Origin of the sequence: Kitasatospora sp. NPDC058184 (assembly GCF_042883725.1) — a bacterium.
Lineage (GTDB): Bacteria > Actinomycetota > Actinomycetes > Streptomycetales > Streptomycetaceae > Kitasatospora.
Map to the genome: position 1 here is coordinate 56,123 of NZ_JBHVVE010000019.1, position 57,671 is coordinate 113,793.

General features: G+C 75.1%; 31 protein-coding genes (2 of these 31 running past the window's edge). 11 read left to right on the forward strand and 20 right to left on the reverse strand.

Annotation, left to right across the window (positions count from 1 at the left end; genetic code table 11):
• The 14 genes from ACFVXH_RS30165 to ACFVXH_RS30230 all read right to left on the reverse strand — a co-directional run.
• Nucleotides 1-763, reverse strand: the 5' portion of a protein-coding gene (locus tag ACFVXH_RS30165; protein ID WP_387828914.1) for a zinc-binding alcohol dehydrogenase family protein. The gene continues 278 nt to the left of window position 1, outside the view; 763 of the gene's 1,041 nt are visible here — the first part of the coding sequence; the start codon lies at nt 761-763; its stop codon lies beyond the left edge, outside the window.
• A 109-nt stretch (nt 764-872) separates the two neighbouring features.
• Nucleotides 873-1,346, reverse strand: a complete 474-nt coding sequence (locus tag ACFVXH_RS30170; protein WP_049650233.1) for a nucleoside deaminase — start codon at nt 1,344-1,346, stop codon at nt 873-875.
• A 195-nt stretch (nt 1,347-1,541) separates the two neighbouring features.
• The gene (gene dnaE / locus ACFVXH_RS30175) at nt 1,542-5,108 is read right to left on the reverse strand and encodes a DNA polymerase III subunit alpha (protein WP_074003307.1); all 3,567 of its coding nucleotides are present in this window, start codon (nt 5,106-5,108) and stop codon (nt 1,542-1,544) included.
• A gap of 159 nt (nt 5,109-5,267) precedes the next feature.
• Entirely contained in the window at nt 5,268-6,467 is a 1,200-nt protein-coding gene (locus ACFVXH_RS30180; RefSeq protein WP_387828916.1) for an MAB_1171c family putative transporter, read from the reverse strand.
• Complete coding sequence (locus tag ACFVXH_RS30185) at nt 6,460-7,005, reverse strand: ParH-like protein (protein ID WP_387828918.1); 546 nt, start codon at nt 7,003-7,005, stop codon at nt 6,460-6,462. Before ACFVXH_RS30185 ends, ACFVXH_RS30180 begins: the two co-directional genes overlap by 8 nt.
• Before the next feature lie 79 nt (nt 7,006-7,084).
• Nucleotides 7,085-7,507, reverse strand: coding sequence for a hypothetical protein (locus tag ACFVXH_RS30190; RefSeq protein ID WP_049659008.1), 423 nt, complete (start codon nt 7,505-7,507; stop codon nt 7,085-7,087).
• A 203-nt stretch (nt 7,508-7,710) separates the two neighbouring features.
• A complete protein-coding gene (locus ACFVXH_RS30195) occupies nt 7,711-7,905 on the reverse strand; it encodes a hypothetical protein (RefSeq protein WP_387828920.1) in 195 nt (64 codons plus the stop codon).
• Between the two features lie 22 nt (nt 7,906-7,927).
• A complete protein-coding gene (locus tag ACFVXH_RS30200) occupies nt 7,928-8,122 on the reverse strand; it encodes a hypothetical protein (protein ID WP_074003147.1) in 195 nt (64 codons plus the stop codon).
• Nucleotides 8,123-8,157: 35 nt separating this feature from the next.
• Complete coding sequence (locus tag ACFVXH_RS30205; protein WP_074003146.1) at nt 8,158-8,349, reverse strand: hypothetical protein; 192 nt, start codon at nt 8,347-8,349, stop codon at nt 8,158-8,160.
• A gap of 48 nt (nt 8,350-8,397) precedes the next feature.
• Complete coding sequence (locus ACFVXH_RS30210) at nt 8,398-8,586, reverse strand: hypothetical protein (RefSeq protein WP_074003145.1); 189 nt, start codon at nt 8,584-8,586, stop codon at nt 8,398-8,400.
• Between the two features lie 40 nt (nt 8,587-8,626).
• Entirely contained in the window at nt 8,627-8,818 is a 192-nt protein-coding gene (locus tag ACFVXH_RS30215) for a hypothetical protein (protein ID WP_049659012.1), read from the reverse strand.
• 108 nt (nt 8,819-8,926) lie between these two features.
• On the reverse strand, nt 8,927-11,155 hold the full coding sequence (locus ACFVXH_RS30220; protein WP_387828923.1) for a peptidase domain-containing ABC transporter: 2,229 nt from the start codon (nt 11,153-11,155) through the stop codon (nt 8,927-8,929).
• On the reverse strand, nt 11,152-14,514 hold the full coding sequence (locus ACFVXH_RS30225; protein WP_387828925.1) for a type 2 lanthipeptide synthetase LanM family protein: 3,363 nt from the start codon (nt 14,512-14,514) through the stop codon (nt 11,152-11,154). The genes ACFVXH_RS30220 and ACFVXH_RS30225 overlap by 4 nt, the downstream gene beginning before the upstream one ends.
• Before the next feature lie 334 nt (nt 14,515-14,848).
• On the reverse strand, nt 14,849-15,244 hold the full coding sequence (locus ACFVXH_RS30230; protein WP_074003144.1) for a helix-turn-helix transcriptional regulator: 396 nt from the start codon (nt 15,242-15,244) through the stop codon (nt 14,849-14,851).
• 109 nt (nt 15,245-15,353) lie between these two features.
• Between ACFVXH_RS30230 and ACFVXH_RS30235 the strand changes: the two genes are divergently transcribed.
• The 7 genes from ACFVXH_RS30235 to ACFVXH_RS30265 all read left to right on the forward strand — a co-directional run bounded on the left by ACFVXH_RS30235 (nt 15,354) and on the right by ACFVXH_RS30265 (nt 33,713).
• On the forward strand, nt 15,354-17,336 hold the full coding sequence (locus ACFVXH_RS30235; protein WP_387828927.1) for a heavy metal translocating P-type ATPase: 1,983 nt from the start codon (nt 15,354-15,356) through the stop codon (nt 17,334-17,336).
• A 120-nt stretch (nt 17,337-17,456) separates the two neighbouring features.
• Nucleotides 17,457-18,401: a DUF5996 family protein gene (locus tag ACFVXH_RS30240; protein WP_387828929.1), complete on the forward strand. Its 945-nt coding sequence runs from the start codon at nt 17,457-17,459 to the stop codon at nt 18,399-18,401.
• Between the two features lie 197 nt (nt 18,402-18,598).
• The gene (locus ACFVXH_RS30245) at nt 18,599-19,405 is read left to right on the forward strand and encodes a siderophore-interacting protein (RefSeq protein WP_387829012.1); all 807 of its coding nucleotides are present in this window, start codon (nt 18,599-18,601) and stop codon (nt 19,403-19,405) included.
• Between the two features lie 130 nt (nt 19,406-19,535).
• The gene (locus ACFVXH_RS30250; protein WP_387828931.1) at nt 19,536-21,452 is read left to right on the forward strand and encodes a glycoside hydrolase family 5 protein; all 1,917 of its coding nucleotides are present in this window, start codon (nt 19,536-19,538) and stop codon (nt 21,450-21,452) included.
• A 495-nt stretch (nt 21,453-21,947) separates the two neighbouring features.
• The gene (locus ACFVXH_RS30255; RefSeq protein ID WP_387828933.1) at nt 21,948-24,995 is read left to right on the forward strand and encodes an amino acid adenylation domain-containing protein; all 3,048 of its coding nucleotides are present in this window, start codon (nt 21,948-21,950) and stop codon (nt 24,993-24,995) included.
• A gap of 55 nt (nt 24,996-25,050) precedes the next feature.
• Nucleotides 25,051-30,582: an amino acid adenylation domain-containing protein gene (locus ACFVXH_RS30260; protein WP_387828935.1), complete on the forward strand. Its 5,532-nt coding sequence runs from the start codon at nt 25,051-25,053 to the stop codon at nt 30,580-30,582.
• The gene (locus ACFVXH_RS30265) at nt 30,579-33,713 is read left to right on the forward strand and encodes an amino acid adenylation domain-containing protein (protein ID WP_387828937.1); all 3,135 of its coding nucleotides are present in this window, start codon (nt 30,579-30,581) and stop codon (nt 33,711-33,713) included. Before ACFVXH_RS30260 ends, ACFVXH_RS30265 begins: the two co-directional genes overlap by 4 nt.
• 61 nt (nt 33,714-33,774) lie before the next feature.
• Here ACFVXH_RS30265 and ACFVXH_RS30270 read toward each other — a convergent pair whose 3' ends face one another.
• The 3 genes from ACFVXH_RS30270 to ACFVXH_RS30280 all read right to left on the reverse strand — a co-directional run bounded on the left by ACFVXH_RS30270 (nt 33,775) and on the right by ACFVXH_RS30280 (nt 38,238).
• A complete protein-coding gene (locus ACFVXH_RS30270; RefSeq protein ID WP_387829014.1) occupies nt 33,775-36,888 on the reverse strand; it encodes an AMP-binding protein in 3,114 nt (1,037 codons plus the stop codon).
• Between the two features lie 112 nt (nt 36,889-37,000).
• Nucleotides 37,001-37,711: a phosphotransferase family protein gene (locus ACFVXH_RS30275; protein ID WP_387828939.1), complete on the reverse strand. Its 711-nt coding sequence runs from the start codon at nt 37,709-37,711 to the stop codon at nt 37,001-37,003.
• Nucleotides 37,708-38,238, reverse strand: a complete 531-nt coding sequence (locus ACFVXH_RS30280) for a GNAT family N-acetyltransferase (RefSeq protein ID WP_387828941.1) — start codon at nt 38,236-38,238, stop codon at nt 37,708-37,710. The genes ACFVXH_RS30275 and ACFVXH_RS30280 overlap by 4 nt, the downstream gene beginning before the upstream one ends.
• A gap of 269 nt (nt 38,239-38,507) precedes the next feature.
• Here ACFVXH_RS30280 and ACFVXH_RS30285 point away from each other — a divergent pair, with 269 nt between their 5' ends.
• Nucleotides 38,508-39,761, forward strand: coding sequence for a hypothetical protein (locus tag ACFVXH_RS30285; protein ID WP_387828943.1), 1,254 nt, complete (start codon nt 38,508-38,510; stop codon nt 39,759-39,761).
• A 356-nt stretch (nt 39,762-40,117) separates the two neighbouring features.
• Here the strand turns inward: ACFVXH_RS30285 and ACFVXH_RS30290 are convergent, their stop codons facing one another.
• On the reverse strand, nt 40,118-41,356 hold the full coding sequence (locus ACFVXH_RS30290; protein WP_387828945.1) for a helix-turn-helix domain-containing protein: 1,239 nt from the start codon (nt 41,354-41,356) through the stop codon (nt 40,118-40,120).
• Between the two features lie 334 nt (nt 41,357-41,690).
• Between ACFVXH_RS30290 and tgmA the strand changes: the two genes are divergently transcribed.
• From tgmA to ACFVXH_RS30305, 3 genes are read left to right on the forward strand one after another with little or no spacing between them, the layout of a single operon-like run.
• On the forward strand, nt 41,691-41,966 hold the full coding sequence (tgmA, locus tag ACFVXH_RS30295) for a putative ATP-grasp-modified RiPP (protein ID WP_074003132.1): 276 nt from the start codon (nt 41,691-41,693) through the stop codon (nt 41,964-41,966).
• Nucleotides 41,966-42,961, forward strand: coding sequence for an MvdC/MvdD family ATP grasp protein (locus ACFVXH_RS30300; protein WP_387828947.1), 996 nt, complete (start codon nt 41,966-41,968; stop codon nt 42,959-42,961). Before tgmA ends, ACFVXH_RS30300 begins: the two co-directional genes overlap by 1 nt.
• Nucleotides 42,958-44,073, forward strand: a complete 1,116-nt coding sequence (locus tag ACFVXH_RS30305) for a methyltransferase domain-containing protein (protein WP_387828949.1) — start codon at nt 42,958-42,960, stop codon at nt 44,071-44,073. The genes ACFVXH_RS30300 and ACFVXH_RS30305 overlap by 4 nt, the downstream gene beginning before the upstream one ends.
• Nucleotides 44,074-44,145: 72 nt before the next feature.
• Here ACFVXH_RS30305 and ACFVXH_RS30310 read toward each other — a convergent pair whose 3' ends face one another.
• Nucleotides 44,146-45,624 (reverse strand): condensation domain-containing protein, encoded by a 1,479-nt coding sequence (locus tag ACFVXH_RS30310; protein ID WP_387828951.1) that lies wholly within the window; start codon nt 45,622-45,624, stop codon nt 44,146-44,148.
• A protein-coding gene (locus tag ACFVXH_RS30315) for a MupA/Atu3671 family FMN-dependent luciferase-like monooxygenase (protein WP_387828953.1) crosses the window boundary here: on the reverse strand, nt 45,621-57,671 show its 3' portion. The gene runs 1,101 nt beyond the window's last position; 12,051 of the gene's 13,152 nt are visible here — the last part of the coding sequence; its start codon lies beyond the right edge, outside the window; it ends in the stop codon at nt 45,621-45,623. The genes ACFVXH_RS30310 and ACFVXH_RS30315 overlap by 4 nt, the downstream gene beginning before the upstream one ends.

A 57,671-nucleotide genomic window follows, 5' to 3' on the forward strand; every position in this document is an offset into this window, starting at 1 on the left:
CGGCGGGCACGAGGCCGCCGACCGGGGCGAAGAGGACGGCCGCGTCCAGCGGTTGCGGGGGCGGGTCGTACGAGTCCCCGGCGAAGGCGGCGCCGAGTTCCAGTGCGAGCCGTCGGGCCGCCTCGGAGCGGGTGAACACGGCCACCCGGGCGCCCCGGGCGAGGGCGATCTGGGCGGTCAGGTGCGCGGACGCGCCGAAGCCGTAGATGCCGAGCAGCCCGCCCGTCGGCAGTTCGGCCCGTTCCAGGGCCCGGTAGCCGATGATCCCGGCGCACAGCAGCGGGGCGAGTTCCTCGGCGGGCGGGCCCTCGGGCAGCCGGTAGGCGTAGCGGGCGTCCGCGGTGACGTGCCCGGCGTAGCCGCCGTGCCGGTCCCAGCCGGTGTAGCGGGAGTCGGGGCAGAGGTTCTCGCGCCCGCTGCGGCAGTACCCGCAGCGGCCGCAGGTCCGGGCCAGCCAGGCCACCCCGGCCCGGTCCCCGACGGTGAACTCCTCGACCTCGGACCCGGCCGCCAGCACGTGCCCGACCACCTCGTGCCCGGGTGTGCGCCTCGCCGTCCTGGGGGAGAGGTCCCCCTCCGCGAGGTGGAGGTCGGTGCGGCACACCCCGCAGGCCTCCACCTCGACCAGGATCTCCCGCGGCCCAGGCGGGTCGAGCGGCCGGTGCTCCCACACCAGCGGGCCCGGTCCCGGCCCGCCGACCGGCCCGGGGCGGTCCACCACCCAGGCTCCGGTCTCCGTCGGTAGGGGTTCCCTCGTGGTCATCGCGGCCTCCTGCCGGTCCACCGGGCACGCGGACCGCCCGGCGTCACGCTCCGTATGTACCCACGGTGCCCCACGCCCCGCCCCGCCAGGCCGCGCACGGCGTGGCCGGTCAGCCCCAGTACCCCGTGTGGACGGCGGAGGCCTCGTCGAACAGGTGCGGGCCGGAGGCCTCCACGGTGTTGCCGCCGGCCGCGAAGACCAGGCGGCAGGGCAGGTCGAGCACCGGTTCGTCCGGGTCCGCTCCCGCGATGGCGTTCAGTTCGGTGGCGGCGAGCGCGTAGACCACCCGCCGGATGCCGCTCCAGTAGATCGCGCCGGCGCACATCGCGCACGGCTCGGTGCTGGTGTACAGGACGGTCTCGGTGAGCTGGTGCGGGGCGAGGGCGCGGCAGGCCGCCCGGACCAGGTTGGTCTCCGCGTGGGCGGTGACGTCGTGGTCGGTCAGTACGGTGTTCTCGGCCGTGAGCAGGACGCCGCCGGACGCGTCGGTCAGCAGTGCGCCGAAGGGGTGGTTGCCGTGGGCGCGGGCGGAGGCCGCGAGTTCGATGGCCGCGAGCAGGTGGGTGCGGGTGTGGTCGGGCATCGGCGTACTCCTCGGGCGTGGAGCGGGCGGGGTGGAGCGGCTGGGGCGGGGCGGGCGGAGGCCGACGAGCCGGCCCGGCCGTCCGCCCACCTCCATGGCACCACCGAACCCGGTCCCCGGCAGGGGCCGGACAGCCGACCGGCCCGGCCCGCTCCGAGGAACGGACCGGGCCGGGCCGGGCCGGGCACGGCAGCATCAGGAGCGGACGGCCGCCCCCGCCCAGGAGCGGTTGCCGAGGAGGGTCTTGACGTCCGAGGCGAGCCCGTTGTCCGGGTTCACCCGGAACCCGAGCTCGTAGAGGGTGTCCTTGTCCCAGTTGGTGGTGCGCAGCCGGACCGGGACGTCGCCGGGGTGGTTCTGGAGGGCGAGCTTGAGCTCGGCGACCACCTGGGGGTTGATCCGGGCGGCCGGGACGGTGATCTGGACGGGCGGCTTGGTGCCGAGCTCGGCGGAGGAGACGTCGAGGGTGGTGATCTCCTGGCCGAAGACGCTCAGTGACCCGTCGCGCTCGTTGAGCCGGCCGCGGATCGAGATCACGTTGTCCTCGATCATCTGCTCGGCCATGAGGTTGTAGGTCGCCGGGAAGAACAGCACCTCGACCGAGCCGTCGCGGTCGGCGAGGGTGATGATCGCCCACGCGTTGCCGGCCTTGTTGATCCGCCGGTCGACGCCGGTGATCAGCCCGGAGAGCCGGACCTCGCCCTCGGAGCGGCCGGAGTCGAGGAGCTGGGCGATCGAGCTGTCGCGGTTCTGGGAGAGGATGTGCTCGGCGCCGTCCAGCGGGTGGCTGGAGACGTAGAGGCCGAGCATCTCGCGTTCCAGGGCGAGGAGTTGGCGCCGGGGCCACTCGTTCTCGGTGAGCTGGAAGTCGAGTCCGATGCCGGGCCCGCCGCCCTCGCCGGCGTCGAGGGCGCCGAACAGGTCGTCCTGTCCGATGGCCTGCTGCTTCTTCAGCCCGGTGACGGCGTCGATCGCGTTCTCGTGCACGCTGCTGAGCGAGAGCCGGGTGTGGCCGAGCGAGTCGAAGGCGCCCGCCTTGACCAGGGAGTCGACGGTGCGCTTGTTGCACACCACCAGTTCGACCTTGTCCAGGAAGTCGGCGAAGGAGGTGTACTTGCCCTTCTCCTCGCGGGTGCCGACCAGGGACTCGATGACGGGCACGCCGACGTTGCGCACCGCCTTGAGGCCGAACCGGACGTCGCTGCCGACGGCGGTGAAGTCGACCACCGACTCGTTGACGTCGGGGGAGAGGATCTTGATGCCCATCTGCCGGCACTCGGCCAGGTAGATCGCCATCTTGTCCTTGTCGTCGGCGACGGAGGTGAGCAGGGCGGCCATGTACTCGGCGGGGTAGTTGGCCTTGAGGTAGGCGGTCTGGTAGGAGACCAGCCCGTACGCGGCGGAGTGCGATTTGTTGAACGCGTAGCCGGCGAACGGGACCAGGACGTCCCAGACCGCCTGGATGGCCTCGTCGGAGTAGCCGCGCTCCTTGCAGCCCGCGTGGAAGGGGACGAACTCCTTCTCCAGGACCTCCTTCTTCTTCTTGCCCATCGCGCGGCGGAGCAGGTCTGCCTGTCCGAGCGAGTAGCCGGCCAGCACCTGGGCGGCTCGCTGCACCTGCTCCTGGTAGACGATCAGGCCGTAGGTGGGGCCGAGGACGTCCTTGAGCGGTTCCTCCAGCTCGGGGTGGATCGGGATGATCTCCTGCTGGGCGTTCTTGCGCAGGGCGTAGTTGGTGTGCGAGTTCATGCCCATCGGGCCGGGCCGGTACAGCGCGGAGACGGCGGAGATGTCGGCGAACTCGGTGGGCTTCATCAGCTTGAGCAGGGCGCGCATGGGGCCGCCGTCGAGCTGGAACACGCCGAGGGTGTCGCCTCGGGCCAGCAGCTGGTAGGTGGTGGGGTCGTCGATCGGGATCTTCTCGATGTCGACGTCGACGCCCCGGTTGGCCTTCACGATCTTGATGCAGTGGTCGATGATGCCCAGGTTCCGCAGACCCAGGAAGTCCATCTTGATCAGGCCCATGGCTTCGCACGACGGGTAGTCGAAGCCGGTGATGATCACGCCGTCCTTGTCCCGCATGTGCAGCGGGATCAGTTCGAGCAGCGGGGTGGAGGAGAGGATGACGGCGGCGGCGTGCACGCCGGTGCCGCGGATCAGGCCCTCGATGCCCCGCCCGGTGTCGATGATCTTCTTGACGTCGGGCTCGTTGTCGTAGAGCGCCCGGATCTCGGTGCCCTCGTTGTACCGCGGGTGCTTGTCGTTGAACAGGTCGGCCAGCGGCACGCCCTTGCCCATGACGTCCGGCGGCATCGCCTTGGTGATCCGGTCGCCCATGGCGAAGGGGTAGCCCAGGATGCGGTTGGCGTCCTTGACGGCGGCCTTGGCCTTGATCGTGCCGAAGGTGTTGACCTGGGCGGTGTAGGCGGAGCCGTACTTGTCGGTGACGTAGCGGACCATCTGGTCGCGCTGGCGGTCGTCGAAGTCGATGTCGACGTCCGGGGGGTTGATGCGCTCGGGGTTGAGGAACCGCTCGAACAGCAGGTCGTGCTCCAGCGGGTCCAGCTGGGTGATGCCGGTCAGGTAGGCGACCATCGAGCCGGCCGCCGAACCACGGCCCGGGCCGACCGGGATGCCGTTGTCCCGGCCGTACTGGCAGATGTCGGCGACCACGAGGAAGTAGGCGTCGAACCCCATCGGGGTGATCACGCCCATCTCCAGCTCGACCCGGTCCAGCACCTCCTGGCTGGGGTTGTCGCCGTAGCGGTGCTGGAGGCCGGCCGCGATCTTCTGGCGCAGGAAGGAGGCCTGGGTCTCGCCCTCGGGGACGTCGAACTGCGGCATCCGGTCGACGTAGGTGAAGACCTCCTCGTACGACTCCACCCGCTCGGCGATCGCCAGGGTGTTGTCGCAGGCCTCCGGCAGCTCGCGGAAGAGCTCGCGCATCTCCTCGGCGGTCTTGACGTAGTAGCCGCTGCCGTTGAACTTGAAGCGGTTCGGGTCGTCCTTGTTCTTGCCCACGCCGACGCAGAGCAGGCTGTCGTGGGCGTCGGCCTGGTCGGCGGTGACGTAGTGCGAGTCGTTGGTGGCCAGCAGCGGGATGTTCAGCTGCTTGGCCAGGCGCAGCAGGTCCTCGCGGACGTCCTGCTCGATGGAGAGCCCGTGGTCCATCAGCTCCAGGAAGTAGTTCTCCTTGCCGAAGATGTCCTGGTAGGCGCCGGCCGCCTTGACGGCCTCCTCGTACTGGCCGAGGCGCAGCCGGGTCTGGACCTCGCCGGAGGGGCAGCCGGTGGTGGCGATGATGCCGGTCGCGTTGGCGGCGATCAGCTCGCGGTCCATGCGGGGCTTCATGTAGTAGCCCTCCATCGACGCGAGCGAGGAGAGCTTGAAGAGGTTCCGCAGGCCGGTGGCGTTCTGCGCCCACATGGTCATGTGGGTGTAGCGGCCGCCGCCGGAGACGTCCTTGCCGCCCTCGCCGTCGGAGCCGGTGGGGCGCTGGCCGCCGGGGGACCAGAACACCTGCTTCTTCAGGAAGCGCGAGGCCGGCGCGACGTACGCCTCGATGCCGATGATCGGCTTCACCCCGGTCTTGGCGGCCGCGTGGAAGAACTCGTACGCGCCGAACATGTTGCCGTGGTCGCTCATCGCGATGGCGGGCATGCCCTGTCTCTCCGCCTCGGCGAACAGCTTGCCGTTCTTGGCGGCGCCGTCCAGCATCGAGTACTCGGTGTGGACGTGCAGGTGCGCGAAGCTGTCGGACACGGCGCTGTGCTCCTGGGACGGGACGCGGACGGGGAAGCGGTCCACCCTATCCGGTCCGCGACGCCGACGCGCAGCCCCGCGGGCCCGCCGCCGCGATCTTGACGGGGCCCTGTCGGTTCCTTGACGGGATCATGGCCAGTGCGGCCGACCCCGCTCCGGTCAGCCGGCCGTGCGGCCGACGGGCAGCGGCGGCGTGGTCCGCAGGGCCTGGGCGACCTGGGTCAGCCAGCGGGTCTCGGCCTCGATGCCGGCGCTGGCCGGCAGGGACGGCTCGGCCTGCGGCGGGTCGGCGGCCTCGGCGGGGTCGGCGGGCGTGTCCGCCCGCGCGCGGGCGCGGACCAGGGCTGCGGCGATCCGGGCGGCCTCGGCCCGCGCGGCGGCGTCGGTGGCCCGGGCGCCGCCGCCCCGCGGCTGCTCCGGCCCCGCCGGGAGCGTCTCGCCGGTGCGGTAGCGGCGGAGGATCAGCAGCCCGTCCCGGATCTCGATGACCCGGCGGTAGAGCGCGAGCTCGGCGTCGGCGAAGGGCAGCGGGCCGGCGGCGAGGGCGATCTGCGGGAAGACCGCGTGCAGGGCCCGCCACAGCGGGCCGAGCGACCGGTAGCTGCGGTACGCGGCCCGCCAGCGCCGGGCGGCGCGGCCGGCGCGCGCCCACAGCAGGGTGGTCGCACCGGCCAGCAGCAGCACCGCGCACAGCCGCCCGAGCGCCAGCGAGACGGGGTCCTCGGTGCTCTGCTGGCGGCCCGAGCGCAGGGCGCCGAGGACGTCGTCCACCCCCCACGCCGTCCAGAGCAGCCCGACGGCGGCGGTGAGCGTGATCAGGACGAGGGCCGTGCGCAGGGCCGCGGTGTCGGCCTGGCGCGTCCAGGACAGCGTCTGGCGCAGCAGCGTGACCAGGCAGCCGACCACGTAGCCGACGCTGACCAGGTCGTAGCCGGCCAGCGCTACCGGGCCGGCGCCGCCGGTGGCCACCAACTGGCCGTCGACCTCCGTGATCCGGGCGAGCAGGAACAGGACCGTCGCCACGAGGACCGCGAGGGCGACGCCGGCCTGGCGGCGGCGCAGGGCCCGGGCGTCGGCGGCGGGGCGGCGCAGCGAGACGGCGGCCAGGGCGAGGAAGCCGGCGGAGCCCATCTTGAGGTGGTCGGTGAGCATCCAGGACAGGCCCGCCAGGCCGGTCCCGTGGTCGATGTCCGCCCCCGTCCGGCCGGCCATCAGCGCCAGGGAGGCGCCGAAGCACCAGGCGAAGCAGCAGGTGTAGCGCAGGGCCGGCGTGGTGCCGCGGTGCCGGCCGGCGAAGAACCGGTACGTGCTCAGGCCGAGCAGGAAGACCGCGGCGCAGGCGAGGACGGGGTCAGTCATGCGGGCCCGTCGGGCGGCGCCGGCCCAGCAGCGGGGAGAGCCGCTGCGCCCACTCGGCGTCGCGGGACTGGGCGTTGGCCGCCCGGCCGCCGGGCAGCAGGGCGCGTTTGAGGATCAGGGAGGCGAGCAACTCGGCCTCCCGCTCCTGGGGTTCGAGGTAGACGGTGCGGCCCAGGACCTTCCCGACCAGGGTCGGCGACAGGTGCGGCAGCAGGCCGTGGGTGAGCCCGGGGTCGGGCGAGGGGCCGTCGGCGTGGCCCAGCAGGAGGTGGGCGTACTCGTGCACCAGGATGTGCTGGCGGTGCACCTCGCTGGTGTCCTCGGCGTACACGATGTAGTCGGCCTGACCGGTCGTCACCAGCAGCCCGCAGGGCGCCCCGGGCCGTGCGGGCACGGCGATCAGGTCGATCGGACGGCCGCGGGCGCGGGCGAGGCGGGCGACGAGCTCGGCGGCGTCGAACGGGTCGGGCAGGTCCAGTGATTCGCTGATCGCGCGACATCGCCGCATCAGTCCGCCGTGGCGTCGGATCCATCGCAACGCGCGCCTCCCCAGTCCGCCGGGGCCGACGTGGCCGGTCAGCCGTTGCGGGTGTCCCCTCGGCGGCACCACGTCGTGCTCACGGGGAGGGCTTCCCCCTGGCAGCCTCCCGGCGAGCGATAGTCTCGATCACATCGGAGACGGTGTCCAGGGCTTCGGGCGAGAGTTCCACCGCCCGCAGCGCCATGTTCCGTACGCCGGCGTCCCGCAGCGCCTCCAGCAGGGCGAGTTCGGCGACGATCTCCTCGGAGCGGTCGTCGAAGAAGTAGGCGGGGGAGACGTGGAAGAACCCGGCCAGCGCCTCCAGATGGCGCTTGGTCGGGTTGTCGCGCTTGCCGGTGCGCAGCTGCCACAGGTAGGTGGCCGAGAAGGTCTCGCCGGTGGCCTCGCGACAGGCGCGCGCCACGTCCTCGTTGCTGTACTGCTCCCGGTTGGGGCGCCGGACCGTGCGAAACAGTGTCTCGATCTTCTCGGCGAGCGTGCTCGCCCCGGGTTCCGCCATCTCCGCCTCCTGCGCCGCCACTGCCGGTCCCGGCGGCACTGGAACGCGGGGCCGGCCACCGGGTAACCATCGTAGCTTCGGGCGTCGCCCCGGCGTCGGGCGGTGCCGTCCCCGGGGGACGAACGCGGGTCCGGCCCTCGGGGGAGGGCCGGACCCGACGCCCGGTGCGGGATGGTGCAGGGTGGTGCGAGGCGGTGCGCGGGTCAGCAGCAGCCGTAGCTGAAGCTGCCGCAGGTGCCGCACCAGCTCTGGTCGGTGCTGCTGCAGACGTCGTTGTTGGTGAAGGGCTCCTCACCGCCGCTGAGGGCGGTCAGGTCCGGCTCGCCCAGCGGGTGACCGGGGGCGGTGCGGGCCGTCTCGGGGTCCTTCCAGGACCGGACGGTCTCCTCGTCGCTCATGGTCCGACTCCCTCCGGGCCGCTCAGCAGCAGCCGAGGGTGAAGGCGCCGCAGGTGCTGCACCAGCTCCGCTCGGTGTTGTTGCAGAGGTCGTTGTTGGTGATCTGCTCCTCGCCGCCGCTGAGGGCGGTGAGGTCGGGCTCGCCCAGCGGGTGTCCGGGCGTGGTGCGGGCGGTCTCGGGGTCCTTCCAGGACCGGACGATGTCCTCGTTGCTCATGGTTCGACTCCTTCGGGGTCGTTCGGCAGGGGCGTTCAGCAGCAGCCGAAGCTGAAGCTGCCGCAGGTGCCGCACCCGGTCTGGTTGGTGGTGCAGATGTCGTAGACGGTGATCTGCTCCTCGCCGCCGCTGAGGGCGGTGAGGTCGGGCTCGCCGACCGGGTGGCCGGGGGCGGTGCGGGCCGTCTCGGGGTCCTTCCAGGACCGGACGATGTCCTCGTTGCTCATGGTTCGACTCCTTCGGGGTCGTTCGGCGGGGTCGTTCGGCAGGGGCGTTCAGCAGCAGCCGAAGGTGAAGCCGCCGCAGGTGCCGCAGGCGGTCTGGCCGGTGCACATCTCGAAGACGGTCACCGGCTCCTCGCCGCCGCTGAGGGCGGTGAGGTCGGGCTCGCCCAGCGGGTGGCCGGGCGTGGTGCGGGCCGTCTCGGGGTCCTTCCAGGACCGGACGGTCTCCTCGTCGCTCATGGTTCGGCTCCTTCCGCTCCGGGTCGGGGGGTACGGGCCGTCAGCAGTGGGTGCCGGTGGCCCAGGTGGGGCAGCAGCCGCCGGTGCCGAGGGCCTCGCTGCCGCCCTCCTCGTCGGACAGGCCGCCGACGAACAGGCCGAGGTCGACCTCGCCGGACGGGTGGGCGGGGGCGACGGCGCGGGCCGCGTCCTCGGGGTCCTTCCACGCACGGGCGGTGCTGTTGTCGCTCATGGCGTTCCTGCCTCTCGGTGGTGGTTCCTCGACCGGACGGCCGGGCGGCCGACCGGGGTTCGTGGGGACGGGCGTCGAGCGGCCCGTCGGAACGGTGGCCCGTCGGCTTCAGCGGCTCGCGGCGGGGCGCACGTCGGTGTCGGCCGCGCCGAACAGCAGGCGGTACGCGCCCTCCTGCTCGATCAGCTCGTCGTGGCGGCCGCGTTGGACGATCCGGCCGTGTTCGAGGACGAGGATCTGGTCGGCGTTGCGCACGGCGTTCAGCCGGTGGGAGACGACGATCCGGGTGACGGCCAGCTCCGCGAGCGCGCCGTCGACATGGCGCTCGGTCTGCGGGTCGAGGTGGCTGGTCGCCTCGTCGAGCAGCAGCAGCCGCGGCCGGTGCACCAGGGCCCGGGCCAGGGCGACCCGTTGGCGCTGGCCGGCCGAGAGCGCCGAGCCGCTCTCGCCGACGGGCGTGTCGTACCCCATCGGCAGGGCCAGCACGTCCTCGTGCAGCCCGGCGATCCGCGCGGCCCGGACCACCTCGGCGTCCTCGGCGTCGGGCCGCCCGAGGGTCAGGTTGTCCCGGATGCTGCCGCCGAACAGGCTCAGCTCCTGGAGGACGGCGCCGCAGTGGGCGCGCAGGTCGGCGAGGTCGAGCCGGTCGATCGGCACGCCGTCGTGGCGCACCGTCCCCTCGTCGGGCGGGAGCAGCCCGAGCAGCAGCAGGGCCAGGGTGCTCTTGCCGGACCCGGTGCGGCCGACGATGCCGAGCTTGCCGCCGGCGGGGACGGACAGGTCGATCCCGCTGAGGGCCGGCGGCCCGGACGCCTGGTAGCGGAAGGTCAGCGCGCGGACGTCCACCGAGGTCGCCTTCCGGGTGGTGAGCCGTAGCCGGCCGCCGGTCTCCGCCGGGGCGTCCAGGACGTCGAAGAGGCGTTCCACCTGGGCGTTGACGGTGAGGTAGAGCTGGCCGGTGGTCGACAGGGTCTCCAGCGGCGCCAGGACGGACAGCACCAGGCTGTTCGCGGCCAGCATGGTGCCCAGGGTGGAGCGGCCGGTCATGACCATCCAGGCGCCGACGCCCAGCATGAGCAGCGGCCCGAGCGAGGTCATCGCCCGCTGCGCCCCGGAGAGCCCGGCGGTGGCGCGTCCGCGCCGCAGCATCGCGCCCTGGTAGCGGGTGAACAGCCCCTGCCAGTGCTCCACGGCGCGGCTCTCCACGCCGTTCGCCTTGAGCGGCAGGATCGCCTCCAGTGCCTCGACCAGGTAGCTCTGCTCCTCCGCCTTGGCGACCAGCTCCAGTTGGGCGAGGTTGCGCAGCCGGCGGTGGGCGTGGGCCACCAGGAGCAGCTGGAGCAGGAACAGCGGGGCGACGGCCAGCAGGTAGAGGGGCTGCAGCAGCACGACGGCGACCAGGTAGCCGACCAGCAGGACGCCGTCCAGGGCCACGGTCATCAGCTGCTGGGTCAGGGTCTCCCGGGTGCTGGAGACGCTGGAGGTGCGCATCAGCAGGTCGCCGCGGCCCCGTTCGAGGAAGAACCGCAGCGGCAGCCGGAAGAGGTGTTCGACGAAGGAGCGGGTGAGCACCAGGTCGCCGCGCCGGCGCAGGGCGAGCAGCGCCAGTGCGCGCAGGGCGGTCAGCAGTCCGGTGAGCAGGGCGATGCCGACGGCGGACAGGGCCAGCAGGACGGGCAGGTCGGTGCGGTGCTGCGGGAGGAGCGAGTCCACCACGGTGCGGGTGAGCAACGGGACGGCCAGGCCCAGCAGTTGCAGCAGTCCGGTGACCAGGGCGGTCAGGGCGAGCAGGGAGCGGCCGCCCGGGGCGGCCAGGAAGCGCCGCAGGTAGCGGACCATCGGGCGGTCGCGCAGCGGGGTGTGCCGCTCCTCGAAGGACTCGCCCGGCTCCAGGGCGACCGTCACGCCGCCGTACAGGCCGTCGAAGTCCTGCCGGGAGATCTGGCGGCGCCCGCCGGCCGGGTCGACCAGGCGGACCGACCGGCGGTCGACCCGCTCCAGGACGACGAAGTGGTGGGTCCGCAGGTAGGCGATGACCGGGCCGCGCAGCGGCTGCTCCAGTGCGGCGGGGCCGCGGTCGACGCGGACGGTCAGCCCGGCCTGCCGCGCCGCGTCGACGAGCACGGCCGCCGAGGCGCCGTCGCGTCCCGCGCCGAGCAGCGGGCGGCAGTCGGCCACCGTGGAGTCCCGTCCGTAGTGGCTGAGCACCATGGCCAGGCAGGCGGCGGCGCACTCGGTCCGGGTGAACTGCAGCCGCTGGGGCACCCGGTGGGCGCGCCGCCGGGAGCGCTCCCGGGCGGGGGCGGCCGGCCGGGCGGGGTCGGACGCGGCGCTCACGGGGCCTCCTGCGGGGCGAGCAGCAGCACGGGGGCGACGCGCTCGGGCGCGGCGATCCGCAGCAGTCCGTGGCCGATGCCGGCCAGGCCGGTCATCAGGCCGGGCGTGACGATCCCGCCCGGGGTGCCGCAGACCGGTCCGCGCTCCTCGATCGCGGCCAGCAGGGCGTCGCGGGTCCGGGAGTGGTCGTCCCGGGCCCGGGCGACCCCGGCGCGGGCTGCCGCGGCGAACAGCTCCAGGTTGCCGAGGGTGCCGTGGCAGAGGCTGTCGTCGCCGATCGGGCCGGCGTCGGCGGTGGACCGCACGGCGCGCAGCAGCGCCCGGTCGCTCGACGGGGTGCGGGTCCCGGCGGGCAGGTCGGCCCGGAGCAGTCCGATGCCGGGGGCGCCGTGGCACCAGGCGTGCACGGCCGCGAAGGTGCCCGGGGGAGGCGTGGCCCGCCAGGGCCGGGGGGCCTGCTCCCGGTAGTCCGGCCAGTTGTCGACCTCGGGGTCGTAGCCGGCCTCCTCGTAGGCGAGCGCGGCCCGGCCGGTGCGCAGCGCGGCCGGGTCCCCGGTGCGGGCGGCGTGCCGCAGCAGTGCCCAGCCGATCCCGCCGGCGCCGTGGGACATGCCGAGCAGCGGCCGTGCGGCGGGCATCGCGGTGCGCCAGGCGACGGTGCCGCCGGGGTGCGCCTCGGCCTTCTCCACCAGCAGCCGCGCGCAGCGCCGGGCGCAGTCGTGCGCGGCGGCGCCGTACCGGTGCGCCAGGGCCTCGGCCACGGCGAGGCAGCCGGCCGCCCCGCCGATCAGGTCGAGCTGCCGGTCGTCGTCCAGGGCGCCGGCCGCCGCGGTGAACAGGCCCGGTACGGGCTCCGCCAGGGCGGGGTCGTCGAGCAGCACGGCGGCGCAGTCAAACGCGTACGCGGTGCCCGCGAGGCCGCCGAACGCCCCCCAGGAGCGGTTCGGCGTGTGCCGCAGCACGTGGGCCAGGTGCTCCGGGAACGGTGCCAGGATCCGCCGCGCCCACCGCGCGTAGCGCTCCTCCCCGGTGACGGCGGCGAGCTGGGCGAAGAACAGCGCCGTCCCGGGGTAGCCGCCGTACAGGTCGTCCCGCAGGGCGGTGACCCGCCACTGGTCCCGGCTCAGGTCGAGGCCGAGCCAGCCGGCCCGCCCGCCGTCGCGGCGCGCGTCGGCCAGCAGCCGGTCGGCGACGGACCGGGCGAGGCGCAGGGCGCGTTCGCCGGGGGAGCGGTCCGGGCCGGTGGCGGGCCCGGCCGGGCGCGGGTCGGTGCCCGCGGGTGCGGCACCGTCGGCTCCCCCGGTGGTGGCGCGGGCGGCGAAGGCGGCCCGGATGATCCAGTCCTGGGTGGCCAGGTCGTGCTCGTCCATGGCGGCGACGATCCGCCGGGCCCGGTCGAGCCCCGACTCGGGCAGTGCCCGCGGCAGCGACCGGCCGCGGTGGGTGCGCAGGTCGCGGGAGCCGACGACGGAGCGGAACAGCGGGACGTCGCCGCTCCAGAGGTCCTCGGCTTCGAGCCGCAGCAGCGGCCGCTGGGCGGGGTTCCCGGCGGACTGGGCGAAGATCAGCCCGAGCACCCGGTCGCGGTCGAGCGCGTCACGGGTGACGTCCGGGTGGGTGCTCTCGCCCAGCAGGTGGGCGTAGACCCGGGTGGCGCGGACGATGGTGCGGCAGGTGTCCTCGCGGAAGCGCTCCAGCGGGCCGTCCGGTGCGAGCAGCGCCTCGCGGTGGGCGGCGATGGCGCGGTAGCCGGCCTCGAACCCCGCCCGCAGGGACGCCAGGTGGTCGGCCGGGTCGACGTCCCGGCCGTCCAGGCGCGGCCGGTTCGCGCTGCCCTCGAAGGCGCGCTGCACCCTGGTCAGGCGCATCTCGTCGGTGCCGTCGCCCTCCCAGGTGGGCGACTTGAAGGGCATCACGGCGCCCTTGTCGGCGCCCATCCCGCCGACGTCCAGCACCGCGCCGCCGTCGCCGACCAGCACCGAGGGCAGCAGGCCCACCCGCTGCACCGAGTGGGCGAGCAGGTGCTGCGCCGGGTCGTCGTCGATCAGCGGGCTGCCGGTCAGGTGGGGCACGCCGACGTGGAACAGGGACTCCAGGTCGACGGCGACCGGGTGCTCCCCGACGGCGATCACGTTCTCGAAGTGGAAGTCGGTGGCGGCGGTCGCGTAGAGCAGGGCCAGCAGCGCCCCGAGGCGGTGGTAGAACCGCTCGGCGGCCGCGTGGTCGGCGCACGGCGCCGGTTCCACGTACTCGATCCAGCCGTACCCGCCCCGGTCCCACACCGCCACGGTGCCCGGGCCGGGGCCCGGCAGGACGGTGCCGTACCAGTCGACCAGGGCGTTGAAGTGCTCGTGGACGGCCAGCGGCCGGGGCTTGTACACCAGCCGGGCGCCGGAGGAGAAGGTCAGCAGGGCGACCGAGCGGCCCGCCTCGTGGCCGTCGCCGCGGCCCGTGCGCACCTCGGTCAGTTCGCCGGGGTCGCGTCCGGCGAAGAGCCGCTCGACAAGTGCGGGCCGGTCGGCGGTGAAGCGGTCGAGGAACTCCCGGTGCGCGTGGACGGCGTTCCGGGTGGCGCACGCCAGCAGCCGGGCCAGGACGGCGTACTCGTCCAGCAGCGCGGCCAGCCGCTCGGGCTCCCGCTGCCAGGCGATGAAGGCGTGGAAGCGTTCCTGCGGGGTGTCGCCGATCAACTGGCCGGACAGCCGGGCCACATGGAGTTCGAGGACGAGGGTGCGGCCGAGGACGGAAACCAGCTGGTCCCGCAGGCCGGCGGTGAGCGAGCGCCGGACGGCCGCGAGGACGGCGGCGGAGGGCTCGGTGGCGTCCCCGGTGCGGGCGGGTGCCTCCAGCAGGCGGAGGGCCTCGGCGAGGAAGGGTTCGACGACGGCCGCGAAGTCGGCGAAGCCGTGCCGGTGCGTTCCGTCGTGCCCCTCGTCGTGTTCCGTGGTGTCTTCCCCGTCGGGCGCCGGGGGCAGCCGTGGTGCGCGGGCGACGACGTCCTCGACGAACCGGGCCCAGGCCGGTTTGGCGGTGCGGGCGGCCAGGCTGTCGGGGTGTTCGGCGAGCAGTCGGCGCAGCAGGGGCGGGTCGATGCCGAGCGCGCGGGCCTGGGCTTCGGCGGTGTCCGGCGCGTGGTCGGTGAACGCCGAGCGCCAGCGGGCCAGTCGGCGGTCGGCGCGCCAGCCGAGGCTGCCCTCCGCCGGGTTGTCGGCGACCGGGGCGGGCGGGTCGCCCTCGCCGCTCAGGCGTTCGGCCAGCCACAGGCCGCGGGCCCACCAACTCCCGGTCAGGGGTGCGCGGTTGACGCGTGACCAGGGCGGGGCGGCGGCCGCGGCATCGGGCGGGGTGTTCGAGGGCATGCTGGACTCCTGGGGCGCGGAGGACGGGCGATCCGGAGGCGGGCAGGCGGACGCTGCCGGGAACGGGCAGGCATTGGCGGCTGGTGTGAATGGCTGTCTTTCAAGGATTCATGTCAGCTGGTGCCGCGATGCGAGTCTGCTCGGCTTGCGGCGGCCCGTCAAGTGGTGTGAACGGCAATGCCCGAGTCATTCATCTCAGCTGCCAGCAGGGGCAGGCCGGTCGTGCCGTGAAGGCCGAACCGTGCCTCACGCTTGGGATGTTGAGCGCTGCCCACGCCTCTGCGGCGGGCCGCACGGGTGCCGTCGGCTCAGGGTGCGCGACCCGGCGCCGATGTCAGCGGGTGGCGGTGCCGACCGGCTCGTCCGCGTCCTGGGGGTCGTCGGCGTCGCTGAGGCCCAGGCGCAGGTGCTCGATGTGGTAGACGGCCTGGTCGAGCAGTGCGGCGACGTGGTTGTCGTAGAGCGCGTAGACGACCTGGCGGCCGTTGCGCCGGCCGATGACCAGGCCGAGGTTGCGCAGCAGGCGCAGCTGGTGGGAGCAGGCGGACTGCTCCAGACCGACCTCGGCGGCGAGCTCGGTGGCGGCGCAGGGGCCCTCGCGCAGTCGGGAGAGGATCAGCAGGCGGGAGGGTGTGGCCAGGGCTTGCAGGGTGGTGGCCACCCGGGCAGCGCTGGTGGCGTCCAGGCGCGTGTGCGGGACGGCGGTGGCGGGGGTGGCTCCATGACCCATGCGGGCAATACTACAACTGATAGATGAAGGGGCCTTCATATGTTCATGTATCGTGAGTGAGTCACCGGCCCCGCCCTGCCCAGGCCTGCCCCGAAGGGTCCCGTCCGCCATGTCCTCCACCACCCTGACCGAGCGCCCCGCGTCCCCGGGCGCGCCGCGTCCGGACACCGCGCCCCGGCGGCGCACCCGGGTGCTGTCGCTGCCCGAGGCCCGCTGGGCCGCCGCCGCGACGGTGCTCTTCCTGGTCGCGCTGCCGCTCCAGCTGACCGGCGCCCCCGCCTGGACCTGGGGCCCGCTGTACGCCCTCGCCTACGCCACCGGCGGCTGGGAACCCGGCTGGGCCGGGCTCCAGGCGCTGCGGGAGAAGACCCTCGACGTCGACCTGCTGATGATCGTGGCCGCGCTCGGCGCCGCCGCCGTCGGGCAGGTCATGGACGGCGCGCTGCTGATCGTCATCTTCGCCACCTCCGGCGCCCTGGAGGCGCTGGCCACCGCCCGTACCGCCGACTCGGTACGCGGACTGCTCGACCTCGCCCCGGCCACCGCCACCCGGCTGCTGCCCGACGGCGGCGAGGAGACCGTGCCCACCGAGCGGCTGGCCGTCGGGGACACCGTGCTGGTCCGGCCCGGCGAGCGGATCGGCGCCGACGGGCGGGTGCTCGACGGCGCGAGCGAGGTCGACCAGGCCACCATCACCGGCGAGCCGCTGCCGGTCGCCAAGCAGCCCGGCGACGAGGTGTTCGCCGGCACCCTCAACGGCACCGGGGCGCTGCGGCTGCGGGTCGAGCGGGACGCCTCCGACACGGTGATCGCCCGGATCGTGCAGCTGGTCGAGGAGGCCTCCGAGACCAAGGCGCCCACCCAGCTGTTCATCGAGAAGGTCGAACAGCGCTACTCGCTCGGCATGGTGGCCGCCACCCTCGCCGTCTTCGCCGTCCCGCTGGCCTTCGGCGCGGCCTTCACCGGCTCGCTGCTGCGGGCGATGACCTTCATGATCGTCGCCTCCCCGTGCGCGGTGGTGCTGGCCACCATGCCGCCGCTGCTCTCCGCCATCGCCAACGCCGGACGGCACGGCGTCCTGGTCAAGTCCGCCGTCGTGATGGAGCGTCTGGGCCAGGTCGACGCCGTCGCCCTCGACAAGACCGGCACCCTCACCGAGGGCACCCCGCGCGTCACCGACCTCCGGCCGCTCACCGGCTCCGGCCTCGCCGAGGCGGAGCTGCTGGCGCTGGCGGCCGCGGCCGAGCACCCCAGCGAGCACCCGCTCGCCCGCGCCGTCGTCGACGCCGCCCGCGACCGCGGCCTGACCCCGGCCGCCGCCGAGGACTTCGGCTCCACCCCGGGCGTCGGCGTCACCGCCACCGTCGACGGCCGGGTGGTCGCGGTCGGCGCGCCCGCGCGGCTGATCAACGGCCGTACCGACGCCGCGTGCGCCGAAGCCGCCGCGCTGGCGGCCGAGTTGGAGGAGGCCGGCCGCACCGCCGTGCTGGTCGAGGCGGACGGCGTCCCGGTCGGCGTGCTCGGCATCGCCGACCGGCTGCGCCCGGACGCCGCCGCCACCGTCACCGCGCTGACGGCCCTCACGGGTACCGCGCCGATGCTGCTCACCGGCGACAACCCCCGTGCGGCCGCCCACCTGGGCGCCGAGGTCGGCATCACCGACGTCCGGGCCGGGCTGCTGCCGCAGGACAAGGTCGCCGCCGTCCGCGAGCGGGAGGCGGCCGGACGGAAGGTGCTGGTGATCGGCGACGGCGTCAACGACGCGCCCGCGCTGGCCGCCGCCCACACCGGCATCGCGATGGGCCGGGCCGGCTCCGACCTGGCGCTGGAGACCGCCGACGCGGTGATCGTCCGTGACGAACTGGCCACCGTCCCGGCCGTGGTGGCGCTCTCCCGGCGGGCCCGGTCCTTCGTGGTGCAGAACCTGGTGATCGCCTCGGTGTTCATCACCGCCCTGGTGGTCTGGGACCTGGTCGCCACCCTCCCGCTGCCGCTGGGCGTGCTCGGCCACGAGGGCTCGACCGTCATCGTCGGCCTCAACGGGCTGCGGCTGCTGCGCGAGGCCGCCTGGACGAGGGCGCGCGCCCTCTGACGGGTCCGGAACAAGCTCGGACCGAGGCCGGCGCGTCCCCCCGGCGGGGCGCGCCGGCCGAGGCCGTGCGACGCCCGGGTGCGGATGCGGGGCGGCCCCCACCGGCCTAGCGTGGCCCTCATGGAGCTGTTCCCCCCGATCCCGCTGGCCCAGTGGCAGGACTCCAAGGCGACGGTCCACCGCTTCGCCCAGGTCGTCGGCAAGATCCGCCTGGCGGGCAGCGTGCGGCGCAACCACTGGTGGAACGTCCCCTACCACCTCACCGGGCGCGGCATCACCACCCGCCCGATGGCCGTGCTGGACGGGGGCGGGACCTTCTGCGTCGACTTCGACTTCGTCGACCACCGGCTGGTGGTCTCCTCCTCGGACGGCCGCACGGCCTCGTTCCCGCTCACCGGGCAGTCCGTGGCGTCGTTCTACCGCCGTACGCTCGACTCCCTCGCGGCGGTCGGCGTGCCGGTCACGGTCTCGCACCCGTTCCCGTTCGACCTGCCCGACGCCGGCCGGCCGTTCACCGAGGACACCGAGCACGCCGCCTACGACCCGTTCTGGGTCAACCGCTACTGGCAGGTGCTGAGCCAGGTCAACCTGGTGCTGGAGGAGTTCGCCGCCGGCTTCTGCGGGAAGATCAGCCCGGTGCACCACTTCTGGCACACCTTCGACATCGCCGTCACCCGGTTCTCCGGCCGGGTGATCGAACAGCCGCGGACCGTCGACCCGGTGACCCGCGAGGCCTACTCCCGCGAGGTCGTGAGCTCCGGTTTCTGGTTCGGCGACGACTCCTTCCCGAGCCCGGCCTTCTACTCCTACGCGGCCCCCGAGCCCGCCGGCCTGGCCGACAGCCCGCTCCGCCCCGGTGCCGCCCGCTGGGTCGAGCGCAGCGGCAGCCACCTGGCCGTCCTGCCGTACGACGAGGTCCGCGGCCGGGAGGACGCGCGTGCCGTGGTGCTGGACTTCTACGAGTCCGTCTACGAGCCCGCGGCCCGCCTGGCCGGCTGGGACGTCCGGGGCGAGGCCTCGCCTGGCGGCATCACCGACCCGGTGGCGGCCGGGAGCGGCGACTGACGGGAACGGCGACTGACGGCGGACCAGGGCGGTGAGCCAGGGCGGCTGTCCACGACGCGGAGTTTAGGTTAGCCTCACCTAAGCTGCGGTGCGCGTCGACGACGTACGGACCGGCACGGCCGCGGCGTCCGCCCGTTCGCTGGAAGGAGCCCGCCCTGTCCACCGTCACCGCTCCCGCCCGTTTCGCGCTCTTCCCCCTGCGCGTCGCCCGCACCGCCGGGCTCACCCCGCACCTGGTCCGCGTCACGCTCACCGGTGAGAGCCTCACCGGGTTCGTCAACGGCGGCCTCGACCAGCGGATCAAGCTGCTGCTGCCGCTCCCCGGGCAGTCCGAGCCGCTGATCCCGCCCGGCGACGGCGACTTCGGCTGGTACCAGAGCTGGCGGGAGGCCGACCCGCGGGTGCGCCCGGTGCTGCGCACCTACACCGTCCGCGGCCAGCGCCGCGACCCCGACGAGATCGACATCGACATCGCCGTGCACGGGGACCTCGGCCCGGGCTCCCGGTGGGCCGCCACGGCCGCGCCCGGCGACCGGGTGGTGGTCTGCGGACCGGCCGTCGAGGAGGCGGGCGGCGTGGAGTTCCGGCTGCCCGCCGATCCCGGCTGGGTCCTGCTGGCCGGGGACGAGTCGGCGCTGCCCGCCATCGCCGCCATCCTGGAGGAACTGCCCGCGCACCTGCCGGTCCGGGTCTTCGCCGAGGTGGACGGGCCGGCCGAGGAGGCCTACCTCCCGGCCCAGCGCGCCGGGGTCGAGACCGTCTGGCTCCACCGCCGCTCCGGCGCGCCGGGCCTCACCGGGGCGGTGCGCGCCGCCGACCTGCCGGACGGGCGGCCGTACGCCTGGATCGCGGGCGAGGCGGCCTCGGTGCGCGAGCTGCGCCGCCACCTGGTCGGCGAGCGGGGGATGGACCGGCGCGCGGTCTGCTTCATGGGCTACTGGCGGGCCGGGCGCACCGAGGACCAGCGCGCCGAGGACGGCCCGGGGGAGGGCGCCGAGGACTGAAGCGGGGGGCCGCCGGGGAAGCGCCGCCGTACGCACCCTCCCGGAACATGAGGTTCCGTCATATTGTCGTTCTCGCCGACGGCGCGCCCGAGCGCCGGGTGACGGCCCGAGCCACCTCACCACAGCGGGGATGACGATGAAGAGTCTCGCGGCGCGCCTGCTCGCCCTGGTCGCGGCCCTGCCGGTGCTCGCCGTGCTGGCGGCGGGCCCCGGCATCGCGGCGCCGGACGGCGGAGCCGGGGCCCGGCTCGTCGCGTCCTGGACCGGCCCGCTGAGCACCCGGGGGCGCTACATCGTCGACGCCGGCGGCGACCGCTTCAAGCTGAAGGCCGCCAACTGGGCCGGAGCCCAGGGCACTTGGCAGGGCAGCGGGAGCGCCGACGACCCGGCGAACAACCAGGCCGGCCAGGTGTCGCACAACCTCCCGCTGGGCCTGGACCGGGCGCCGGTGGCCCGGCTGCTGGCCGACTTCCACGGGCTGGGCCTCAACAGCGTCCGGCTGCCGTTCGCCAACGCGATGATCCACGACACCGCCCCCGTGCCGGACTCCGCCGTCGCCGCCAACCCGCAGCTGCGCGGCCGGACCCCGCTCCAGGTGTTCGACGCCGTGGTGGCCGCGCTGACCGCCGACGGCTTCGCGGTGATCCTCAACAACCACACCACCAGCTACCGCTTCTGCTGCGGCCTGGACGGCAACGAGCGCTGGAACAGCGGCCAGTCGACCGCGCAGTGGGAGGACGACTGGCTGTTCATGGTGAACCGCTACAAGGCCGACAAGCGGGTGGTCGGCGTCGACCTGCGCAACGAGGTCCGCCGGGACACCTGGGACGACCCCAACTGGGGCCTCGGCGACGCCCACGACGAGTACGCCGCCTTCGAGGAGGCCGGCAACCGCGTCCTGCGGGCCGACCCGGACCTGCTGGTCGTCATGGAGGGCATCAACTGGTACGGCATCCCCGCCGCGGGGTTCAGCCACGGCCGCCCGATGCTCACCCCCGTGCGCAACCTCTCCCACACCCTGATCGACTCCGGCAAGCTGGTCTACGCCGCGCACTTCTACGGCTACACCGGCCCGGCCAACACCGGCGCCGGCAGCGGCCCGGGATCCACCAGTGACCCGCGCTACCAGGACTTCACCCCCGAGCAGCTCGCCCAGGTGGTGGACGACCAGGCGCTGTTCGTCACCCGGGCCGGGCAGCACTTCACCGCCCCGGTGTGGATCAGCGAGTTCGGCGCGGGCGGCCGGGGCTCGACCGACGCCAAGGAGCAGGCCTGGCTGCACGCGTTCACCGACATCCTGGTGCGCGGCGACACCGACTTCGCCGTCTGGCCGCTGGTCGGCTGGGCCGACGCCGCCGGGCGGCCGCAGGACAGCTGGGCGCTGCTCTCCTACGGCCCGGACGGCACCCGGACCGGCCTCACCGACCCCGGCGACTGGCGGGCCGCCGACTGGACCCGGCTGGTCGGCGCGCCGTCGGCGAGCGGCCCGGTGCCCGCCGTCGACCACTGGAGCATGCTCGCCCTCGACCACGCCGACCAGGTCCTCTCCCGGCGGATGCTGGCCCGCCCGGACTGGAGCCCCGGCAACCGCAAGGGCGACTGCCCGGACGGCCTGCGCCTGACCGCCCTCGCCCGCGGCGACAGCCGGGCCCTGTGCACCGACGCGGGTGAGCCGGCCGCCGGCGGCGGCGACTGGACCACCGTCACCGACGAGCGCTACGTCACCGCGGGGGACTGGGCGTCCGGCTACGACAAGCTCCAGTGCCCCGACCGCAGCTTCGCGGTCGGCTACAGCGTGCGCGCCAACGCCGTGGCCGCCCTGCTCTGCGCCCCGGCGGCCGGTCCGCTGCCGCTGACCGGCCGCACGGTCTGGTTCGACCGGGGCGACAACCGGCCCGCCACCGGCGGCTCGGTGGCGAGCGACTGGGCGCCGGGCCGCTACAAGGGCCAGTGCGCGGACGGCGAGTACCTGGCCGGTGTCGCGTCCACCTGGCAGCGCCTCCAGTACGGGGCCCCGGCCGCGCTGCTCTGCCGCCCGCTCGGCTGATCCGGCGGCGCCCCGGGGCCGAATCGGCGGGGCCCGGGGCTGATCCGGCGGCGGCTGCAGGGCCGCTCCGGCGGCGGGCGCTCAGCTGATGCGGCGACGGCCCGGACCCGATTCGGCGACGGCTCCGGGGGTCCGGAGGCCGACGGCGGGAGCGGCCGCCCGTTGAGACGATGACGAACGATCAGAAGCCCGCCCCCGTGGTCGCATTCCCGCAGGTTGGACGCGTTCATGACGTCTTTCCTACGGGTCGGAACGACCCTTGACGGCGCAGGGCTTCTCTGCCAACCTCTCGGCAGGTCTGGACCATGATCGGCCTCTTCGACGGGGAGAGGACCGACGGCGCTCCGGCGGTGCGCAGGGGGGATCTGCGGGCCGGGCAGGTCGAGGCCGGGGGGCGGCCCGTCGGCCGCGTCGCCAGAGCATCCGCGGCGTCGGCCACGTCGGCGCCCGGCCACGGGGAACGCACCATTCACCGACTGCCGAATCGAGCCGCACATGCCACACTCCCTCCCCCCGCACGCCTCGCCCTTCCAGCGGGGCATCTGGGTCACCGAGCGCCTCGGCGGCCACCACGGGGTGTTCCACATGCCCGTCCTGCTCTCCTTCGACCGGGTCGACGCCGACGCCCTCGCCCGTGCCGTCTCGACGGTGACGGCACGGCACCCCGTGCTGTCCCAGGTGTTCGTGGAGCGCGGCGGGAGCCTCGTCGCGGAGCCCGGCACCGCCCCGGTCCTCGACGTGGTCGACGCCTCCGAGGACTGCGCGCAGAGCCGGGAGAAGCGGCTGGCCGAGGACGCGGCACGCCCGTTGGACCTCCAGGCGGGCCCGTTGGCGCGGTTCACCCTCTACCGCGGCCGCGGTGAGGCGGCGGAGCTGCTCGCCGTCGTGCACCACGCGGTCTTCGACGGGGAGTCGAAGGACGTCCTGGTGGCGGACCTCGCGGCGGCCTACGCGCAGGCCCTGGGCGGGCCCGCCCCGGCCGCCGACCGGAGCCCGTCCACGCCCCCGGCCCCGCTCGACCCCGACCTCGTCCGCCGGGCGGCGGACCGGTACGGCCCGCGGTGGGCCGCGGCGACCGAGCCCGTCCTCCCGGGACTGCCGCACGCCGTCACCGCCCCGGCCTCCGGAGCCTGCGCCACGTGGCGGACGGACGCGCGCGGCCGGGCCGCCGTGGCCGAGGCCGCGGAGCGCTGCGGCGTCACCGTCTTCGAGTTCCTGCTCGCCGCACTGCACGCACTGCTGCTGCGCTACGGCGGCGAGGCCGTCCCGGTCTCCGTGCCGCTGTCCGTCCGGACGCCCGAACAGGCCGGGGAGATCGGGCTGTTCGTCAACGAGCTGCCGGTGCACGCCCCGGCCGGGGTGGGCACCGGGACGTCCTTCGCCGAGTACGCCCGGGCCGTGCGCGCCGAGGCCCGCGGCGGGTACCCGTTCCGCCCCGTGCCCTTCGGCGCGGCCGTCGGCGGCCTCACGCCGCGCGCCGGGCTGGCCCCCGTGTCGTTCGGCTACCGGCGCGCCCGCGCCGTGGACCCGGTGTTCCCGGGGAGCACCGTCCGGGTGGACCGCACGGTGTTCAACGGCGCCGCCCGCAACACCCTGCACCTCCAGGCGGTCGACACCGCCGACGGGCTCGCGTTCTCGCTCCAGTACGCCCCGGCGGTCCTGTCGCCGGACGCCGCGGACCGCGTCGCCGGGCACTACACGGCGCTGCTGGAAGCCGCGACGACCACGCCCGAGGCGCCGCTGAGCGCCCTGCCGGTGCTGGGCGCGGAGGAGCGGTACCTGGTGACGGACGGGTGGAACGCCACCGCCCGCTCCTACCCGCGCGAGCGCACCGTGCTGGACCTGGTGCGGGAGCGGGCCGCCGAGACGCCGGACGCCCCCGCCGTCAGCGCGGGCGCCGCGAGGCTGACCTACCGGGCGCTGGTGGAGCGGACCGAGGAACTGGCCGCCGTCCTGCGCGGGGCCGGGGTCGGCCGGGGCGACGTCGTCGCCCTGCACCTGGAGCGCTCCGCCGACCTGCCCGCCGTCCTGCTCGCGGTGCACGCCGCCGGGGCCGCCTACCTGCCGCTCGACCCCGGACACCCCGCCGAGCGGCTCGCCTTCGTGCTCGCCGACTCCGGCGCTGCCCTGCTGGTCGCCGACCGGGAGCCCGCCCCCGACGTGGTGGCGGCGGCACCGGCCGTCCTCCGGCTCGGGAGCGCCCGCGCCGAGCCGGGGTCCGCGGCGGCGCCGACCCCGCCCGGCGACCTCGCCTACGTGCTGTACACCTCCGGCTCGACCGGGCGGCCCAAGGGGGTGGAGATCGGGCACCGGGCGCTGGTGAACCTGCTGACCTCCTTCGCCGAACGGCTGGGCTCGGGGCCCGGGGACGTCTGGCTCGGCCTGACCTCGCTCTCCTTCGACATATCCGGGCTGGAGATCCTGCTGCCACTGGTCACCGGCGGTCGGCTGGTCCTCGCACCGGAGGGCGCCGCCCTGGACGCGCCCGGAACGGTCGGGCTGGTCCGGCGCGAGGGCGTGACCCACCTCCAGGCGACCCCCGCGGGCTGGCGCGTGCTGCTCAGCGCCGGGCCGCTGCCGGCCGGGCTGACCGGGATCGTCGGCGGGGAGGCCCTGCCGCTGCCGCTGGCCCGCGAACTCCGCGGCTCCCTCCAGCGGTTGATCAACGGGTACGGCCCGACCGAGGCGACGATCTACGCGACCTGCGCCGACGTCCCGGCCGGACCGGAGGCCGTGGTGATCGGCGGGCCGGTCGCCAACACCCGGGCGTACGTCCTGGACGCGGACGGCCGGCCGCTGCCGATCGGGATCCCCGGCGAGCTCCACCTGGGCGGCGACGGCGTCGCGGACGGCTACCGGGGCCGCCCCGAGCTGACGGCGGAACGTTTCGTCGAGGACCCGTTCGCCGGAACCGGCGGCCGGATGTACCGCACCGGTGACCTCGCGGCGTGGACGCCGGACGGCGAACTGGAGTTCCACGGCCGGATCGACGACCAGGTGAAGATCCGCGGCCACCGGATCGAACTGGGCGAGATCGAGGCCGCGCTGCTCGACCACCCGGCGGTCGCCGCGGCCGCCGTCGCCGTGTGCGGGCAGGCCGAGGGGGACCCCGCGCTCGTCGGCTACCGGGTGGCCGCACCCGGTGGCGAACCGCCGTCCGACGCGGACCTGCGGGACCACCTGCTGCGCACCCTCCCCGCGGTCATGGTGCCCCGGCAGTTCGTGGCCCTCGACCGCCTGCCGCTCACGGCGAGCGGCAAGCTCGACCGGCGCGCCCTGCCCGCGCCGCCGCGTACCGCCGCGGCCGGTCCCGTGGCGGCCGACGAGGTCACCGCGGGCGTCCTGGCGATCTGGGAGGAGGTCCTGGGCGCCTCCGGCATCGGCCCGGAGGACGACCTCTTCGACCTCGGCGGGCACTCGCTGACGATCATCCAGATCACCGCCCGGATCCGCGCCGCGTTCGGGGTCGAACTCGACTTCGACCTGTTCTTCGACGCCTCCACCCCGGCCGCCCTGGCCGCCGTCGTGCGAGAGCGGCGTTGACCGCCGCCGACCGCCCTTCCGCGACCGCTCCGCTCCACGCCCGAATGGACTGCCGATGACCGACACCCGGGACCTGCCCGCAGACTGGTCCGCCGCCAAACGATCCCTCCTCGCCCAGCGCCTGCGGGGCGCCGCGGCCCCGGTGCGGGTGGTCGAGCCCCGCCCTGCGGACAGCGCGCCGCCACTGTCCAGCGGACAGGAACGGCTCTGGTTCATGGACCAGTTCACGCCCGGCGCGACCGCGTACACGCTCGCCCCGGCCCGGCGGCTGCGCGGGCCGCTGGACCGCCCGGCGCTGGACGCCGCCCTGGCCGCCCTGGTGGAGCGCCACGAGGGGCTGAGGATGACCTTCCCGGTCACGGAGGACGGCAGGGCCGAGGTCCTGGTCGCCGAACCGGGCCCGTTCCCCGCCGAGTTCGTGGACGCCTCCGACGACCCCGACCCGGGACGAAGAGCCGCGGACGAGATCGGCGCGCTCGCCGCCAGACCCTTCGACCTCGCGAGCGGCCCCCTGCTGCGGGCCCTGCTGGTCCGGCTCGCCGACGAGGACCACGTCCTCGCCCTGGTCATGCACCACATCGTCGGCGACGGCTGGTCGATCGACATCCTCAACCGCGAACTGGACGCGCTCTACGCCCGGTACGCCCACGGCGCCGACGCCGGACTCCCGCCGCTCCCGGTGCAGTTCGGGGACTACGCGCGCTGGCAGCGCGACCGGCTGGACAGCGGCGCCCTGGCCGACTCCCGCGCCTACTGGCGCACCGAACTCGCCGACGTCCCCGCCCTGGAGCTGCCCGCCGACCGACCCCGGCCGCCGCTGCTCGGCTACGACGGCGCGGCCGTCGAACTGCACTGGAGCCCGGAGCTCGTGCACGCCCTCGCGGAGTGCGCCCGCGCCCGCGGGGCGTCGACGTACATGGTGCTGATGGCCGGGCTCCAGGCGCTGCTCGGCCGGCACGCCGGACAGCGGGACTTCGCGGTCGGCTCGGCCGTGGCCGGCCGGCTCCACCGCGAACTGGAGGGCGTGGTCGGCGCGTTCGTCAACATGCTGCCGATCCGGGCGCGGCTGGAGGAGGGTCTCACCTTCGGGCAGCTCGTCGGCCGGGTGCGGGAGACGACGCTGAACGCCTACACCCACCAGGAGGTGCCGTTCGAGCAGATGGTCGCGGACCTGGACATCGAGCGGGACGTCAGCCGCTCGGCGGTGTTCCAGGTGACCTTCGCCTTCCAGAACTACGGCGACCGCGCGGCCTCCGCCGCACCCGCCGCCACCGCGGAGGGATTCGGGCACGCGGCCACCACCAGCCACGCCGACCTCGCGTTCTACCTCCGGGAGAAGAAGGACGGCGGGCTCTTCGGCCTGATCACCTACCGCACCGACCTCTTCGACGCCGACACCGTGCGCCGGCTCACCGAGCGCTTCGAGGTCCTGCTCACCGCGGCCGCGGCCGATCCGGACCGGCCCGTCGAGGACCTCCCGCTGCTGACCGCGACCGAGCGCGCCGACGTGCTCGACCACTGGGCGGCCGGCCCGGACCTCCCCGACGGCGGGCCCCGGACGCTGACCGCGCTGCTCGCCGCCGCGGCCCGGCAGGCGGGCGACCGCCCGGCCCTGGTCTTCGAGGACGCCACCGTCACCCACCGCGAACTCGACACCAGGGCGACGGCCCTGGCCCGGCGGCTGCGGGCGCTGGGCGTCCGGCCGGACGACCGGGTGGCGGTGTGCCTGGAGCAGTCGCCGGACCTGGCGGTCGCGCTGGTCGCCGTCCTGAAGGCCGGCGGCTGCTACCTGCCACTGGACCCGGAGCAGCCGCCCGCCCGGCTGTCCCACCTGGTGGCGGACGCCGACGCGCGCGTCCTGGTGACGGACTCGGCGCTGCGGGAACGCTTCCCCGCGTACGGGGGCGCGGAGCTGCTCGTGGACCGCGCCGCCCCGGCGCCGGACGACGCCCCGGACGACGCGCCGCTCCCGGAGGCCTCCGGCCCCGACGACCTCGCGTACGTCATCTACACCTCCGGCTCCACCGGGCAGCCCAAGGGCGTCGCGGTGCAGCACCGCGAGATCCTCAACTACCTGGCCGGCGTGCGGGACCGGCTGCGGATCGAACCCGGTGCCCGCTACGGCCTGCTGCAGTCCCTGTCCTTCGACTTCAGCATCACGATGCTCTACCTGGCGCTCACCACCGGCGGCCAGGTCCACCTGCTGCCCCGCCGCATCGCCGGCGCCGAACTCGCCGGGCACATCGAGGCGTCGCGGCTCGACTACCTCAAGATGACGCCCTCCCACCTGGCCGCGCTGTCCGCCGACGCCCCGCTCGAGCGCCTGCTGCCGCACCGGGCCCTGGTGCTCGGCGGCGAGGCCTCGTCCCGGGCCTGGGCCGCCGACCTGGCCGGCCTCGGCCGGTGCGCGGTGTTCAACCACTACGGCCCCACCGAGGCGACGGTCGGCGTCACCGTCCACGAGGTCCACCCGGAGGACCACGGCCCGGGGAACACGCCGATCGGCACCCCGCTCGCGGGCGCGCGCTGCTACGTACTGGACGGCGCCCGGCGGCCGGTGCCGCCCGGCGTGACCGGGGAGCTCCACCTCGGGGGGCACCGGCTCGCCCGCGGCTACCTGGGCCGCCCCGACCTGACCGCGGAACGCTTCCTCGACGACCCGTTCGCCGCGCCGGGCGGCCGGATGTACCGCACCGGCGACCTGGCCCGCTGGCGGACGGACGGCACGCTGGAGTACCTCGGACGCGCCGACGACCAGATCAAGGTCCGCGGCTACCGGGTCGAGCCCGGCGAGATCGAGGCCGCCCTCACCGCGCTGCCCGGCGTGACCCAGGCCTTCGTGACCGTCCGGGGCGAGGGGATCAGGCAGAACCTCGTCGCCTACCTCGAACGCCCGGGCGGCGGAACCGCCCCCGCCCCCGCCGAACTGCGCGCGGAGCTCGGCGCCGTCCTGCCGGACTACATGGTCCCCGCCCGGTTCGTCGTCCTCGACCGGCTGCCGCTGCTGGCCCACGGCAAGGTCGACCGCAAGGCCCTGCCCGAACCCGAGGACGCCGCCCCGGCCGCCGGCCGGGTGGAGCCCGAGGGCGCGACCGAGACGCTGATCGCCGCGATCTGGGCCGAGGTGCTCGACGTCGCGACGGTCGGCGCCCTGGACGACTTCTTCGAGATCGGCGGGCACTCGCTGCTCGCCACCCAGGTCGTCGCCCGGCTGCGCCGCGCCTTCCCCGACCTGCCGACACCCGTCGGCGTGATGGACCTCTTCCGCTTCCCGACCGTCCGCCAACTCGCCGCGCTCGTCGCCGACCCGGCCGCCGACCGGGGGCCGCGGGGCCTGCTGCACCGCCTCACCCCCGAGCGGCGCCGCACCACCGGAAGCGTCGTCTGCACGCCCTACGGCGGCGGCAGCGCCCTCATCTACAAACCGCTCGCCGACGCCCTGCCGGAGGACTGGGCACTGCACTCCGTCGCCGTCCCCGGACACGAACTCGGCGAGCAGCCGATGGACGTCGACGAGGTCGCCGACCGCTGCGCCCGCGAGATCCTCGAGAACGTCGAGGGCCGGATCGTGCTGTACGGGCACTGCGGGGTCGGCGTGCGCCTCGCCGTCGAGATCGCCCGCCGGGTCGAGGCCGCCGGCCGCGACATCGACGCCGTCCACCTCGGCGGCATCTTCCCCTTCGCCCGGCCCAAGGGCCGCGGCGCGGCGGTCGGGGAGCGGTGGGCCGAACTCCTCGACCGGCTGCGCAGCGACCAGGACATGATCAACGGGCTGGCCGCCGCCGGCCTGGACACCGACGAACTGGACCCGGAGCAGCTGCGGCTCATCGTCCGCAACCGCCGTACCGGCACCAAGGACGTCGAACGGTACTTCACCCGGATGTTCGCGACCGAGGGCGGCCGGATCAAGGCCCCGGTGATCGCGGTCTGCGGCGACCGCGACCCGGCCACCGAGTTCTACCAGGAGCGCTTCCGCGAGTGGCACCGGATCGCCGACACCACCGCGGTCGTCGTCCTCGACGAGGCCGGCCACTTCTACCTCAAGTACCGGGCCGCCGAACTCGCGGCCGTCGTCACCGGCGTCCACCGGTCGATCGCCGCGGGGGAGGAGGACCGCCACCGCCGCACGGACAGCGCGACCTGGTGGCTGGCCGGGCTCTCCCGGGACGCCGGACGGCCGGCCGCGGACGGGGACCGGGCGTCCGTCCGCCCCACCATGCGCCGCTTCCTCACCGTCGCCTCCGGGCAGCAGGTGTCGATGATCGGATCGGCGCTCACCGAGTTCGCCCTCCCGGTCTGGATCTACCTGCGCACCGGCTCCCTGGCCCAGTTCGGACTGCTGGCCGCCTGCGGCCTGGTGCCCGGCATCCTCGCCGCCCCGCTCGCCGGCGCGGTCGTCGACCGGGGGGACCGGCGCCGGACCATGCTCCTCGGCGACCTCGCCGCCGGACTCACCCAGGCCCTCCTGCTCCTGCTGTACGCCACCGGCGGCCTCCAGGTCTGGCACGCCTACGCGCTCATCGCCGTGCTGTCCGCCGCCCTCTCCTTCCAACGGCTCGCCTGGAACGCGGCGGTGCCGCAGCTCGTCCCCAAGCGCTACCTCGGCCGCGCCAACGGCGTGGTCCAGATGGCCTTCGGCCTCGCCCAGTTCCTCGTCCCGCTGTTCGCCGTCGGGCTGCTCGCCGCGATCGGACTCGGCGGCATCCTCGCCCTCGACGTGGCCGGCTACGCCGTCGCGGTCACCGTCACCCTGGCCGTCCGGTTCCCCGACCTGATGGGCTCCACCCGCCGGGAGAGCATCGCCGCGGAGATCCGCGAAGGCTTCCGCCGGGCCCTGGGCAGCAGGCACTTCCGCGCGATGCTGCTGTACTTCGCCGTCCTGAACGTCTTCCTCTCCCCGCTGTTCCTGCTCACCACCCCGCTCGTGCTCTCCTTCGCCCCGCTCTCGGCGGCCGGCTGGGTGTCGACGGCCGCCGGCCTCGGCGCCGTGCTCGGCGGGATCACGCTGGTGGCCTGGGGCGGACCGCGCCGCCGGAAGCTGCGCGGGGTGCTGCTCGCCACCCTGGTGGTCGCCGCGGCCTGCCTGCTCACCGGGCTGCGCCCGTCGATCTGGACGGTCGCCCTCGGCGCGTTCGGCATGACCTTCGCGCTCGCCCTGCTCAACGGCGCCTACGCGACCATCGTGCAGACCAAGGTGCCGCTGCGCTTCCACGGCCGGGTGATCGCCGTGAACACCATGGTCGCCTGGTCGACCCTGCCGGTCGGCTTCGCCGTGGTCGCCCCGTTCGGCCCCGGACTCCTCCAGCCGCTGATGGACCACGACGGCGCCCTCGCCGGCAGCGTCGGGCGGCTCATCGGCACCGGCGACGGCCGCGGCATCGGACTGCTCTACCTGCTGTTCGGCCTCGCCATGGCGGCCCTCGCACTGGTCTGCCTGGCCGTGCCCGTGCTGCGCCACTTCGACCGGGACGTCCCCGACGCCGAGCCCGACGACCTGGTCGGCCTCCAGACCATCCAGGACCGGGCCGCCGAAGCCGCCGCGCCCACCCTCCCGCACCGCTCCGAGACCGAGGTGACCGTCCGGTGACCACCACCGCCACCGCCATCCACCCGCTGACCGCCGAACAGCGCCGGCTCTGGTTCCTCCAGCAGGTCCACCCGGACGACGCCGGCTTCAACATGTACCTCAACCGGCGCTGGACCGGGCCGATCGACCCCCGGGCCCTGCGCACCGCGCTGGACCGGCTGACCGCCCGCCACGAGATCCTGCGCACCCGCTTCGCGCCCGAAGGACCCGACGAGGCGGAGCCCGTCCAGCTGGTCCAGCCCCCGGCCGCGACCGACCTGGTCACGATCCGCCTGCCCGAGGGCGCGACCGAGCAGGACTTCACCGACGCCTGCCGCCCGTACGTCAACGCGCCGTTCGACCTCGCCGCCGCGCCGCCGCTGCGCGCGACCCTGATCAGCGCGGGCGAGCGGGAACACGCGGTCAGCGTGGTGGTCCACCACATCGTCGCCGACGGCTGGTCCTTCCGCACGATGTGGCGCGAACTGCTCGCCCTCTACCGCGAGGCGATCGGCGAGGAACCCGCGGAACTGCCGGAACTCGCCCTGCAGTACGGCGACTTCGCCCGCGCCGAACGCGCCAGGACGGGCGGGGAGGCGGGCGAGGAGGCCTTCCGGTTCTGGGCGGACCGGCTCGCCGGCACCGGAGCGCTGCGCCTCCCGTTCGACCGGCCGAGACCCTCCAGCCCCACCAGACCCGCCGGTTTCGTCACCGTCGACCTCGGCCCCGAGCTGACCGCCGCCCTCGACCGGACGGCCCGGCAGGAGCGGTGCACCCCCTTCATGGTGCTGCTGGCCGGCTACCAGAGCGTGCTCGCGCGCTGGACCGGCTGCCGGGACTTCGTGGTCGGCACCCCGCTGGCGGGCCGCACCGAGGCGGCGCACGAGGCGCTGCTCGGCTACTTCAACCGCACCGCGGTGATCAGGTCGGACCTCACCGGCGAGCCCGGCTTCCGCACCGTGCTGAAGCGGACCAGGTCCGCCGCACTGGCCGCGCTGAGCCGTCCCGACGCCCCGGCCGAGCGGCTCGCCGCCCACCTCGGCCTGCCCGCGGACACCGGAGCCGGACCGCTCTACCAGGCCGTCTTCGTCCACCAGAGCCAGAACGACCTGGCGGTCGGCTCCGGCGAGCCGGCCCTGCCCGAGGGCGTCCGGACGACCGGCATGGACTCCGGCTTCGACCAGGCCAAGACCGACCTGCTGCTCGACAGCTGGCGCACCCCCGACGGCGGGATCACGCTCTCCTTCTGCTACGACCGCGAGCTGTTCGACCGGGGGACCGTCGAGGCGCTCGGCGACCGGTGCCGCGAGCTGTACGCGCGGATCGTCGAGGACCCGGAACTCCCCCTGCACGGCGACTGGTTCGTCGGCGCCGAGGAGCGGGCGGCGCTGCTCGCCCTCGGGGCGGGCCCGGCCGCTCCGGCCGCCGCACGGACGGTGCTGGAGCGGTTCGCCGAGCAGGCCGCCGCCCGACCGGACGCGCCGGCCCTGGAGTGCGACGGACGGACGCTGTCCTACGCCGAACTCGACCGGCGGTCCACCGAACTGGCCCGCCGGCTCGGCCCGGTGGCCGACCGGGTGGTCGCGGTGTCGATGGCGCCCTCCTTCGACCTGGTGGTGGCCCTGACGGCGGTCTGGAAGGCCGGTGCCGCCTACCTCCCGCTCGACCCGGCCCACCCCGAGGAGCGCCGCGCCCTGATGGTCCGGGAGGCCGACGCCGTCCTCACCCTCACCGGCACGGACCTGCCGGGGGCGGGGACCGCCGACCTCGCCCCGCCCGACCCGCGGGCCCTCGCCTACGTCCTCTACACCTCCGGGTCCACCGGGGCGCCGAAGGCCGTCGCGGTCGACCACCCGGCGGTCTCCGCCCGGGTCGACTGGATGGCGGGCCCGGACGGCTACGCGCTGGGCCCCGAGGACCGGATCGTCCAGTTCGCCTCCCTCGGCTTCGACACCCACGTGGAGGAGCTCTGGCCGGCCCTCGCGGCCGGGGCGTGCGTGGTGCTCCTGCCCGGCGGCGGCCGGACCCTGCCCGACCTGCTGGCCGGTCCGGCCGGCCGGACCGTCACCGTGCTCGACCTGCCGACCGCGTACTGGGAGGAGCTCGTCGGCCTGGACGACGGGACCAGCTGGCCGGACGCGCTGCGCCTGGTGGTCATCGGCGGTTCCGAGGCGCGCGCCGGTACGGTCGCCCGGTGGCGTCGGCGGTACGGGGACGCGGTCCGGCTCGTCAACACGTACGGCCCCACCGAGGCCACCGTGATCGTCACCGCGGCCGAGCTGACGGCCGCCGACGCCGACCGCCGGCCCTCGCTGGGCCGCCCGCTGCCCGGCGTCAGGCTCCACGTGCTGGACGAGCACGGCGGACTGCTGCCCCGGGGCTCCGAGGGCGAGCTGTACATCGGCGGCAGCGGCCTGGCCCGGGGCTACCTGGGCCGGCCCGACCTGACCGCGACGGCCTTCGTGCCCGACCCCTTCGCCGGCGGCGTGATGTACCGCACCGGGGACCGGGCCCGGTGGCGGGCGGACGGCCGGCTGGAGTTCCTGGGGCGCGGCGACGCGCAGCTGAAGCTCCGCGGCTACCGGATCGAGCCCGCCGAGATCGAGTCCGCGCTGACCGCGCACCCGGGCGTCGCGCAGGCCGCCGTGCTGGTCCGCGACGGCCGTCGGCTGCTGGCGTACGCCGTCCCGCGCCCGGGGGCCGAGCCCGGGCCGGCCGAGCTGCGCGAGCACCTCGCCGTACGGCTTCCCGCCTACATGGTCCCGGACGCCGTCGTCACGCTGGCCCGGCTGCCGCTGACCCCGAACGGCAAGCCCGACCTCGCGGCCCTGCCCGACCCCGGGCCGGCCGCCGGGTCGGGTTACGTCGCGCCGCGCACCGACGCCGAGCAGCTGGTCACCGAGCTGTGGCAGGAGGTCCTCGGAGTGCCGCGGGTCGGGGTGTTCGACGACTTCCTCGCGCTGGGCGGGGACTCGCTCCTGGTCACCCGGGTCGCCGCGCGGATCCGGGCCGGGATCGGACTCGACATCCCCATCCGCGAGGTGTTCGAGAGCAGCACACCGGCCGCCCTCGCGGCCCGGATCGAGGCGCTGCTGATCGCCGAGATCGACGCGCTCAGCGAGGAGGAGGCGGCCGGGCGCCTCTCCGGCTGAGCGGGCGGCCGAATGGTCCGGGGGTGCGGCCGGTGACGGCCGCACCCCCGCTTGCCTCCTGTCAGATGCCGGCCGCCCCGGCCAGCGCCGCGGCGAGGTCGTCGGCCAGCGCCGACACCGTCGCCGCCTCGAAGGCGTGCTCGTTGTACCGTAGCCAGCACCGCAGCGCGCCGTCCGGCTGCTCGGTGACCGCCAGCTCGGGGACGTGCCGGTCACCGCCCGGCAGCGGGTACGGCACGGTGGCGTTGCGGGGCAGCTCCCAGGCCGCGCAGGCCACCCCCGGCAACTGGGCCGGCGCGCTCCAGTTCTCGTACCGCAGCCAGGCCGCGAACGGCACCAGCGGGCTGAACTCCGCGAACGGGTAGAGCTGGTGGTCGAGCGCCGTGGTGGCGGCGGACCGGACGCGGTCGAGCAGTTCGGCGAACCCCGGCGCGCCCGACACGTCCACCCGCACCAGCAGCGACTGCACGAAACAGCCGACCGCCCGCTCCGCCTCCGGCCGGGTCCGCCCGGGCACCGGGGTCATGAGGACGAGGTCCGGCTGTCCGCTGCGGGCGGCCAGCAGGCCGCTCCAGACCGCCGCCACCGCGAGGAACGGCGTGGCCCCCAGCTCCGCCGCCCTGGCCCGCAGCGCGTCCGCCGCCGCCGGGGGCACCGTGAACGCGTGGGCGGCGCTCAGCACCACCTCGGTGTGCCGGCGCCCCGGGAAGGGGTCGACCGCGGCGGGCGCGTGCGCGAGCGCCGTCCCGAAGTGCGTCCGGGACGCCGGCCAGTGGGCGTTCGACCACTCCACCAGCTCGCCGTACTCCGGGCCGGACCGGGCGGCCGGCACCCGGCGCCCGTGGCACAGCGCCGAGTACGCCACCCCCAGCTCGCGCAGGAGCACCCCCAGCGACCAGCCGTCGCTGACGAGGTGGTGGACGGCCAGCAGGACGACGTGGTCCGCCGGCCCGCGGCTCACCACGGCCAGCCTGGTCATCGGCCCCGCGGCGACGTCCGTCAGCCGGTCGCGCACGGCGACCAGCCGCGCCGACACCTCGTCGTCGCTCGCGCCGGGCGCCTCCACCAGCACCACGTCCGCGTGCGGTTCGTCGTCCAGGACGGCCCGCAGCACCCCCGGTTCGGCGCCGGGCACCGGGACGAACCTGGTCCGCAGCGCGGGATGGCGGCGGATCGCCTCGTGGAGGGCGTCGGCCAGGACGTCCGTCCGCAGGCCCTCCGTCACCCGGAACATCACTGCCACCGCGCCGACGTTGCGGCCCGGGGCCTCGGCCATCCAGCGCAGGAAGTTCTCCTGCTGGGAGGTGAGCGGCAGGTCGTGCGGCTGCGCGCGCAGCGAGCGGAGGAAGTCCGACACCTCGGCCCCGGACCGCTCCGCCGGCTCGGCCGGGGCGACGTCGGCCCGTTCCAGCCAGGCCGCCTGGGCGCGGAGCGAGGGGCGCTCGAAGACCAGCGCCGTACGGGCCGCCACACCGAACTCGGCGGAGATCGCGGCGGCCAGCTGGACGGCGCGGAACGAGTCCCCGCCGAGGGCGAAGAACTCCTCCTCCACCGCCCGGACCGGCCGGCCCAGCACGGCCCGCCACAGGCCGGCCAGGGCGAGCTCGCGTTCCGTCTCCGGGGCCCGTCCGGTCGTCGGGGCGGGTTCCTCGAACGCGGCCCGCAGCTCGTGCTTGAGCACCTTGCCGCTCGGGTTGCGCGGCAGGGAGTCCAACACCAGGACGCGCACCGGCAGTTCGGGCCTGGCGAGCCGCTCGCTCAGGAACAGCCGCAGGCCGTCGAGGTCGATCCCGTCCGGTCGCGGGACGACAGCGGCGACCGGCACCTGTCCCATCACCGGGTGCGGCAGGCCGAGCGCGGCCGCGTCGGCGACCTGCGGGTGTTCGTGCAGCACGGCCTCGATCCGCAGCGTGGAGACCTTCAGCGCACCGGACTTGACGATGTCGCTCTCCCGGTCGACGAGGTGGAGGTAGCCGTCCCCGTCCAGTCGGCCGAGGTCGCCCATCCGCACCCAGCCGTCGCGGAAGACGGTGTCGGAGGCCGCCCCGGCGTACCCGCGCGGCGGGCCGGGCTGGCGCAGCCAGATCTCGCCGGTCCCGCCGGGCGGCACCGGCTCCCCGGCCTCGTCCAGGATCCGCAGGTCGGCCGGGTCGGTCGGGCGGCCCAGCGAACCCGGACGGCCCGGGTCCACCACCGCGGAGATCTGCGCGGGGGCGGCCTCGGCCGAGGTGTAGGTGTTGACGACCGTCGCCTTCGGCAGGGCGGCGGACAGCCCGGCGGCGACGGCGGGCGGGAGCGCGGCGGCGGTGGACCCGACCAGCCGGACGCTGCCGAGGTCCCGGCGGTCGGCGACCCCGGAGTTCAGCAGTTCCACCGCCATCGACGGCACCAGGAAGACCGTGCCCGCGCCGGACTCCTCGACCACCCGCCCGAACTCCTCGGCGTCGAAGCGCGGCAGGCAGATCGTCGTGGGCTGCGCGGTCAGCGCGTTCACCAGCACCGCCTGGGCGGCGTTGGTCCCGATCGGGAAGGCGTGCACCGCGTGCCGCGAGTGCGCGTACGGGCGGGGGCGGGGGTCGAGGACCAGCCCGGCGGTCAGGCTCGCGTGCGCGGCCCGGACGCCCTTCGGGGTGCCGGTCGTGCCCGAGGTCCCGATGACCTGGGCCAGGTCCCCGGGGGCGACCCGGTGCGGCGGCTCGTCCGGCGTGTCGAGACCGCCGAGGCCGTCGAGGCCGTCGAGCGCGAAGGTGGGCAGCGCGGTGCGCGGACCGCTCCCGGCGACCGCCCAGCGTGCCCCGGCCGCCTCGACCAGCCGCTCCACATCGGCCGGGGCCAGGTCCTCGCGGATCACCAGCCCGGCCGCACCCGCGTAGTGGGCGGCCAGGAACGCCACGGCGTACGCGTCCCACTCCCGGTTGGTGAACAGCAGCGCCACCGTGTCCCCGGGCCGCACGCCGGCCCCGGCCAGCCCGTGCGCGGCCCGCACCGCCCGCTCGCGCCACCGGCCGTAGGTGAGGCTCCCGCCGCCGGGCACGAGCAGTGCGGTGCGTTCGGGATGGAGCGCCGCCCGGTGGTCCAGGAGCGCCGGGAGGGTGAGCGGAACGGAGGCGGGTCGGGCGCTGATGACGACTCCCGGAGGCGTTCGGAGCGTGGCGGAACGATGCCACAGGAAGATCGCCCGCTGATTGGTCCAGACCGTATCGGACTGGTCGAGGCGTGCGCCAGATCCGTCTCACAGATCGTCACGACCCGCTGTGCGCGCGCCCGGAGCGCCCGCCCCGCCGCCGTCAGGAGGGCGGCCTCGGCTGCTCCGGCCAGCCAGCCGTCAGGCGCCCGCGCTCCTGCCACTGCCGTACCCCCGGCCCGCCCGGGTCGCCCCGGCGGCAGAACTCCTCCAGCCGGGCGCACCGGGCGAGCATGGCGGTCCGGCGCCGCGGCCAGGGCGGCACCGGCTGCCCGTACGCGTCGAAGAGGTGGTGCAGGGCGCCCGCCCGGGCCGGGTGGTGCATGCGGACGATCCACTCGCACCAGGCCAGGTCCTCCACCGGCTCGCTGAGATGGGCGAACTCCCAGTCCAGAAGGCCGGTGACGGCGAAGGTCGCCGGGTCCAGCAGCAGGTTGTTGGGCCCGAAGTCCCCGTGCGCCAGCACCGAACCCGGGGGCGCCGGACCGTCGCCGGCCACGCCGGGGTCGACAGCCTGGAGCCGTCGCAGCACCCGCCCGCAGGCGGCCAGGACCTGCGCGCCGTGCCCGGCGTCCAGCAGGTCCTGCGCGGGCACTCCGGGCAGGTGGCCGAGCGTGATGGCGCCCTGCTCGGTGCCGAGCACCGGGGGAACCGGCAGCAGCCCGTGCAGCAGGGTCAGCAGTCGGTGCTCGCGCCGGCGCCGCTCCTCGGCGTCCGGCCCCTCGTACCGTTTCACGACGACCGTGCCGTCGCCCGCGGTGCGGTTGGTGTAGCCGTGGGGGAGGGGCCGCAGCCCGGACGGGCCGTCGCTCACCCTTGCCACTCCTCGGCGAGCAGCCCGAGCACCAGCTGGTCCACGAACTCCCCGTACGCCCAGGCGGCTTGGCGCAGCCGCCCCTCGATGGTGAAGCCGGCCGTGGCGGCGGCCCGGAGCATCGGGGTGTTGTCCGCCAGGGTCTCCAGCTGGAGGCGGCGTAGGCCGAGCACCGGGAAGGCGTAGTGGCAGAGCACCCGCAGGACGTCCGGGGCGAGCCCGCGCCCCCGGTGGCCCGGCAGCAGGGCGAGGCCCAGGTGGGCGCTGCGGTTGTGGGCGTCGATGCCCCACAGCAGGGCCTCGCCGGCCAGCTCCCCGGAGGCCGTCTCGACCACGGAGAAGCAGGCGGCCTCGTCGGACGGCCCGGGAACGACGTACGGGGAGTCCGCCGAGCCGGGCGGGATGGGCCGCCAGGGCCGGGTGTCGGCCCGGGCGCGGGTCGCCACGTCGTCGTACAACTCGGCCAGGAGGACCGGGAGGTCGGCGTCGTGACGGGCCCGGAGGGTGATGCGGCTGCCTTGTAACATGTCACATGTTTACCATCGGCGGGACTGTCGCATCCAACGGGTTTTCCGGTGCCGACCGGCTTGCCGGGGCCGGAAGCCCCCTCCGGGATCGCGAGGCCGGGCCGACGGCCGGTCAGGTGGCCCGAGCGACGGAGGCCACCAACTCCCTTGCTCTCGGAGCGGGTTGATGATTCCCATTCTACGGTGGTGTGTTCCCGCCCCGCACGGTTCACCCGGACGGCGCCGTGTGTTGCCCCTCGAGAGGAACGCGGCTCGATTACAAGGTTTGTATGAGAAACATCCACTACGGAACCGGTGGAATCGCCGCCTCGGCCGCCCTGGCGGCCCTTCTCGTCTGCGCCCCGCACCAGGCGTCTGCGGCCCCCGGAATCCACACGTTCGACTACAAGGGCGCGCCCGAGCAGTACGTGGTCCCCGAAGGGATCTGCGAGCTGGTGGTGCAAGCCTCCGGCGGTGCGGGAGGGAACGCCGTCTACGGGTCGCCCGGCGGGAAGGGCGGTCAGGTCCGAGCCACGGTCCAGGTCACGAGCGGTCAGGTGCTGACCGTCGACGTGGGGCAGGCGGGCAGCGGAGGAGACCTCTCCGTCCCCGGCAGCCTGGCCTACGGCGGGTACGGCGGCGGCGGCCAGGGCGGCTCCTCCAACACGGAGCACCGGCCCGGCAACGGCGCCATCGGTGCCGGCGGCGGAGGCGCCACCACCGTGACGACGGGTGGCAGCGCGCTGATCATCGCGGGTGGCGGCGGCGGAGGTGCCGGCAGTTTCACCAACGACGGAACCGCGTCCGGCGGCGCCGGCGGGCAGGCCGGAACCGACGGGGCCGACACCGGGCAGAGCGCGGCGGGCAAGGGCGGCAAGTCCGGCGGAAACGGGGGAGCGGGTGGCGCGGGTGGAACCGCCACCACCGAGTTCGACCACGACGGTTTCGCGGGCGGCAGCGCCACCGGCACCAAGGGCGGCGACGCGGCCGTCAACATCGGCGACCCCCACATGGGCGCCGGCGGCGGAGGCGGCGGCGGGGCCCACGGGGGCGGCGCCGGCGGCTCCTCCACGGCGACCACGCTCGACGGCGGCGGGGGAGGCGGCGGCTCCAGCCTCGGTCCGGCCGCCGCGACCTTCACCACCGGAGCGCGCAGCGGCAACGGGGAGGTCGTGATCGAGGAGGTCGCCTGCGCCTCCCCCTCGCCGTCCCCGTCCCCGTCCTCCTCGCCCTCCCCCTCGCCGTCCCCGTCCTCCTCGCCGTCCCCGACCGCCTCTCCCACCCACTCGCCGTCCCCGACGGCTTCTCCCACCCACTCGGCGTCCCCGACGACCGGCCCGAGCCACTCGGCGTCCCGCGGCCCGTCGCCCACGGGCGGCCCGAGCCACCACCACTCGCCCGGTCCGGTGCCCGGCCACGGTGGGGGCCAGCTCCCCGAGACCGGGAGCAGCACACCGGCCCTGCTGATGAGCGCCCTGCTCTGCGTGGGCGTCGGTGTCGCCGTGTTCCGTCTCGCCCGCCGGAACGGCCGCCGACGCTCCTGACGCCGGGGTGGCCCACGGAGCCCACCCGCTGCATGGGAAGTCGGCCGGTCCGACTTCCCGTGCAGCGGAAGCCCGTTGTGCTGATAGCGGTCCTCCGCGTCCGTCGCCTCAGGTCGTCGGGCCGAGGCCCTCCGAAAGGGCGACGGCCTCCTCCGGCGCCCCGGTGCGCACGACCGGCTCGCCGCAGGTCCGACGCCTGTGGCCTCGTCGCGTGTTCGCCTCGATCATCGCGACTGGATCCCCTTGCTCAAGTCGGCTCGTCGAACCGGATGTTCCAGGTCTCTTCCGGCGGGCATCCGATCTCCCCGCGCCATGTGGTCGGTTGTCATTTTTCGGGGCCGGGGCTGCGCCTCGGGTCACACGCCGGTCGTGATCCCCACCGCCTCGGCGAGCTCCAACGTCTCCGCTCGCATCGCGCGCGGAGACTTCCGCCACAACTCGGCCGCGACCGAACGAGCCTGGGGTGTGAACCGGACCGTCTCCGGGCTGATCCGCAGCGCGATCCCCATCACGTGCAGCGCGGCGGTCCGGTCGCCCCGATGCATGTGCGACCGGGCCGCATCCACCCACAGCCTGGTTCGGCGCTCCGTCGACGGGATCGAGTCAGGGTCGATCTCGTCCGCCAGCGACAGTGCCTTGCCTGAGCTCCGCAGCTCGGTGGAGACGCTGACCGCGTGCAGGTCGACGTTCGCCCGCCCGAACACCGTCGACAGCTCGGTGTACCCGGCCGGCAGTGACTTCGCGACCTTGTCGGCCGTGTCCCAATGGTTCCACGCCATCCCGTCCCGGCCGTCCCGTGCCTCGGTGATCGCCGCGTGCAGGTGCAGCGCCCCGTACAGGCCCCGCCAGTGCTGCGGTCCGTCGGCGAGGTGCGGGCGCAGCCGGTCGGCTGCCGTGGTCACCATCAGCATGGCGCCTTCGTGCTCACCGACGGCGCGCATGGTGTTCGCGAGGTTCCATGCGGCGGCGCCCATGGCGGCCGGGTCGTCGGCGTCGGCGGCGGCTGCCATGGCACGGTCGCCGAGCATCCACACGGCCTCTGCCGGGCCGATGTACGCAATCACCTGCTGCGCGAGCCGGTACGCGGAGGCGAGCCCCACCAGTGCGGTGCGGCGGTCGTCGCCGCCGGCCGAGCGGGCCAGCGCCTCCCCGTGCCGGATCAGGTCCGGGGCGATGTTCCCGACGGCGGTCCGGTTGTTCGCCGCCTGGTGCCACAGGCGCCACCCGGCATCGACATCGGCGGCGTAGGTCGCGGCCGTCATCCCCGCCGGGACCGGTGCCGGCGGCCGGGTTCCGCGTTCGAGGAGGGTCGACCAGATGGCGGTCGACGCGGGGTGGAACAGCCGGCCGGTGCTGACCGGCTGCGCGGCCCCGGCCGGTCCGGTCAGCACTGACAGATCGGTCACGTCGAGTGCGAACGCAAGTTTGAGCAGTATCGCGTGACTGCTGATCGCGCGTTCTCCGTTCTCGATCTTCTTGAGCCAATCAGTGCTGCGGCCGACCAGGCCGGCGAGCACGGGGCGCGTCATCCCGCGACGCTCGCGCATGATGCGGATGCGCTCACCGGGGGTGAGCTCCTCGGGCAGATCGGACATGTGCATCTCCTCGGCTGGGCGCCGCCATCGGGAAAGTGCCTCAACCGGACGAACACCCGGTGGCGACAGCCGTTCCACGGTAGGGCGGCGGGCAGTTGGGGCACCAGGCTCCGCTGCGGGTGAACGCCGGTACACGGTGGGTGAGGGGGACAGGGTGTCCCCCTCACCCACGAGCCGTCACCGTACGATTTCGTTGCGTCACTCAGAGCAGTGCGGGTGTTGTCCGCAGGGGAGCCCGGTCCACGGACAGGCGTCCCGTGTGCGGCCGTCGGCACCACCACCGATCCTCGCCCCCTGGGAGGACCGGTCCGAACGAGAACGAGGGAGCGCCACCATGTCCGTCCTGACCGACCGACTGCCCACCCTGAACATGGGCATCGACACCGAGCCGTCCGGCCCGCTCGCCACCCGACCGTTCGGGCTCGACGCCGTCACCAACCCCGTGACCGTCATGCCGCTGCCCCCCGTCACCGTCGACCCGCACACGCAGCTGTCCCTGATCGACGGTCGCGTGGCCCTGGACATGCCGACCATGGAAGGGTCGGGGTGCCAGACCGAGAGCGACGGCCAGACCGTGATCAGCGTCGACTTCGACCAGAACGACGACTGATGACCCACGGCACCGGGAGCACGCGGGGCGTCCCGCCCCGCGTGCTCGTCATCACCCACGATCTCGACCCCACCGCCGACTACGTCCTGCGTGAGCTCAACGCCCGAGGCGTTCCGTTCTGGCGCACCGATGTGGCGGACTTCCCGCAGCGCATCACCATGCGTGCCGAGCTGCGGCCCGACGGCGCGTGGGGCGGCGCCGTCGTCGGGCCCCTGCGAGGGATCGACCTGTCCGAGCTCACCTCCGTGTGGTGGCGCAAGCCCACCACGTTCCGATTTCCCGGCAGCATGTCCGGCCCGGAACAGCGGTTCGCCGCAGGGCAGGCGAAGCGCGGGTTCGTCGGCGTCCTCGGCTCCCTGCCGCAGGTGCTGTGGGTCAACCGTCCCGAGCGCAACGCCGACTGTACGAAGCCCGCACAGCTCACCGCCGCCGCGGAGTCCGGCCTGCAGGTCCCGGCCACCCTGGTGACCAACGACCCCGGCGCGGTGCGGGACTTCGCGGACCGGTGCCGGGGCCGGATCGTCACGAAGGTGCTCGGCGGGATCGTCCACACCGAGAACGGGCAGCGCGGGCAGATCTACACCACCCGCGTTCCCGCTGACCGGTGGGACGACCCGCGGGTGGCCCTCACCGCGCACCTGTACCAGCAGGAGATCACCGACAAGGCTTACGAAGTCCGCGTGACCTGCGTGGCCGGCCGACTGTTCCCCGTCAGGATCGACGCTCCGGACGGTCCCGGACGGCTCGACTGGCGCACCGACTCCAAGCGCCTCGCATACTCCCTGATCTGCCTCCCCGTGCCCATCCGGACGGGCATCCTGGACATGCTGTGGCGCCTCGGACTCGTCTATGCCGCCGTCGACCTGATCGTGGACCAGGTCGGAACGCACTGGCTGGTCGACGTGAATCCGGGTGGGCAGTGGGCGTGGATCGACTGCACCCGCGATGCCATCACCACCGCCTTGGCCGACCTGCTCCAGAAGGGCACCTTGTGACCACCACCGCCGAGCCGACTGCCGACGCCCTGCGTGCCGCACTGGTCGACGCGCTCACCGCCGACGGCTCCCTGGCCGACCCCGCGTGGCAGCGCGCGTTCCGCGACGTCCCCCGCCACTTGTTCGTGCCGTACTTCTACCGGCAGGGCCCCGACGGCCGGCAGCAGCGGATTGCCGGCGACGACCCTGACCACGCCGCCGGGTGGCTGCGGGCCGTCTACGCGAACCGGCCCCTCGTCACCCACCTGATCGGCGGGAACGCCGCGTCGTCGTCCACACAGCCGTCGCTGATGGCCGCGATGCTGCAGGCGCTCGGCGACGATGTCGACGGCCCGGTGAAGGAGATCGGTACCGGCACCGGTTACAACGCCGCACTGCTCGCCCACCGCTACGGCTCCGATCGGGTCGTGACCGTCGACGTCGACCCGGACGTGACGGCCGAGGCCCGGCGCCGGCTCGACTCGACGCCCTATCGGCCGACCGTGGTCACCGCCGACGGGGCCACCCTCACCGATGCGGGTGGCCCGTTCGGCGCGATCATCGCCACCTGCGGGCTCGACCACGTCCCGACGACGTGGCTGCAGGCGCTCGCGGGGGGCGGTGTGATCGTCGCTCCGCTCGGCGCGGGCGTCGTCCGCGCGGAGAAGACGGGTACCACCGAGGCCGGCGGCCGGTTCCTGCCGACCGGCGCCTACTTCATTCCCTTGCGCACGGTCGGGGGCAGCGGCGTCATCCGCCGCCCGGCCCTGCCCACTGTCGGCGCACGCCCGTCGGAACTCGGCCCCGACGTCGTCGTGGACGAGCACTTCCGGTTCCTGGTGAGCATCGCCCTCGGCCCGCTCGGATGGAACTACGACCTGAACGACGGGCGGCCGGTCGGCGCCCGCCTGTGGGACGGCGCGGGATCGATCGCAGAGCTGCGGCCCGACGGCTCCGTGGCCGAGGCCGGGCCGCGCCTCCTGTGGTCCGAGGTCGAAGCAGCCCACCGCCTGTACGCCGCGAACGGCCGCCCGGCCCGCGAGCGTTACGGGTTCAGCATCACCAGCAGTGGGCAGCGGGTGTGGCTCGACCGGCCCGACGGGCCGTACTGGCCGCTGAACCCGGGGTGCTGACTGGCGTCCCCCGAACGCCCGGAGGCCCCGGTGGGCGGCGTACCGCCCACCGGGGCCTCCGGGTTTGTCGGGTCACCCGAGCGGGACCTCCAACTGCCGGGCCAGGTCCGCGACCAGGGCGTCCAGCCAGCCCCGGACGGTGCCCGGGTCGAACAGGTCGGTGTCGTACTCGACCTGCCCGAGGTAGCCGTCGGCGTCCGGGGTGAGCGAGAACGCGCAGTCGGCGCGGGCGGAGTGGCCGGGGATGTCCTCGATCTCGGCGGTCAGGCCGGGGAGGTCGAGGCCGATCGGCGGGGTGCTCTGGACGGCGAGCACGACCTGCGGGTAGCCGACGGGCATGGGGACGCCGCGCTCCCGCAGCGGTTCGACCAGCAGGCCGAACGGCATCAGGGAGTGGTCGAGGGCGGAGGCGATCGCCTCGGCGGCGTGGTCCACCAGGGCCCCGAAGCCGCTCTCGCTCCGGGTGGGCACCAGGATCGGCATGCTGCTGGTGAGCAGGCCGACCACCCGTTCGTCGGCCGGCCGCCTGCGGTTGGCGTTGGAGAGCAGGATCAGCGTCTCCGACGCGCCGCTGAGCGAGCCGAGCAGCCGGGCGAAGGCGGCGACGACGACGGCCGAGGCGGTGGTGGAACGGGCGGCGGCGTAGCGCCCGACCGCCTCGGCCACCGCCGCCGGGACCCGGAACTCGGCCGTCTCGCCGAGCCCGGAGCGCTGCTCGGGACGCGGCCGGTCGGTGGGCAGGTCCGCCGCGAGCGAGGCGCCGCCGAGGACCTCGGCCCAGTGGTCGGCGGCCGCCGCCATGGAGGCCCGGTTGACCACCGTCCGCTCCCAGCAGGCGTGGTCGGTCATCCGGCCGGCCTCCCCGGGCAGCGGCCCGCCCGTACGGTAGAGCGCGCTCAGGTCGGCCAGCACGGTGGCCAGCGACCAGCCGTCCACCGCGATGTGGTGGATGGTCAGCAGCAGCACCCACTCCTCCGCCGCCGGGCGCAGCAGCCGGGCGCGCAGCAGCGGGGGCGCGGTCAGGTCGAACGGGCGGGCGACCTCGGCCTCCAGGGCTGCGGCGAGGGCCGCGTCCCGTTCGGCGGGCGCGAGCCCGCGCAGGTCGTCGACCGGGACGTCCAGCGGGGTGTTCGGGAGCACCTGCTGGAGCCCCCCGAGCTCGGTCTCCAGGAACCGGGTCCGCAGGCTCTCGTGCCGCTCGGTCACCGCCGTCAGCGCGGCGGCCAGCCGCTCGGGCTCCAGCGGCCCGCGCAGGGTGATCCGGTGGGTGATGTTCCACACCGCCGGATCGGCCGCCGCGCGGTGGGCCTTGCGCAGCCGCCACTGGGTCACCCCGGCGGGGGCGGCGGACAGCGCCGCCCCGTCGCCGGTGAGGGTGGTCAGCAGCCGGTCGCGGTGGGCCCGGACGAGGCCGGTGACCTCCTCGTCCATCGCCCCCGCGGGGGCCAGGTAGCCGAGCTTCTCACCGGTGGTGCGCAGCACGATCTCGCGCTCGTCGAGCAGCTTGAGGAGCCGCGCCCACCCTTCTTCCGTCTCCTCCGTCGTGCTCACAGGGTGCCCTCCTCGAAGGCCGGGGCCGGGGCCTGCTCGGCGGCGGGCTGGTGGGCGGCCATCGCGCGGATGGTCGGGCGGCGGAAGAAGTCCAGCACGCCGATCCGCACGCCGGTCTCCTCGCGGACCCGGTTCAGCAGCCGGGTGGCGGCCAGGGAGTGCCCGCCGAGGTCGAAGAAGGAGGTCTCCACCCCGGCGGGGCGGCCGAGCTCCTCCTCCCAGAGCTGTTGCAGGGTGCGCTCCAGCCCGGTGGCCGGGGCGGCCTGCGGCTCGTCCGCGCCGAGCGGGCGCGGCTCGGGCAGGGCGGCGGTGTCCAGCTTGCCGTGCGGGGTGAACGGCAGGGTGTCGACGGTGGCCCAGAGGCTCGGGACCATGTAGTCGGGCAGCAGGTCGGCCAGGCGGTCGGCGATCCCGGGCAGGTCGGCGGCCGCGCATCCGACGTACCCGGCGAGCACGGTGCCCGCCGGGGTGCGGCGTGCCGTCACGGCGGCGGCGTGCACGCCGGGCAGGCCCAGCAGCACGGTCTCGATCTCGCCCGGCTCGACCCGGTAGCCGCGCACCTTGACCTGGCGGTCGGCCCGGCCGAGGTACTCCAGGCGGCCGTCCGGGCGCCAGCGGCCGAGGTCGCCGGTGCGGTAGCTCCGGCCGTCGGGGGTGTCGGTGAAGACGGCGGCGCTCTCCTCGTCGCGGCCGATGTAGCCGATGCCGACCTGGACGCCGAGGGCGTGGATCTCGCCGACCGCGCCGGGCGGCACCCGGCGTCCGGAGGCGTCGAGCAGCACGATCCGGCTGCCCGGGGTCGGGCGGCCGATCGACGCGTACTCCGGGCCGTCCGGTTCGATCTCACCGGCCGTCAGCGCGTGGGTCTCGGTCGGGCCGTAGTGGTTGACCAGCCGGCAGCCGGGGTTGCGGCCGAGGAAGGCCCGCAGCCCGGGGGTGAGCAGCACCTGCTCGCCGCCCGAGATCAGCTCCCGCAGGTGCGGCACCGGCTCCTCGCCGAGCGCGTCGGCCAGTGCGGCCAGCGGGGTGTAGGGCAGGTGGACCCGTTCGGCCCGGGTGGCCCGGACGACGGCGGCCAGCGCCGTCACGTCGTAGCGGGTCTCCTCCTCGATCAGCAGCAGGGTGCCGCCGCCGGCCAGCGTGGTGAGGATCTCCTGGACGCTGACGTCGAACCCGCAGGAGGCGTACTGGAGGGTGCGGGCCGCGGGGTGGTCGGCGACGTTCCAGGCCACGAAGTGGGCCAGGGCCAGCGAGTGCATCAGCACGCCCTTGGGGCGGCCGGTGGACCCGGAGGTGTACAGCAGGTACGCGGGCGCCTGCGCCGAGGGGGCGGGCAGCGGGGGCAGCGCGGCGGGGTCGGCGTCGGCCGGGGCGGTGCCGGTGAGCACCGTCGGTACGGTCAGGCCGAGCTCCTTCGGGGCGTCGTCCGTGATGGTGAGCAGGACGACCGGCGCGCTGTCCTGGACGATCAGCCGGCAGCGCTCGGGGCCCTGGAGGACGTCGACCGGGACGTGGACGGCGCCGAGGCGCAGGATGGCGAGCAGCCCGGCCACCAGGTCCAGCGAGCGGGGGAGCAGCACGCCCACCCGGCTGCCCTCGCGGACGCCGGCCGCGAGCAGCCGGCCGGCCAGGTCCTCGGAGCGGGCCAGCAGCGTCCGGTAGTCCGTCTCGCTGCCGTCGGCGGCGACCACCGCGGTCTGTTCGGGCCGCTCGGCCGCGGTCGCGGCGATGGTGGCCAGCGGGTGCTCGGGGTCCTGGGCGGCGGCCGGTCCACACTCCAGGGCGGTGTCGGCGGGCGCCACGGCCAGTTCGGCGAGCGGCCGCTCCGGGTCGGCGACGGCGGCCGTGAGCAGCCGCTCGAAGGCGCCGAGCAGCCGGTCGACGGTGGCCCGGTCGAACAGGGTGTCGGCGTACTCCACGTGGCAGCGGATGCCATCGGGCAGGCTGGTCAGGAAGAGCGTCAGGTCGAAGGCGGCGCGGTCGGCGACGTGGTCCAGCGGTCGGGCCGTCACCCCGGGCAGGTCCAGCTCGAAGACCATGTGGTTCTCGAACTCGACCATGACCTGGAACAGCGGGTTGCGGCTGGTGTCGCGCTGCGGGTTCAGCTCCTGCACCAGCACCTCGAAGGGCAGCTGCTGGTGCTCGTAGGCGTCCAGCGCGGTGGAGCGGACCCGGCCCAGCGCCTCGGCGAAGGCCGGCTCGCCGGACAGGTCCAGGCGCAGCGCCAGCGTGTTGACGAAGAACCCGACCAGGTCCTCGGTGCCCTCGGCCCGGTTGGCCACCGGGGTGCCCAGCACGATCTCGTCCTGGCCGGCGTAGCGCTGCAGGACGCCGGCGAAGCCGGTCAGCAGCACCATGAACAGGGTCGAGCGCTTGGACCGGGCCAACTCCCGCAGGCCGTCGGAGAGTTCGGCGGGCAGGTGGTGGACGAAGGAGCGGCCGCGACCGTCCGGCACCGCGGGGCGCGGCCGGTCGGTGGGCAGGGCCAGCACCGGCAGGTCGCCGCCGCCGAACACCTTGCGCCAGTGGGCCAGGCTCTCGTCGTACTCGCCCTCGGCGACCCGGGCCCGCTCCCGGGCGGCCTCGGCCGCCGGGCCGGTGGTCAGCACCGGCAGGTGGGCGGCCCGGCCCTCCTGGGCGGCCAGGTACAGCTCGCCCAGCTCGCGGGTGATCACCACGGTGGACAGGGTGTCGATCACGATGTGGTGCATCGACAGGACCAGCACGTGCCGCTCGGCCGCCTGCTCCAGCAGCAGGGCCCGGAACAGCGGGCCCTCGGCCAGGTCGAAGCGGTGCGCGCCCTCGGCGGCGACCAGGTCGGCGACGGCGTCCTCGGCGGCCGGGTCGGCCGTGATCCGCTGAAGGACCGGGCCGGCGGGCGGCGCCAGTACCTGCTGGAACGGTTCGCCGTCCTGCTCCCGGAAGACGGTGCGCAGCGCCACGTGGCGTTCGACCAGCCGGCGCAGCGCGGTGTCCAGAGCCTGCGGGTCGAGCGGGCCGTCCAGGGCGATCGCCTTGACCTCGTTGTACTGGCCGCCGTCGGGCAGCATCCGGTGCAGGAACCACATCCGCTGCTGGGCGTACGACAGTTGGGCGCCGCGCAGGGTGTCCCGGCGCAGGACGTCGAGCTGCGGCAGCCCGGTCGCCACCAGTTCGGGGGAGAGGCCGAAGTCCACGAAGGCGGCGATCTCGTCGGCGCCGGCCGCCCGCAGCTCGGACAGCACCCCCTGGACGCTCTCCGGCGTGCCGATCAGCGCGCGGGAGGCGCAGTACCGCTCGTACGCGCGCTCCAGCACGTACTCCAGGTCCTCCTCGCGGGCGTTCGCGAAGTCCAGGGTCAGGCCCAGGCTGTTGGCCATCTGCCCGAACAGCGAGAGCGAGGAGCGCAGGTAGTGGCAGAACGGCCGGTAGGCCTGCTCGCGGGCGGTGGCCAGGTCGGTGCCCAGGTAGGTGTGCACCAGCACGACCACCCGGCCGGCCTCGGGGTCGAGGCCGTGCTCGGCCCGGGCGCGCCGGTAGACCGCGATGTTCTCGGCCAGCTGGGCGACGTCCTGGGTCATCAGGTTGGTGATGACGCCGAGGTCGTGCCGGGCCGCCTCGCGGAAGCTGTCCGGGTTGCCGACGATCGCGGTGAACATCGGCGGCAGGTCCTGCAGCGGGCGCGGGTGGAGGGTCACCTCGATCGGCTCACCGTTGCCGTTGCGGCCCTGGTAGGGCTCGCCGCGCCACAGCGACCGGATGGTGTCGATCTGCCGGTGCATCAGCTCCTTGTGGCTGCCGTAGCGCTCGGGGAAGAACAGGAAGTCGTTGGGGTGCCAGCCGCTCGCGCACCCCAGGCCGACCCGGCCGCCGGACAGGTTGTCGACCACCGACCACTCCTCGGCCACCCGCACCGGGTGGTGCAGCGGCAGCACGGCGCAGCCCGCGTTCAGCCGGATCCGGCTGGTCTCCCGGGCCAGGGCGGCGGCCAGCACCGAGGGGTTGGGGAAGATGCCGCCGAAGGAGTGGAAGTGGCGCTCCGGCAGCCAGACGGAGTGGAAGTCGTGCCGGTCGGCGAAGCGGGCGCTCTCCAGGACGATGCGGTACTTCTCGTCGTCCGGGGAGTCCAGCGGGTAGTCGCCGAAGAAGTAGAGGCTGAAGTCCACCGGCCGCTGCGGGTCGCTGACCGGCTCGTACGGGAGGGCCGGGGCGGGGGCGCCGCCCACGGTCTCGGCGGGCACGGTCGCGGCGGGCACCGGGAGTTCGGCGGCCGGCCGCGGGGCCGGCAGGCGGACGCCGGGCGAGGCCGGGAAGAAGCCGCCGCGCCGCAGGTCGCGCAGCGACTCGCGGACCGCGTCGGCCACGAACTCCAGGTCGCCGTCGGTGTGGGCGGTGGAGAGGAAGAAGTTGCGCCACTCCCACACGTAGACCCCGCGGGTCAGCAGGTGCGGGAAGAGCAGCTCCATGTCGGCCCGGGGCTCGAACCGGAAGAGCGAGCCGAAGTGGGCCAGCCGCAGCGGGAACTCCTCCTCCTCGAAGAAGGTGTTCAGGGTGGTGGCCAGCTCGTCGGTGCGGGCGTTCAGCCGCTCCTGGAGGCCGGGGCCGGCCGCCTTGAGGTGGCGCAGCACCGCGCCCGCGGCGGTCATCGCCAGCGGGTGCTGGATGTAGGTGCCGCCGAAGAAGGTGGTGTCCTTGGGCGGGTAGCTGTCGTCCCCGTAGTCCCAGTGGCCGCCGTCGATCCCGTCCATGATGTCGGCCCGTCCGGCGATCGCGCCGATCGGGTAGCCGCCGCCCAGCACCTTGCCGTAGGTGGACATGTCCGGGGTGACGCCCCAGAAGCCCTCGGCGCCGCGCAGGTGGGGGCGGAAGCCGGTGAGCATCTGGTCGAAGACCAGCACGATGCCGAGCCGGGTGGTCAGTTCGCGCAGCGAGCGGACGAAGTCGACGGGCTGGCGGCCGGGGTGGCGGCTCTGCACCGGCTCGACCAGGACGGCGGCGATCCGGTCGCCGTGCTCCTCGATGACCTTGAGGCTCTCCGGGTCGCCGTACCGCAGCACCAGCAGGTCGGCGACCGCGCTGCCCGGGATGCCGATGGACACCGGGACGGTCTCCCGGTCGGCACCGCGGCCCAGCGTCCGGCCCAGGGTCTGGTCGGAGTGGCCGTGGTAGGAGCCCTCGAACATGACGATCTTGTCCCGGCCGGTGTGCGCACGGGCCAGCCGGATCGCCCCGGCGTTCGCCTCGGTGCCGGAGTTGGCGAAGGCGACCCGCTCGGTGCCGGTCAGCTCGGCCAGCAGCTCGGCGGCCTCGCCGGTCTCCGGGCCGCGCGGGCCCAGCCGCAGGCCCGAGGACAGGTGCTCGCGGACGGCCTCGGAGACGAACTCCGGGTCGTGGCCGAAGAGCAGGACGCCGAAGCCCATGGTGATGTCGACGTACGGGTTGCCGTCGACGTCCTCCAGCCGGGAGCCCCGGGCCCGGCGGGCGGCCAGCGGGTAGAGCATCTCCTTGGTGCCGGAGCGGAAGCCGACCACGGCGCGGCTGTCCGCCAGGATGCGGCGGTGGCGGCGGGTGATCGCCTTGGAGGCGGTGGTGCGGGCGGTGAAGCGGGCGACCAGCTCGTCCACGTGGGCGCGCTGCTGGTCGGTCAGGCCGCCGGCGGCCATGCCGGACTCGCGGGAGACCGTCACCCGGGGGCCGTGCACCTGCGGGGCGGCCGGGGCCGGGCTCTCGGTGGCGGGTGCCTCGGCGGCGGGGGCGGGGGCGGGAGCGACGGCGGGCGTCGGGAGTGGCGCGGCGGCCGGTACGGCGGCCGGGGGCAGGGCCGCGGGCACGGGCGCCGGGGGGAGTGCGGGCGCGCCGCCGGCCAGCAGGCCGAGCTGGTCGCGCATCAGGTCGGAGAACTGGCCGAGCAGCGCGAGCTGGCGCTCGATCAGGCCGGTGCCGTCGGTGACCGGGGGCAGCGCGGCGGGGGCCGCCGGGGCGGCGGGCATGGGTGCGGGCGCGGCGGGTACGGGCTGCGGAGCCGGGGCCTGGACGAGCGGCGCCTGGGTGGCCGGTGCTTGTACAACCGGGGCCTGAACGGCCGGGGCCGGGGCGGCCTGGACGACCGGGGCGGGAGCCGCCACCGGCGCTGCCACCGGCTCGGGCACCGCCACGGGCTCCGGCTCGGCGGCCGGCAGCAGCGTGGCCAGTACGGCCGGCTCCAGCCGGGAGGCGATCAGCCCGGCCAGCCGGGCCGGGGTGTCGGCGTCCTCGAACAGCTCGCGCATCGACACCCGGACCCGGAACGCGCGCTCCAGGTCCCGGATCATGTTGATCATCGACAGCGAGTCGGCGCCCAGGTCGAAGAAGGGCTCGTCCACGCCGACCGAGTCCTCGTCGTAGCCGAGCTGGCGGGCCGTCTGCTCGACGACCTCCCGCAGCACGGCCTGCCCGGCCAGCTCCTCGGGGCTCGGGGTCGGTGCGGCGGCCGGTTCAGCGGCCGGAGCGGTCTGCTGGGGTGGGTCCTGGCGCATGGCGGGGTCCTCGGTGGTCGGCCGGTCGGGGGCGGTGAACCAGTGGCGGCGGCGTTGGAAGACGGTGGTCGGCAGCGGGACGCGGCGGGCCGGTCCGTCCGGCCAGTCCCGGGCGGCGGCGAAGCCGGCCCAGTCGAGCGGGACGCCGTACGACCAGAGCGCGGCCGCGGCGGTGTCGAACTGCTGCTCCGGGGAGGCGCCGCGCCGGCCGCCGGCGACGAAGTGGCGCTCCGGCAGCTCCCGGCGGCCCATGCCGGTCAGCGTCGGGTGCGGGCCGATCTCCAGGAAGAGCTCGTGGCCCTGCCCGTCCAGTGCGGCGAGGACCTGGTCGAACCTGGCGGTCTCCCGGGTCTGCCGGAGGAAGTACTCGGGCGTCGGGACGGTCCCGGGGGCCAGCACCTCGCCGCCGAGGTTGCTGACCAGCGGGACGGCCAGCGGCCGCAGGCGCAGCCGGGCCAGCTGGTCGCGGAAGGGGTCGAGCATCGGGTCGAGCAGGCGGGAGTGGAACGCCCGGTCGCTGGCCAGCCGTTCGGTGGTCACCCCGTCGGCGGCCAGCACGGCCTCGGCGGCGGCGATCTCGCGGGGCGGGCCGGCCAGCACGCACTGGCCCCGGCCGTTGACCACGGCCAGGTCCACGCCGGGCAGCCAGTCGCCGAGCGCGGCCAGCCGGTCCAGGCCGGCCGAGACCACCGTCATGGCGCCCGGTTCGGTCAGCCGGTGCATCAGCCGGCCGCGCAGCGCCGTCAGGAACATCCCGTCGGCCAGGTCGAGCGCGCCGGCCGCGTGGAAGGCCGCGTACTCCCCGGCGCTGTGCCCGGCGACGGCGGCGGGACGGAGCCCGAGCTCCTGCCAGAGCCGCAGGTAGGCCGCCTGGAGGGCGAACAGCGCGGGCTGCGCCGCCTCGGTGGTCCAGCCGTCCTCGGTGCCCTGCGGCGCGGGGTCGAGCAGCAGCGGCAGCAGCGGCTCGCCCCAGTTCTCGCGGTGCAGCCGGTCGCACTCGTCCAGGACGGCCCGGAACACCGGGAAGGCCCGGTACAGCTCGGCGGCCATGCCCCGGTACTGGGCGCCCTGGCCGGTGAAGAGCAGCACCGGCAGGACCTCGCCGCGCCCCACCTCGCGGTGGGCCGCGCCGGCGGTGGTCCGGCCCGCCAGGAAGGCATCCAGGCCCTTGCGCAGGGTGGCCGGGTCGGGGCCGGTGACGGCCAGCCGGTGGCGCAGCGCGCGCCGGCCGGCGCCGAGGGTGAGCGGCAGGTCGCCGGGCGCGAGGGCGGGTTCGGCGTCCAGCCGGTCGCGGAGCAGGCCGGCCAGTTCGGTCAGCCCCTGGGCGGTGCGGGCGGACAGCGGCAGGACGGTCGGCGCCGGTCGCGGTTCGACGGCCGGGGCCGCGGGCGCCTGCTCCAGCACCAGGTGGGCGTTGGTGCCGCCGACGCCCAGCGCGCTGACCCCGGCCCGGCGCGGGGTGGGGCCGTCCGGCCAGTCCCGGCGCTCGGCGGCGAGCCGGAACGGGCTGTCGGCCAGTTCCAGCGCGGGGTTGGGGCTGGTGAAGTTCACCAGCGGGGGGATGGTGCCGTGCCGCAGCACCAGCAGCGCCTTGATCAGGCCCGCCATCCCGGCGCAGGTGTCCAGGTGGCCGATGTTGGGCTTGACCGAGCCGAGCGAGCAGAACCCGGCGGCCTCGGTGCGGGCGCGGAACGCCTGGGCCAGTGCCCGGAACTCGATCGGGTCGCCGAGCGGGGTGCCGGTGCCGTGGGCCTCGATGTAGCCGATGCTGTCGGCCGGCACGCCCGCCACGTCCAGGGCCCGGCCGACCACGGCCGCCTGCCCGTCGACGCTGGGCGCGGTGTAGCCGACCTTCCGGCCGCCGTCGTTGTTGACGGCGGAGCCGAGGATCACCCCGTGCACGGTGTCGCCGTCGGCCAGCGCCCGGTCGAGGCGCTTGAGCAGCACGGCGGCGACGCCGTTGCCGCCGACGGTGCCGCCCGCGTCGGCGTCGAAGGCCCGGCAGGCACCGTCGGGGGAGAGGATCGACCCCTCCTCGTAGCGGTAGCCGGCGGCCTGCGGGATGTGCAGGGCGGCGGCCCCGGCCAGGGCCAGTTCGCAGTCACCGGAGAGCAGCGACTGGACGGCCAGGTGCACCGCGACCAGCGAGGTGGAGCAGGCCGTCTGCACGCCGATCGCCGGGCCGGTGAGGCCCAGCCGGTAGGCGACCCGGGTGGCGGCGAAGTCGGCCTGGTTGCCGATCGCGGTCTGCAGGGCGGCGACCGGCTCGGACGGGTCGGCGGTGGTGGCCAGGGTGTGCTGGTAGTAGGTGCGCAGCGCGTACAGGGTCATTCCGGTGCCGGCGAAGACCCCGACCCGGCGCTCCGGGTCCGGCGCGTCGTAGCCGCCGTCCTCCAGGGCCTGCCGGCAGATCTCCAGCAGCAGGCGCTGCTGCGGGTCCATCAGGGCCGCTTCGGCGCCGCTGATGCCGAAGGCCTCGGCGTCGAACTCGTCGGTGCCGGTGAGCGCGCCGGTGACCGGGACGAAGTCGGGGTGGCGGTACTCCTCCGGGCGCAGTCCGGCCGCCGCCAGCTCCTCCTCGGTGAACCGGGTGGTGCTCCGGACGCCCTCGACGATGTTCCGCCAGTACTGCTCGGGGGTGTCGGCGCCCGGCAGGCGCAGCGCCAGGCCGACGATCGCCACCCGGCGGTCGTCGCCCGGCCCGGCGACGGGGGCGGCGGCCGCGGCGGTGGGCGCGGCCGGCTCGGCGGCCAGGTGGGCGATCAGGGCGTCCACGGTGGGGTGGCGGAACAGCTCGGTGGGTGCCGGGGGCGTGGGCAGCGCGGCGCTGAGCGCGCCGTGCACCCGCATCAACTGGAGGGATCCGATGCCGAGTTCGGCGAGCGGGCGGCCCGGGTCCAGCGGGGTGTCGAGGACGGATTCGAAGGCGTCCAGGACCAGCCGGCGCAGCCCGGATGGGGCGGTGTGCCCGGGGCCGGGTGCCGTGGCGGGCCGGGCGGCCGGCTCGGCGGTGACCGGCGTCGGCGCTGCGGCGGCCACCGGGCGGGGCGCGGTGGCGAGCAGGCGGCGCCGGGCGGCGGGGGAGCTCGGGTCCGGACCGGCGTACCGGTGGCCCGGGGCGCCCGCCAGCAGCAGGGCGGCCAGCCGGCGGCCGTGTGCGGCGCTCAGCACGGCGATGCCCCGGCCGGCGGCGGCCTGCTCGTTCTCGGTGTCGCGGTTCATGCCGACCCCGCTCCACAGGCCCCAGGAGATCGTCCAGGCCGGGGTGCCGGTCTCCCGGCGCAGCCGCTCGACGGTGCTCTCCAGGTAGCGGTTGGCGGCGGCGTACCCGGTGGAGCCGACCGCCTCCTGGAGGCCGATCATCGAGGAGAAGGCGACGAACTGGGCGCCGGGGCGCTGCCGGACCAGCTCGATGAGGTGGTCGGTGCCCTCGGCCTTGGTCCGGACGGCCTCGCGCCAGTCCTCGGTACCGGTGTCGGCGAGGAGCGTGAGCCGGTAGCCGCCGGCCAGGTGGAGCACGCCGTCCAGCGGTGCCTGCCATTCCCGCTCGGCCTCGGCGAGCACCTCCGCCAGTTGTTGACGGTTCGTCACGTCGGCCTGGCGGTAGGTGACCTGACCACCCTGGGCGGCCAGTCGGCGCAGCGCGGCCCGGCGCTCGGCCGCTTCGGCGGTCGGGGCGTCCAGGTCGCTGCGGCCGACGATCAGCAGTCGGGAGCCGTACTCGCGCAGCAGTCCGGGCAGCAGCTCGGCGGCGATTCCGCCGAGGCCGCCGGTGACGAGGTAGCGGGCGCCGGGGGTGAGCAGTGAGCAGCCTTCCCCGGCCGGTTCGGGGGCGGCCTCGGCCGGTGCCAGCCGGGGGACCCAGGGGCGGCCGGAGCGCCAGGCGGACTCGGGCTCGGGGCGGGGGTCGGCGAGCAGGGCGAGCAGCGCGGCGGCCTGCTCCGCGACCGGCGCCCCGCCCGGCAGGTCGAGGTGCCGGGCGGCGGGCACCAGCTGCTCGGCCCGTGCGCCGGCGGTCAGTGCGGCGGTCAACGCCGCCCGGGGGCTGGGGAGTTCACCGGGGAGCACGGCGTGCAGCCCGGCGCTGACGGAGACCAGCCCGCGGACCGGGGCCCGCGTCGGCAGCGCCCGCAGCAGGGCGAGCAGCGCCTCGTCCGGCGCCTGGTCGGAGGTGTCGGCCGTCGCGCTCCACAGGTAGACCAGCCGGTCGGCTGGCCGGTCGCCGAGGGCCCGCAGCCAGTCCTCGGGGTCGGCGGTCGGCGGGCGGTCCACCACCAGGGCGTTCGGCAGGGCGGCGGCCAGGGCCTCGGTGAGGGTGCCGGGGCCGGACGGGCCGAGCAGCAGGATCGTTTCCTCGGCCAACGAGGCCGCCGAAGAGGCCTGGTCCGCCGCCACCGGGCGGGCCTCCCAGCCGAGCTGCCGCACGCAGTCCGGCAGCGTCCGGGAGTTGGCCTCCGCCAGGTCCAGCGCGACGATGTGGTCGTCGAGTTCGCCGTCCAGCAGCCTCCCGCGCAGCGCGGTGCGCTGGATCTTGCCGCTGGTGGTGCGCGGGAATTCGGCCGCCGGGACGGGCAGCACCAGGGCGGGGGCCGGCTGCCGGCGGGCCGCCAGCAGCTGCCGCACCTCGGCGGCGACCGGCGCCGAGGGCGCGTCCGGGGCGCTCTGGACGTAGGCGATCACCAGCTGCTCGGTGCCGGTGCGTTCGTCCGGCACCCCGAAGGCCGCGACGTGCCCGGAGCGCACCCCCGCCACGGAGGCCACCACGTCCTCCAGCTCGTGGCAGAAGTAGTGCACGCCGTTGACGATGATGATCTCCTTGCGACGGCCGGTGAGCACCACCTCGCCGTCGACCAGGAAGGCCAGGTCCCCGGTGTCGAACCAGTCGTCGCCGACGAAGGCCTCCTGGTTGGCCGGCGGGTTGTTCAGGTACCCCGGCGTCACCCGGCCGGAGTGGACCTGGAGCCGGCCGACGCGGAGCTCGGGCAGCGCCCGTCCGGCGTCGTCGGCCACCCGCATCCGGGTGCCGGGCGCGGGCCGGCCCATGCTGAGGAAGGCGGTGCCGCGCTCCGCGGAGGCCGGGTCCGCGGGCTCCAGCCGGCCGGTCAGCGAGTCGGTGCGCACCAGGCGGCGGGCGCCGTCCTCGTCGTAGCGCTTGTAGGTGATCGCCGTGCAGGTCTCGGCCATGCCCCAGGCCAGCAGCACGTGGCCGGGGCGGATGCCGAACGGGGCGGTGGCGGCCAGGAACTCGTCGATCACCGCCTCGGTGCACTGCTCCCCGGCGTTGATCAGCGACTTGACCGAGGACAGGTCCCAGCGGCGGTCCGGCCCGGCGGCCCGGACGGCCTCGGCGACCAGCCGGAAGCCGAAGTTGGGCGACCAGGAGTGCGCCGCCCGGTAGCGCTCCAGCGCGTCCAGCCAGACCAGCGGGTCGGCGAGCACGAGTTCGGTGGGGATCTGCACCTGGTCGGCGGCCAGTACCACGTCGCGCAGGTGGAACATCAGCAGTCCGGCGACGTGGTCCAGGGGCAGCCAGTTGACCGTGCCGTCGCCCGG

Excerpts from the sequence above, each read along its gene's own strand:
- ACFVXH_RS30170 (WP_049650233.1), bottom strand. The coding sequence starts at position 1,346 with ATGCCCGACCACACCCGCACCCACCTGCTCGCGGCCATCGAACTCGCG.
- ACFVXH_RS30180 (WP_387828916.1), bottom strand. The coding sequence starts at position 6,467 with ATGACTGACCCCGTCCTCGCCTGCGCCGCGGTCTTCCTGCTCGGCCTG.
- ACFVXH_RS30190 (WP_049659008.1), bottom strand. The coding sequence starts at position 7,507 with ATGGCGGAACCCGGGGCGAGCACGCTCGCCGAGAAGATCGAGACACTG.
- ACFVXH_RS30195 (WP_387828920.1), bottom strand. The coding sequence starts at position 7,905 with ATGAGCGACGAGGAGACCGTCCGGTCCTGGAAGGACCCCGAGACGGCC.
- ACFVXH_RS30200 (WP_074003147.1), bottom strand. The coding sequence starts at position 8,122 with ATGAGCAACGAGGACATCGTCCGGTCCTGGAAGGACCCCGAGACCGCC.
- ACFVXH_RS30205 (WP_074003146.1), bottom strand. The coding sequence starts at position 8,349 with ATGAGCAACGAGGACATCGTCCGGTCCTGGAAGGACCCCGAGACGGCC.
- ACFVXH_RS30210 (WP_074003145.1), bottom strand. The coding sequence starts at position 8,586 with ATGAGCGACGAGGAGACCGTCCGGTCCTGGAAGGACCCCGAGACGGCC.
- ACFVXH_RS30215 (WP_049659012.1), bottom strand. The coding sequence starts at position 8,818 with ATGAGCGACAACAGCACCGCCCGTGCGTGGAAGGACCCCGAGGACGCG.
- ACFVXH_RS30225 (WP_387828925.1), bottom strand. The coding sequence starts at position 14,514 with ATGCCCTCGAACACCCCGCCCGATGCCGCGGCCGCCGCCCCGCCCTGG.
- ACFVXH_RS30230 (WP_074003144.1), bottom strand. The coding sequence starts at position 15,244 with ATGGGTCATGGAGCCACCCCCGCCACCGCCGTCCCGCACACGCGCCTG.
- ACFVXH_RS30235 (WP_387828927.1), top strand. The coding sequence starts at position 15,354 with ATGTCCTCCACCACCCTGACCGAGCGCCCCGCGTCCCCGGGCGCGCCG.
- ACFVXH_RS30240 (WP_387828929.1), top strand. The coding sequence starts at position 17,457 with ATGGAGCTGTTCCCCCCGATCCCGCTGGCCCAGTGGCAGGACTCCAAG.
- ACFVXH_RS30250 (WP_387828931.1), top strand. The coding sequence starts at position 19,536 with ATGACGATGAAGAGTCTCGCGGCGCGCCTGCTCGCCCTGGTCGCGGCC.
- ACFVXH_RS30255 (WP_387828933.1), top strand. The coding sequence starts at position 21,948 with ATGCCACACTCCCTCCCCCCGCACGCCTCGCCCTTCCAGCGGGGCATC.
- ACFVXH_RS30260 (WP_387828935.1), top strand. The coding sequence starts at position 25,051 with ATGACCGACACCCGGGACCTGCCCGCAGACTGGTCCGCCGCCAAACGA.
- ACFVXH_RS30280 (WP_387828941.1), bottom strand. The coding sequence starts at position 38,238 with ATGTTACAAGGCAGCCGCATCACCCTCCGGGCCCGTCACGACGCCGAC.
- ACFVXH_RS30285 (WP_387828943.1), top strand. The coding sequence starts at position 38,508 with ATGAGAAACATCCACTACGGAACCGGTGGAATCGCCGCCTCGGCCGCC.
- ACFVXH_RS30290 (WP_387828945.1), bottom strand. The coding sequence starts at position 41,356 with ATGTCCGATCTGCCCGAGGAGCTCACCCCCGGTGAGCGCATCCGCATC.
- tgmA (WP_074003132.1), top strand. The coding sequence starts at position 41,691 with ATGTCCGTCCTGACCGACCGACTGCCCACCCTGAACATGGGCATCGAC.
- ACFVXH_RS30300 (WP_387828947.1), top strand. The coding sequence starts at position 41,966 with ATGACCCACGGCACCGGGAGCACGCGGGGCGTCCCGCCCCGCGTGCTC.